58 protein-coding genes, 7 tRNA genes and 1 pseudogene (2 of these 66 only partly in view) are annotated in these 57671 nt (G+C 26.9%); 51 read left to right on the top strand and 15 right to left on the bottom strand.

Annotated features, from left to right (window positions below):
- Both APAC_RS09290 and murA read right to left on the bottom strand, forming a co-directional pair.
- A protein-coding gene (locus tag APAC_RS09290) for a DUF5644 domain-containing protein (RefSeq protein ID WP_130233834.1) crosses the window boundary here: on the bottom strand, window positions 1-722 show its 5' portion. Its footprint begins 373 nt before the window's first position; only the first 722 of its 1095 coding nucleotides appear in the window; its start codon is at window positions 720-722; its stop codon lies beyond the left edge, outside the window.
- 101 nt (window positions 723-823) lie between these two features.
- Window positions 824-2089, bottom strand: coding sequence for a UDP-N-acetylglucosamine 1-carboxyvinyltransferase (murA, locus tag APAC_RS09285; protein WP_130233833.1), 1266 nt, complete (start codon window positions 2087-2089; stop codon window positions 824-826).
- 123 nt (window positions 2090-2212) lie between these two features.
- Here murA and APAC_RS09280 point away from each other — a divergent pair, with 123 nt between their 5' ends.
- The 11 genes from APAC_RS09280 (at window position 2213) to APAC_RS09230 (ending at window position 11013) form a co-directional block, all read left to right on the top strand.
- The gene (locus tag APAC_RS09280) at window positions 2213-3097 is read left to right on the top strand and encodes a DMT family transporter (protein WP_130233832.1); all 885 of its coding nucleotides are present in this window, start codon (window positions 2213-2215) and stop codon (window positions 3095-3097) included.
- 2 nt (window positions 3098-3099) lie between these two features.
- The gene (locus tag APAC_RS09275) at window positions 3100-4848 is read left to right on the top strand and encodes an FMN-binding glutamate synthase family protein (RefSeq protein ID WP_228255909.1); all 1749 of its coding nucleotides are present in this window, start codon (window positions 3100-3102) and stop codon (window positions 4846-4848) included.
- Window positions 4835-5212 carry a DUF6394 family protein gene (locus APAC_RS09270; RefSeq protein WP_130233831.1) on the top strand — a complete coding sequence of 126 codons (378 nt, stop codon included), beginning with the start codon at window positions 4835-4837 and terminating at the stop codon, window positions 5210-5212. Before APAC_RS09275 ends, APAC_RS09270 begins: the two co-directional genes overlap by 14 nt.
- A 26-nt stretch (window positions 5213-5238) precedes the next feature.
- Window positions 5239-6924 (top strand): potassium channel family protein, encoded by a 1686-nt coding sequence (locus APAC_RS09265; RefSeq protein WP_228255908.1) that lies wholly within the window; start codon window positions 5239-5241, stop codon window positions 6922-6924.
- A complete protein-coding gene (gene kdsA, locus APAC_RS09260; protein WP_130233829.1) occupies window positions 6921-7721 on the top strand; it encodes a 3-deoxy-8-phosphooctulonate synthase in 801 nt (266 codons plus the stop codon). The genes APAC_RS09265 and kdsA overlap by 4 nt, the downstream gene beginning before the upstream one ends.
- A 46-nt stretch (window positions 7722-7767) precedes the next feature.
- The gene (ribH, locus tag APAC_RS09255; protein ID WP_130233828.1) at window positions 7768-8238 is read left to right on the top strand and encodes a 6,7-dimethyl-8-ribityllumazine synthase; all 471 of its coding nucleotides are present in this window, start codon (window positions 7768-7770) and stop codon (window positions 8236-8238) included.
- On the top strand, window positions 8238-8633 hold the full coding sequence (gene nusB, locus APAC_RS09250; protein WP_130233827.1) for a transcription antitermination factor NusB: 396 nt from the start codon (window positions 8238-8240) through the stop codon (window positions 8631-8633). Before ribH ends, nusB begins: the two co-directional genes overlap by 1 nt.
- 3 nt (window positions 8634-8636) lie before the next feature.
- Window positions 8637-9335 (top strand): orotidine-5'-phosphate decarboxylase, encoded by a 699-nt coding sequence (gene pyrF / locus APAC_RS09245; protein WP_130233826.1) that lies wholly within the window; start codon window positions 8637-8639, stop codon window positions 9333-9335.
- Window positions 9336-9464: 129 nt separating this feature from the next.
- Window positions 9465-9554: transfer RNA gene (locus APAC_RS09240), tRNA-Ser, on the top strand.
- 5 nt (window positions 9555-9559) lie between these two features.
- Window positions 9560-9636, top strand: a tRNA-Ile gene (locus APAC_RS09235).
- A 165-nt stretch (window positions 9637-9801) separates the two neighbouring features.
- A complete protein-coding gene (locus tag APAC_RS09230) occupies window positions 9802-11013 on the top strand; it encodes a tyrosine-type recombinase/integrase (protein ID WP_130233825.1) in 1212 nt (403 codons plus the stop codon).
- A gap of 4 nt (window positions 11014-11017) precedes the next feature.
- Here the strand turns inward: APAC_RS09230 and APAC_RS09225 are convergent, their stop codons facing one another.
- From APAC_RS09225 to APAC_RS09210, 4 genes are read right to left on the bottom strand one after another with little or no spacing between them, the layout of a single operon-like run.
- Window positions 11018-11224: a hypothetical protein gene (locus APAC_RS09225; RefSeq protein ID WP_130233824.1), complete on the bottom strand. Its 207-nt coding sequence runs from the start codon at window positions 11222-11224 to the stop codon at window positions 11018-11020.
- A gap of 3 nt (window positions 11225-11227) precedes the next feature.
- On the bottom strand, window positions 11228-11422 hold the full coding sequence (locus APAC_RS09220) for a helix-turn-helix transcriptional regulator (protein ID WP_130233823.1): 195 nt from the start codon (window positions 11420-11422) through the stop codon (window positions 11228-11230).
- Between the two features lie 2 nt (window positions 11423-11424).
- Window positions 11425-12087: a helix-turn-helix domain-containing protein gene (locus APAC_RS09215; protein ID WP_130233822.1), complete on the bottom strand. Its 663-nt coding sequence runs from the start codon at window positions 12085-12087 to the stop codon at window positions 11425-11427.
- Complete coding sequence (locus tag APAC_RS09210) at window positions 12088-12339, bottom strand: hypothetical protein (RefSeq protein WP_130233821.1); 252 nt, start codon at window positions 12337-12339, stop codon at window positions 12088-12090.
- Between the two features lie 249 nt (window positions 12340-12588).
- Here APAC_RS09210 and APAC_RS09205 point away from each other — a divergent pair, with 249 nt between their 5' ends.
- Together APAC_RS09205 and APAC_RS09200 are read left to right on the top strand one after the other, a co-directional pair.
- On the top strand, window positions 12589-13299 hold the full coding sequence (locus APAC_RS09205) for a hypothetical protein (RefSeq protein WP_130233820.1): 711 nt from the start codon (window positions 12589-12591) through the stop codon (window positions 13297-13299).
- A gap of 14 nt (window positions 13300-13313) precedes the next feature.
- The gene (locus tag APAC_RS09200; RefSeq protein WP_130233819.1) at window positions 13314-13715 is read left to right on the top strand and encodes an SHOCT domain-containing protein; all 402 of its coding nucleotides are present in this window, start codon (window positions 13314-13316) and stop codon (window positions 13713-13715) included.
- Here the strand turns inward: APAC_RS09200 and APAC_RS09195 are convergent.
- A complete protein-coding gene (locus tag APAC_RS09195) occupies window positions 13707-14141 on the bottom strand; it encodes a hypothetical protein (RefSeq protein ID WP_130233818.1) in 435 nt (144 codons plus the stop codon). The genes APAC_RS09200 and APAC_RS09195 overlap by 9 nt on opposite strands.
- 186 nt (window positions 14142-14327) lie before the next feature.
- On the opposite strand from APAC_RS09195, the gene APAC_RS09190 reads away from it, so the two are divergent.
- The 8 genes from APAC_RS09190 (at window position 14328) to APAC_RS09170 (ending at window position 19367) form a co-directional block, all read left to right on the top strand.
- Window positions 14328-14693: a hypothetical protein gene (locus APAC_RS09190; protein WP_130233817.1), complete on the top strand. Its 366-nt coding sequence runs from the start codon at window positions 14328-14330 to the stop codon at window positions 14691-14693.
- Between the two features lie 54 nt (window positions 14694-14747).
- Window positions 14748-14864 (top strand): major capsid protein, encoded by a 117-nt coding sequence (locus APAC_RS13380; protein ID WP_228255907.1) that lies wholly within the window; start codon window positions 14748-14750, stop codon window positions 14862-14864.
- 195 nt (window positions 14865-15059) lie between these two features.
- Window positions 15060-15203 (top strand): hypothetical protein, encoded by a 144-nt coding sequence (locus tag APAC_RS13280; RefSeq protein WP_170170148.1) that lies wholly within the window; start codon window positions 15060-15062, stop codon window positions 15201-15203.
- Window positions 15204-15207: 4 nt separating this feature from the next.
- On the top strand, window positions 15208-15372 hold the full coding sequence (locus APAC_RS13275; RefSeq protein WP_170170147.1) for a hypothetical protein: 165 nt from the start codon (window positions 15208-15210) through the stop codon (window positions 15370-15372).
- A 9-nt stretch (window positions 15373-15381) separates the two neighbouring features.
- A complete protein-coding gene (locus tag APAC_RS09185) occupies window positions 15382-16692 on the top strand; it encodes a hypothetical protein (protein WP_130233816.1) in 1311 nt (436 codons plus the stop codon).
- Window positions 16692-17054 (top strand): hypothetical protein, encoded by a 363-nt coding sequence (locus APAC_RS09180; protein ID WP_130233815.1) that lies wholly within the window; start codon window positions 16692-16694, stop codon window positions 17052-17054. The genes APAC_RS09185 and APAC_RS09180 overlap by 1 nt, the downstream gene beginning before the upstream one ends.
- Window positions 17055-17059: 5 nt before the next feature.
- Window positions 17060-18157, top strand: coding sequence for a zonular occludens toxin domain-containing protein (locus tag APAC_RS09175; RefSeq protein WP_130233814.1), 1098 nt, complete (start codon window positions 17060-17062; stop codon window positions 18155-18157).
- Window positions 18111-19367 (top strand): type II secretion system protein GspD, encoded by a 1257-nt coding sequence (locus tag APAC_RS09170; RefSeq protein ID WP_130233813.1) that lies wholly within the window; start codon window positions 18111-18113, stop codon window positions 19365-19367. Before APAC_RS09175 ends, APAC_RS09170 begins: the two co-directional genes overlap by 47 nt.
- Before the next feature lie 127 nt (window positions 19368-19494).
- Here the strand turns inward: APAC_RS09170 and APAC_RS09165 are convergent, their stop codons facing one another.
- Complete coding sequence (locus tag APAC_RS09165) at window positions 19495-20859, bottom strand: IS4 family transposase (RefSeq protein WP_130232179.1); 1365 nt, start codon at window positions 20857-20859, stop codon at window positions 19495-19497.
- A 285-nt stretch (window positions 20860-21144) separates the two neighbouring features.
- Here APAC_RS09165 and APAC_RS09160 point away from each other — a divergent pair, with 285 nt between their 5' ends.
- From APAC_RS09160 to APAC_RS09105, 12 genes are all read left to right on the top strand, one after another.
- Window positions 21145-22557 (top strand): replication endonuclease, encoded by a 1413-nt coding sequence (locus tag APAC_RS09160; RefSeq protein WP_130233812.1) that lies wholly within the window; start codon window positions 21145-21147, stop codon window positions 22555-22557.
- 232 nt (window positions 22558-22789) lie between these two features.
- Window positions 22790-23185 (top strand): hypothetical protein, encoded by a 396-nt coding sequence (locus tag APAC_RS09155; protein WP_130233811.1) that lies wholly within the window; start codon window positions 22790-22792, stop codon window positions 23183-23185.
- 1529 nt (window positions 23186-24714) lie between these two features.
- Window positions 24715-26931, top strand: a complete 2217-nt coding sequence (locus APAC_RS09150; protein ID WP_130233810.1) for a type I restriction-modification system subunit M — start codon at window positions 24715-24717, stop codon at window positions 26929-26931.
- Window positions 26928-28169, top strand: coding sequence for a restriction endonuclease subunit S (locus APAC_RS09145; protein ID WP_130233809.1), 1242 nt, complete (start codon window positions 26928-26930; stop codon window positions 28167-28169). The genes APAC_RS09150 and APAC_RS09145 overlap by 4 nt, the downstream gene beginning before the upstream one ends.
- 39 nt (window positions 28170-28208) lie before the next feature.
- The gene (locus APAC_RS09140) at window positions 28209-28835 is read left to right on the top strand and encodes a hypothetical protein (protein WP_130233808.1); all 627 of its coding nucleotides are present in this window, start codon (window positions 28209-28211) and stop codon (window positions 28833-28835) included.
- On the top strand, window positions 28835-29839 hold the full coding sequence (locus tag APAC_RS09135; RefSeq protein ID WP_130233807.1) for a hypothetical protein: 1005 nt from the start codon (window positions 28835-28837) through the stop codon (window positions 29837-29839). The genes APAC_RS09140 and APAC_RS09135 overlap by 1 nt, the downstream gene beginning before the upstream one ends.
- Window positions 29840-29908: 69 nt before the next feature.
- Window positions 29909-30526 carry a DUF6088 family protein gene (locus APAC_RS09130; protein ID WP_130233806.1) on the top strand — a complete coding sequence of 206 codons (618 nt, stop codon included), beginning with the start codon at window positions 29909-29911 and terminating at the stop codon, window positions 30524-30526.
- Window positions 30519-31508: a nucleotidyl transferase AbiEii/AbiGii toxin family protein gene (locus APAC_RS09125; RefSeq protein ID WP_130233805.1), complete on the top strand. Its 990-nt coding sequence runs from the start codon at window positions 30519-30521 to the stop codon at window positions 31506-31508. Before APAC_RS09130 ends, APAC_RS09125 begins: the two co-directional genes overlap by 8 nt.
- Before the next feature lie 9 nt (window positions 31509-31517).
- The gene (locus APAC_RS09120) at window positions 31518-34643 is read left to right on the top strand and encodes a type I restriction endonuclease subunit R (protein ID WP_130233804.1); all 3126 of its coding nucleotides are present in this window, start codon (window positions 31518-31520) and stop codon (window positions 34641-34643) included.
- Entirely contained in the window at window positions 34633-35301 is a 669-nt protein-coding gene (locus APAC_RS09115; RefSeq protein ID WP_170170146.1) for a M48 family metallopeptidase, read from the top strand. The genes APAC_RS09120 and APAC_RS09115 overlap by 11 nt, the downstream gene beginning before the upstream one ends.
- A 6-nt stretch (window positions 35302-35307) precedes the next feature.
- The gene (locus APAC_RS09110) at window positions 35308-36348 is read left to right on the top strand and encodes a hypothetical protein (RefSeq protein WP_130233802.1); all 1041 of its coding nucleotides are present in this window, start codon (window positions 35308-35310) and stop codon (window positions 36346-36348) included.
- A gap of 290 nt (window positions 36349-36638) precedes the next feature.
- Window positions 36639-37193, top strand: a complete 555-nt coding sequence (locus APAC_RS09105) for a recombinase family protein (protein ID WP_130233801.1) — start codon at window positions 36639-36641, stop codon at window positions 37191-37193.
- Between the two features lie 31 nt (window positions 37194-37224).
- Here APAC_RS09105 and APAC_RS09100 read toward each other — a convergent pair whose 3' ends face one another.
- Both APAC_RS09100 and APAC_RS09095 read right to left on the bottom strand, forming a co-directional pair.
- Window positions 37225-37428 carry a hypothetical protein gene (locus APAC_RS09100; RefSeq protein WP_130233800.1) on the bottom strand — a complete coding sequence of 68 codons (204 nt, stop codon included), beginning with the start codon at window positions 37426-37428 and terminating at the stop codon, window positions 37225-37227.
- A gap of 1 nt (window position 37429) precedes the next feature.
- Window positions 37430-37669: a helix-turn-helix domain-containing protein gene (locus APAC_RS09095; protein WP_130233799.1), complete on the bottom strand. Its 240-nt coding sequence runs from the start codon at window positions 37667-37669 to the stop codon at window positions 37430-37432.
- Between the two features lie 211 nt (window positions 37670-37880).
- Between APAC_RS09095 and APAC_RS09090 the strand changes: the two genes are divergently transcribed.
- From APAC_RS09090 to APAC_RS09050, 9 genes and pseudogenes are all read left to right on the top strand, one after another.
- Complete coding sequence (locus tag APAC_RS09090; RefSeq protein WP_130233798.1) at window positions 37881-38174, top strand: hypothetical protein; 294 nt, start codon at window positions 37881-37883, stop codon at window positions 38172-38174.
- 263 nt (window positions 38175-38437) lie between these two features.
- On the top strand, window positions 38438-38731 hold the full coding sequence (locus tag APAC_RS09085) for a hypothetical protein (protein WP_130233797.1): 294 nt from the start codon (window positions 38438-38440) through the stop codon (window positions 38729-38731).
- A 125-nt stretch (window positions 38732-38856) separates the two neighbouring features.
- Window positions 38857-39762, top strand: a pseudogene (locus tag APAC_RS09080) (IS256 family transposase); the annotation flags it as partial.
- Between the two features lie 72 nt (window positions 39763-39834).
- Window positions 39835-40131 (top strand): transposase, encoded by a 297-nt coding sequence (locus tag APAC_RS09075; RefSeq protein WP_044416656.1) that lies wholly within the window; start codon window positions 39835-39837, stop codon window positions 40129-40131.
- Window positions 40089-41009, top strand: a complete 921-nt coding sequence (locus APAC_RS09070; protein WP_119173274.1) for an IS3 family transposase — start codon at window positions 40089-40091, stop codon at window positions 41007-41009. The genes APAC_RS09075 and APAC_RS09070 overlap by 43 nt, the downstream gene beginning before the upstream one ends.
- 104 nt (window positions 41010-41113) lie before the next feature.
- The gene (locus APAC_RS09065) at window positions 41114-42253 is read left to right on the top strand and encodes an efflux RND transporter periplasmic adaptor subunit (RefSeq protein ID WP_130233796.1); all 1140 of its coding nucleotides are present in this window, start codon (window positions 41114-41116) and stop codon (window positions 42251-42253) included.
- A gap of 8 nt (window positions 42254-42261) precedes the next feature.
- Complete coding sequence (locus APAC_RS09060) at window positions 42262-45402, top strand: efflux RND transporter permease subunit (RefSeq protein ID WP_130233795.1); 3141 nt, start codon at window positions 42262-42264, stop codon at window positions 45400-45402.
- On the top strand, window positions 45395-46684 hold the full coding sequence (locus tag APAC_RS09055) for a TolC family protein (protein WP_130233794.1): 1290 nt from the start codon (window positions 45395-45397) through the stop codon (window positions 46682-46684). Before APAC_RS09060 ends, APAC_RS09055 begins: the two co-directional genes overlap by 8 nt.
- Before the next feature lie 67 nt (window positions 46685-46751).
- A complete protein-coding gene (locus APAC_RS09050) occupies window positions 46752-47471 on the top strand; it encodes a DUF3313 family protein (RefSeq protein ID WP_130233793.1) in 720 nt (239 codons plus the stop codon).
- 290 nt (window positions 47472-47761) lie between these two features.
- Here APAC_RS09050 and APAC_RS09045 read toward each other — a convergent pair whose 3' ends face one another.
- Window positions 47762-50407: a sensor domain-containing diguanylate cyclase gene (locus APAC_RS09045; RefSeq protein ID WP_130233792.1), complete on the bottom strand. Its 2646-nt coding sequence runs from the start codon at window positions 50405-50407 to the stop codon at window positions 47762-47764.
- A 266-nt stretch (window positions 50408-50673) separates the two neighbouring features.
- Here APAC_RS09045 and APAC_RS09040 point away from each other — a divergent pair.
- The 6 genes from APAC_RS09040 (at window position 50674) to APAC_RS09015 (ending at window position 51747) form a co-directional block, all read left to right on the top strand.
- Window positions 50674-50750, top strand: a tRNA-Gly gene (locus tag APAC_RS09040).
- Window positions 50751-50765: 15 nt separating this feature from the next.
- A tRNA-Met gene (locus tag APAC_RS09035) sits at window positions 50766-50842 on the top strand.
- A gap of 13 nt (window positions 50843-50855) precedes the next feature.
- Window positions 50856-50932: transfer RNA gene (locus APAC_RS09030), tRNA-Met, on the top strand.
- A gap of 36 nt (window positions 50933-50968) precedes the next feature.
- Window positions 50969-51045, top strand: a tRNA-Thr gene (locus tag APAC_RS09025).
- A gap of 19 nt (window positions 51046-51064) precedes the next feature.
- Window positions 51065-51139, top strand: a tRNA-Gln gene (locus APAC_RS09020).
- A gap of 71 nt (window positions 51140-51210) precedes the next feature.
- Complete coding sequence (locus tag APAC_RS09015; RefSeq protein ID WP_130233791.1) at window positions 51211-51747, top strand: hypothetical protein; 537 nt, start codon at window positions 51211-51213, stop codon at window positions 51745-51747.
- Between the two features lie 4 nt (window positions 51748-51751).
- On the opposite strand, the gene APAC_RS09010 is transcribed toward APAC_RS09015, so the two are convergent.
- Window positions 51752-52075, bottom strand: coding sequence for a hypothetical protein (locus APAC_RS09010; RefSeq protein ID WP_130233790.1), 324 nt, complete (start codon window positions 52073-52075; stop codon window positions 51752-51754).
- Window positions 52076-52182: 107 nt separating this feature from the next.
- Between APAC_RS09010 and APAC_RS09005 the strand changes: the two genes are divergently transcribed.
- Together APAC_RS09005 and APAC_RS09000 are read left to right on the top strand one after the other, a co-directional pair.
- Window positions 52183-53037 carry a radical SAM/SPASM domain-containing protein gene (locus APAC_RS09005; RefSeq protein ID WP_228255906.1) on the top strand — a complete coding sequence of 285 codons (855 nt, stop codon included), beginning with the start codon at window positions 52183-52185 and terminating at the stop codon, window positions 53035-53037.
- Between the two features lie 13 nt (window positions 53038-53050).
- Window positions 53051-53896: an EI24 domain-containing protein gene (locus tag APAC_RS09000; RefSeq protein ID WP_130233789.1), complete on the top strand. Its 846-nt coding sequence runs from the start codon at window positions 53051-53053 to the stop codon at window positions 53894-53896.
- On the opposite strand, the gene APAC_RS08995 is transcribed toward APAC_RS09000, so the two are convergent.
- From APAC_RS08995 to APAC_RS08985, 3 genes are read right to left on the bottom strand one after another with little or no spacing between them, the layout of a single operon-like run.
- Window positions 53893-54942, bottom strand: coding sequence for a S8 family peptidase (locus APAC_RS08995; protein WP_130233788.1), 1050 nt, complete (start codon window positions 54940-54942; stop codon window positions 53893-53895). The two genes, APAC_RS09000 and APAC_RS08995, sit on opposite strands and share 4 nt — an antisense overlap.
- Window positions 54939-55340: a hypothetical protein gene (locus tag APAC_RS08990; protein WP_130233787.1), complete on the bottom strand. Its 402-nt coding sequence runs from the start codon at window positions 55338-55340 to the stop codon at window positions 54939-54941. The genes APAC_RS08995 and APAC_RS08990 overlap by 4 nt, the downstream gene beginning before the upstream one ends.
- 1 nt (window position 55341) lies before the next feature.
- Window positions 55342-56028 (bottom strand): response regulator transcription factor, encoded by a 687-nt coding sequence (locus APAC_RS08985; RefSeq protein WP_130233786.1) that lies wholly within the window; start codon window positions 56026-56028, stop codon window positions 55342-55344.
- A 65-nt stretch (window positions 56029-56093) separates the two neighbouring features.
- On the opposite strand from APAC_RS08985, the gene APAC_RS08980 reads away from it, so the two are divergent.
- A protein-coding gene (locus APAC_RS08980; RefSeq protein ID WP_130233785.1) for a cache domain-containing protein crosses the window boundary here: on the top strand, window positions 56094-57671 show its 5' portion. Its footprint extends 15 nt past the window's final position; 1578 of the gene's 1593 nt are visible here — the first part of the coding sequence; it begins with the start codon at window positions 56094-56096; the stop codon falls past the right edge of the window.

Here is a 57671-nt window from a genome sequence, read left to right as displayed (position 1 = left end):
ACAATATTAAAATCTTTGAAATCATGTTTTACTTCGTAATCTTTATTAAATGTCCCAAAATCAATTTTAAGTGTATTATCAACCCTAAAGTTTTGATTTTCACTAGAATCAATGTATCCTAAATCTTCTTGCATCTTTTCAATTTTTTCTTCAATAGAATAATCAAAATTAAATATTCTATTTTTTAAACTAGTATGATATTGTGCACCAACTTCTGCACTATGAAGTTGTTTTAAAACTAGTTCTTTAATATCTGGTCTTTTCTCTATTATGTCACTAGCTAGAATTAAAATTGCATCCCCAATATATTCATCTTCATAATTAAGTGTATTTGATGCATAGTAGTACTGTTTTAATCTATTGTAGTACAACTTATCATCTTCATCAATAAAATCTTTTAGAAGCTCTATTTTCTCTTTAAAATCTTTTTCATCAATTAATAAATCATGACATGCTCTTCTAATAGATATAGGCTCAATTGTAATATCTCTTCCAAAGTTTTTAGTTAATTGCTCAATTGTAATAGAAGCTTTTGCATAAACGCCATTTATTACTAAATCAAAATCTCCATCATTAATATAATCAAATCTATTTTCATTATTGATGTTGTTTAATATATCTAATAAGTTGTTTTCATTTGTAATTTTTATAAAGTGCTTTGTGTAATATGGTAAATAGTCTGAATTCTTATCGAATTTAAATAAAGAAATTTCTAGTTTCATAAATAGTCTCACCCTTTGTTGTTATTGGTAAGATTTTATTTAATTTAGCCTTAAAAAAATGATAAGCTTCTATGTTTTTAGCTTATCATTTCAAATGTGTCCTATTCTGTAAACCTTTTTACATCTGCACCTATTAAAGATAGTTTACCCTCTAGGTTTTCATATCCTCTATCTAAGTGATATATCCTATGAATATTTGTTTCACCTTTAGCAACAAGTGCAGCTAAAACAAGTGCTGAAGAGGCTCTTAAATCAGTAGCCATCACATCAGTTCCATTTAGTGTTCCACTTTTTCCATTAATTGTTGCAATATTTCCATTTAAGTGAATATCAGCCCCTAGTCTTAATAATTCACTAACGTGCATAAATCTATTTTCAAATAGTCTTTCATCAATTGTACTAGTACCATTTGCTTGAGTTGCAAGTGCCATAAATTGAGCTTGCATATCTGTTGGGAAACCTGGGTATTCAGTAGTTATAATGTTTACAGGTTTTATTTCATCTGTTGGCATAATAGTTACACTTGTTTCATCTTGAAGTACTTCAAAGTTCATCTCTTCAAGCTTTGAAATAACTGCTTCAAGATGTAATGGAATAACTTTATCAATTTTTAGTTTTTTATTCATAATAGCTGCTGCACACATATATGTCCCAGCTTCAATTCTATCTGGAATTACACTAAACTCTTTAATGTCAAGTAATTGTTTATTTGTTCCTTCTATAATAATTTTTGAAGTACCAATTCCTTCTATTTTAACTCCAGCATCTCTAATAACTTCACATAATTGAACAATTTCAGGCTCTTTTGCTGCGTTAATAATAGTTGTCGTACCTTCAGCTAAAGCTGCTGCCATAACTGTATTTTCAGTTCCACCAACAGTAACTTTATCAAATACTACTTTTGCACCTTTTAATCCATTTGGAGCAGTTGCTTTTATATATCCATGTTCAATCTCAATTATCGCACCCATTTGTTCTAAAGCTTTTAGGTGTAAATCAACAGGTCTTTGACCTATTGCACAACCACCTGGAAGTGAAACTTCACAGTGTCCAAATCTAGCTAAAATGGGCCCTAATACCAAAATAGAAGCTCTCATTGTTTTTACTATATCATATGTTGCAGTTGTACTATTCATAGAAGAAGTATCAATTTTTACACAACGTTCTTCTTTCGAATATGTTCCACCAAGTTTATCAATAAGTTTTAAAAAAGTATTAATATCAACTACATTTGGTAAGTTTTTTATAGTAATTTCACCTTTAGCTAAAATTGTACATGCAATCAACGGTAAAGCTGCATTTTTAGCCCCTGAAATTTCAACACTTCCAGAGATTTCATTTTGACCAACAATCTTTAAATATTCCATTTTTCCCCTAACTACCTATATAAATGGCAAATATTCTATCTAAAATTAGCTTTAAATTTTTAAATTAATAATCTTTCTTTAACCCTATAGACAATACAATTCGCCTTTATAGATAGGAAAGTTATGGAAAATCAAGTAAATTTAGGTATTAAATATATGATATTTGCTTCATTGTTGTTTGCTTTTATGGGAGCTGCAGCAAAAGAGCTTAGTGATTCAATGAGTTCTGTTGAAGTTGTTTTTTTTAGAAATTGTTTTGGTGTTATAATAATATTATTTTCTATTTACAAATCACCTCTAAAACAACAAGGTGGAAAGTTTTGGTTACTTATTTTTAGGGGAACTGCTGGGTTTGTAGCACTACTTTTTTTCTTTTACAATATTTCTGTTATTCCTTTAGGTGAAGCTATGACTTTTTCTAAAACTTCAACGATTTTCACAGCAATTTTTGCATATATATTTTTAAAAGAAAAACTTGGAGTCAAAGGTTGGCTTGGAGTTTTTATTGGATTTATAGGAATTTTATTTATTACAAAATTTGATGGAAGTAATTTAGATAAAACAGATTGGCTTGGTGTTTTATGTGGAGTCGGTGCAGCACTTGCTTATACAGCAGTTAGGGAGCTTAGAAAATATTATGATACTAGAGCTATAGTACTATCTTTTATGACAATTGGAACTATAGGTCCACTAATTTTATTAATTATTGGTGAGTTTTATACAAATCCTAATTTAGATTTTATGATTGCTAAGTTTGTAATGCCCCAAGGTAGTGATTGGTTATTTATTATTTTATTGGGGAGTTTTGCAACACTTGCACAAATTTATATGACTAAGGCTTTTGCAAGTGCAAAAGCAGGAATTATAGGTACCATTTCATACTCTAATATTGCATTTTCAATTATTCTTGGAATAATATTAGGTGATGCCTTCCCTGATATGTTTATTATTTTTGGTATACTACTTATAGTTCTTAGTGGAGTGTTAGTTTCTAGTAAAAAGGAGTAGAGGTGGAGTTTTTAGAAAATATTACTTTTTGGGAAGAGTTTTGGCTTATTTTTTTCATAATAATTTTTGCTTGGTATGTTCATGATAAATATGTACAAAGAAAACATCAGTTATTAGTAAACTACCCAATAATAGGTAGATTAAGATATCTTTTAGAGGAATTAAGAGAACCTTTTAGACAGTATTTTGGAGATGAAAAGTTTTATGAATCAAAAGATAAACTTGATTGGGTTCAAAAAGCTTGTAGAGATAAACCTAATTATGCATCTTTTTCTCCATCTCAACCCTTACCAAAACCTAAATTTATGATAAGACATGCAAATATTGTTTTAAATGAAGATGAAGTTGATGATGATTTTACTGTTACATTTGGAGAAAACAGAGAAAAACCTTATAGAGCTAATTCAATATTGGCAAGAAGTGCTATGAGTGATGGTTCTATCTCTCCTGAGGGAACAAGAGCTTTTGTTAAAGGCTCATACATGGGTAATTTCCCTATAAACTCAGGAGAAGGTGGAGTAACTTCAAACTTTTTTGTTACCCATGAAAAATATGATCCTAAATACATGACATTAGTTGAAGGTACGGCTTTTCAAAAAAAGATTAAAGATATAGTTAAATATTTTTTTAATGGTGCAGTTGCAGCTGATGTGTATAGAAAACTTGTATTTGGTAAAGATGAAGAAGCTGAAACATATATATTAGATATGTCAAAAAAAATCTTTTATAGACCAAATTGGAATTTACCCTTATCAGCTTTTCCTGTCCAAGTACCAGCAGATATGCCTGATATAATTTTTCAAATAAGTTCAGGACTTTATGGAGCAAGAGACTTAGATGGAAAATTTGATCCTCAAAGATATCAAAAGGTTATGAGATTTTGTAGAATGACTGAGATTAAAATCGCACAAGGTGCAAAACAAACAGGTGGTAAACTAGCAGCCCATAAAGTAACTCCCGCAATTGCATATTATAGAAATGTTAAGGCTTATGAAAATGTTTTCTCTCCCAATAGATTTCCATATGCTAATAGTATTGAGGAGTTATTTGATTTTGTTGGAAATTTACAAAAACTTTCAAGTAAACCAGTTGGAATTAAAATTGTTATTTCAGATATTGGAAACATTGAACCTTATGCTAAAGAGATTAAAAAAAGAGTAGATGAAGGAAATGACTCATATCCTGATTTTATATCAATAGATGCAGGAAGTGGAGGAAGTGCAACTGCTCCTATTGAAATGATGGAAAGAGTAGGGTTAAATATTAGAGACTCTATTTATTTAGTAGATAAGATTTTAACTCAATATGGCGTTAGAGATAAAATAAAATTAGTAGCAAGTGGGAAAATTTTAACTCCAGATGATATAATTATAATTATGTCTTTAGGAGCAGATTTTATTCAAATCGCCAGAGGCTTTATGATGAGTGCTGGATGTATTAGAGCAAGATACTGCTCTGGAACAGAAGGTAAAGAGTGTCCTGTTGGACTTGCAACTCAAGATAAATCAAAAAGAAGAAAATATTTTGTATTTAAACAAGCTCAAAAAGTAGCCAATTATCATAAAAACCTTCTAAAAAGTGTAAAAGGTATGCTTGCTATTATGGGACTTAAAAATATCAATCAATTAAATAAACACAGATTGATGTTTTTAGACAAGGATTCAAGAGTACATGATAATATAGATGATGTATTTAAAAGAAGACTTGATATTGGAAAAGATATGGAGGATGAATATCATGAATCTAGATAAGGTGATTTCAGGTTTTTTTATCATACTTGCTATGACATTAAATTTTGGTTTTTTTTATGGAGATATGCACTCTCCAGAAGCACATAGTAAATATGAACTTTTTGCAGCTATTATTATAAATATAATTGCTACTACATTAAAATTAGGTGATAAAACACAACTAGGTTCAGTTTTATTAGCAACTTCACTAGTTGCAGATATACAACTTATTGCAGCTGCTATTGTATGGGCGATTGCTGCTTATGCATATAGTGTAAATGCAGAAGTAATGGGTGTTGTAGTTTCACTTTCAGGTGGAGCATTACTAGCAAATTTAACATCAGTTGCTCTTTATGTTGGAGATACTTTAAAGTCTAAAAGGTAGACTTTAAGGTAAATATAGGTTGAATCTTGAATAGTTCATTATTTATAATATTACAAAAAATGCGTACGCCTTTTTTAGTAATTATTATAACTTACACTATTGCTATAACTGGACTTATTATTATTGATGGGGTTGATAGTAATGGAAACCCTTATTCTATGAGTATATTTGATGCTTTTTATTTTATAACATATACAGCTACTACTATAGGTTTTGGTGAAACTCCTTATGAATTTACTTATGCCCAAAGAATTTGGGTAACATTTTCTATATATTTAACCGTTTTAGGATGGTTTTATGGTATTGGATCACTTGTTAGTTTACTACAAGACAAACTATTTATTCAAGAGTTAGAAAAAGCAAAGTTTTTAAGACAAATAAAAAGATTAAATGAAAGATTTATTGTAATCTTAGGTTATAACGATATTACAAAAAAGATTATCAAAAAAGCATTAGAACAAGGTGTTAGAACAGTTGTTGTTGAAAGAGACAAAACAAAAATTAATGATTTAATCTTAGAAAACTTCACCCCAACAGTTCCTGTTTTATATAGTGAAGTTTCATCTTTAAAAGTATTAGAAGCAGCGGGGGTAAAAAAAAGAAACTGTAAAGCAATTGTCTCTTTATTTGAAGATGATGCATTAAATTTAAAAATTACACTAATTGCAAAGTCTTTAAACAAATACATAAAAGTAGCTGTAAAATCTACTACTTCAAATCATACAGAAAATTTAAAAGATTTAGATGCAGAAATAGTTGTAAATCCATTTTCTATTATTTCTTCAGAAATCAATATGGCTTTAGTTGCACCAAATTTATTTAAACTTGAAAAATGGTTATACAAAATTGATAATTTAACTGCAAATTTGCCATCTTTCCCAAAAGGTACATATATTATTTGTGGTTATGGAAGAATGGGAAGAAAAATTTTTGAGAAGTTAACAGCAAATAATATTGAAGCTAAATTAATAGAAATAAATGCAGATAAAGAGATAAGATTAAGTAAAAATGAAATGTCTCAAATCATTTTTGGAAATGCCGATGATAAAGAGTTATTAGTTGAAGTTGGCGTTGAAAATGCAAGTGCAATAATTGCAGCAACTAATGATGATACAACAAATTTATCTATTTTAGCAACTGCAAAAAAATTAAATCCTAATATTGTGACAATAGTTAGAGAAAATGAACTTGAAGATGACTTTATATTTAAGCAAGCAAATATAAGTCATATATTTACTCCTTCAAAAATATTAGTTAATAAAATTACTAATGCTCTAATAAATCCTTTATCAGATAAGTTTTTAAGATTGATGATAAAAGAAGATGATGCTTGGGCGGCAAAATTAGTGGCGCGATTAATACAAGAAATTGATGAAAATCCAATTTTAATTGAGTTTAGAATAGCTCAAAAGTTTGCTCCAGAAATATATAAATATTTAAGTGAAGGAAATGCTTTAGGTTTAGATATTTTAGGAACATCATTGCATAATCATGAAAAAAGAAATAATGTAGTACCACTGTTACTTCAAAGAGAAGATGATATAATACTACTACCGCAATGGGAGAATAATTTAAAAATAGGTGATAAAATACTTTTAGCATGTGATAATCATGCAAAAAATGATATAGAATATATTTGTCAAAATTCATATGAATTTCACTATGCACTGCATGGTGAAGAAAAATTAACAATTTTTAAAGGAAAAAAATGAAGATATTAACAGGACCTTGTGTTTTAGAAGATAGAGATACGGTAATGAGAATTGCTGAAAAACTAAAACCATTAAGCGAAGATAAAAGAGTAGAATTTTATTTTAAAGCAAGTTTTGATAAAGCAAATAGAACTAGCTTAGACTCTTTTAGAGGACCTGGATTAGATGAAGGATTAAAACTTTTTCAAGAGATAAAAGAGCAGTTTGGTTATAAATTAGTAACTGATATTCATGAATCTCATCAAGCTGCACCTGCTGGTGAGGTTTTAGATGTATTACAAATCCCAGCTTTTTTATGTAGACAAACAGACCTTTTAGTGGCTGCTGCTAAAACAAACTGTAAAGTAAATATTAAAAAAGGTCAATTTTTAGCAAGTGGGTCTATGAAACATCCGGTTGATAAAGTATTAAAAACAAGAGGATGTGATGAGGTATCTTATGAAAACTCAGATAAACATGGTGTATGGCTTTGTGAAAGAGGAAATACATTTGGATATGGGGCACTTGTAGTAGATATGAAAAACTTAATTGCTATGAGAGAGTATGCACCAGTAATTTTTGACGCAACTCACTCAGCACAAGTTCCAAGTACTGGTGGAACAACGGGTGGTAATAGTGCAGTAGTTCCTAGCCTTGCAAAAGCAGCAGCTGCAGTTGGTGTTGATGGATTCTTCTTTGAAACGCATACAGACCCAAGTGTTGCTTTAAGTGATGGACCTAATATGGTTCAAGTTGATGAACTATATAAAGTTATTGATGATATCTTTGCTATTCAAGAAGTTTTAGGCTTTAATTAAGTTTTAGATATAATGCCCAAATATTAAGAAAATTCGGAGAAATTTTATGAAAATTATTGAAGGAAAAATGAGATTAAATGGTAACGAGAAAGTTGCTATTATAAATGGAAGATTTAATCACATTATTACAGATAGATTAGTTGAAGGTGCAAAAGATGCATTTATTAGACATGGTGGAAATGAAGATAACTTAGATTTGTTATTAGTTCCAGGTGCATTTGAAATTCCTTTTGCTTTGGAAAAAGCATTAGAATCTGGTAAATATGATGCAGTATGTTGTGTGGGTGCAGTTATTAGAGGAGCTACTCCTCACTTTGATTACATTAGTGCTGAAGCTACAAAAGGTATTGCAACAGTTGCTTTAAAATATGGAAAGCCTGTATCAAATGGAGTTCTAACTACTGATACAATTGAGCAAGCAATTGAAAGAGCTGGTTCAAAAGTTGGAAACAAAGGTGCTGAAGCAATGCTTACAATTGTTGAAATGTTAGACTTATATTCTGAGATGGCTAAATAATGGCAACTAGAACACAAGCTAGAGAGTCTGTAATTGGTCTTTTATATGCATATGGTTTAGGTAATGAAGGCATTACTAAGTTTGTTGATGAGATTTTAGAAGATAAAAAAATCAGAAATAAGCAAAAAGATTTTGCACTTAGTTTATTTAATGGAACAGTAGAAAATTTAGAAAAAATTGATGAAGAGATTTCATCTCATTTAAATCAAGGTGATTTAAATGATATCGGAAGTGTAGAAAAATCAATTTTAAGATTAGCTGTATATGAAATTGTTTTTGCAGATTTACCAAAAGCAGTTGTAATAAATGAAGCTATTGAATTGTCTAAAAGACTTGCAAGTGATGGAGCTCCTAAATTTGTAAATGGTCTTCTTGATAAAGTAACTAAGGCTTAATTCATGGCAAATGATATGAAACTTTGTGTATCACTTGATTTACCAACAGCAAAAGAAAATCTTGCTTTAGTAGAGCAAATTAAAGATTTTGATGTTTGGTTAAAAGTTGGATTTAGAAGTTATATTAGAGATGGGAAAGCTTTTTTAGAAGATTTAAAAGCGATTAATCCTAATTTTAAAATTTTTTTAGATTTAAAACTTTATGATATTCCAAATACAATGGCTGATGCAGCTGAAGAAATAGCTAATTTTGGTTTAGTAGATATGTTTAATGTTCATGCAAGTGCTGGTGTTAAAGCTATGAGTACAGTTATGGATAGAATAAAAGATATTCCTAATAAACCTTTAGTATTAGCCGTTACTGCACTTACATCATTTGATAATGACTCATTTAAAGCAGTTTACAACGAAGATATAGCTTCAAAAGCAACACAGTTTGCAATAGATACACACACATCAGGAATTGATGGAGTTGTTTGTTCTGCATTTGAAAGTAAAGATATTAAAACTAATACTTCAAAAGAGTTCATAACACTTTGTCCTGGTATTAGACCTTTTGGTGAAGATGCTGGTGATCAACAAAGAGTTGCTGATATTCCTTTTGCAAAAGAGAATTTAGTAGATTTTATTGTTGTTGGTAGACCTATTTATAAAGCTTCTAATCCAAAAGAAGTAGTTGAAAAAATACTTCAAAAAATCTAAATATATCATAACCTTTTAGAAATCTATTATTTTATTTAAAATTAATAGATTTTAAGGGTGTTTTAAGTGACTAATTATTATAATTTCCGTCCTGATTTCATGAAGTGAAATCAAAAACAAAATACACATGGACAAGTGGGTGAGTGGCTGAAACCACACCCCTGCTAAGGGTGCGTCTCTTTACGGGGACCGAGAGTTCGAATCTCTCCTTGTCCGCCACGTGTGGGTCATTAGCTCAGCTGGTTAGAGCACTCGGCTCATAACCGAGTGGTCGAAGGTTCGAGTCCTTCATGACCCACCACTTATACTTCTTTAGAAGTATATCTACATAAACAAAGTCCTATAAAATGGACTGTTTATATTCCTCTTAAGTCCACACAAGTATATCAAAATTTATGGTAAGCAAAAGATTTTAACAGTATAATTGACAGTACGATTTACAATATTTAAAAAAGGTACTGTTATTATGGCTAGAATTACCAAACCTCTTACAGATACAGAAATTTCAAAAGCAAAATCAAAAGAAAAAGATTACTATTTATACGATGGCGAAGGTCTTGTTTTATTAGTTAAAACAAATAATAGTAAGTTATGGCGATATAATTATAAATTTAATGAAAAAAGAAAAACTATAAGTTTTGGAAGATATCCAGAAATCAAATTAAAAGAAGCTCGTGAATTAAAAGAGAAATCAAAAGAAAGTATAAAGAATCAAATAGATCCTAGTGAATCGAAATCTTCAAATTTTGAATTAGATACAACTTTTAAATATATAAGTGACAAATGGCTTAATTTAATGAAAGATGATTGGAGTAAATCTAATTATGAAAAAATAAAATCAAATTTACAAAATAATGCTTACCCATTTTTAGGAAATAAGAATATAAAAGATATTACTCGAAAAGATATCTTATTACTAGTAGAGAGAATGGAAAAAAGAAATGCTACTGAATATGCTAGTAGACTTTTAAATAATATACAAAGAATTTATAAGTATGCGGTAACTAATGAATATGTAGCTCATAATATAATAGCTGATATAGATAAACAAAATTCTTTAAAAAAACGGAAAAGAGTTAATCATCCTGCAATTACAAATATTAAGGAATTTAAAAAGCTTTTAAATGATATTCAAAACTATGGAATTAACTTTAAAAGTGATATAAGCACTATATATGCTTTAAAAATTGCTCCCTTAGTTGCTTTAAGACCTTATAATTTAAGATCATTAGAATGGTCTGAAATTGATTTTGAAGAAGAATATATTGATATACCAAAAGAAAAAATGAAAATGGAAATAGATTTTGTATTACCTTTATCTACACAAGCTTTAAAATTATTAAAAGAAATTGAACAATTTAAAACAGATAGTAAATATGTTTTTTACAGCGCAACATCTAATATAAAGTGCATTAGTGAAAATACATTAAATCATGCATTGCAAAGAATGGGTTATAAAGGTGTACATACTTCGCACGGTTTCAGGAGCACTTTTAGTACTAATGCACATGAAAATATTACACAACATGGATTAAGTAGTGATATTATAGAGTCTTGTCTTGCACATGCTGAACAAAATACAGTTAAAAAAGCATATAACAGAGAAAGTAAATTAAAATATATAGATGAAAAAAGAAAGCTAATGCAATGGTGGTCAGATTTTTTAGATAAGCATTAATTGCTTATCTAATATTTATTTTGAAATTATTATCAATTTTTTCTAATAATTTATAAATTCTTAAATATGTGTAAAATGATATTTTATGGAAGTGATAAGCCATAACAATTTTATTGCGAACTATTATAATTTCATTTACATTTTCTTTTTTTATAAGTTTTAAAATTATATCTCTATCAATTATTCCATTTAAATTTTTTAATTTTCTCATTTTTTAACCTTTATTTTTTAATTTGCCTGGTAATTCTTGTAATGCAATCATTAAACTTTGATGTTCCCAGACGCTTGTACGTCCAATTTTTAAGGGTTTTGGTATTAAGTCTAGATTTATATAATTATAAAATTGACTTTTTGAGATCGGAAGATATTCAGTCAATATTTTTTCTATTTTTAAATACTTAATTTCCATTTTTAACCCTTTATCATTTTTATGATTTTTTCTTGTTTTTCAAACATATACGTCCAGATTTTCAAGCTTTTATCTTTTTCGAATAATTTATCTATTGTTTTATTTTTCAAATATCCAATTTCTGATATCTCAACAATTGTTCCTTTTTGCAAATTCTGAAACGGATAAGGCAATTGAAAAGATATTTTGTTTTTATTTTTAATACAAAAATCTCTGAAATCATTAAAATTTGTAAAAATTTCTCTCTCACCCTCAAGAGAGGTTAATTGATGGTTAAGAGATGATGGTTCGTAGCTCATAGCTGTGACACCACCCCTAGTATCACTAGTGACACCACCTCGTGTCATAGCTGTGACACTACCCCTAGTATCATTTTGACCTAAGGTCATATTGATACTACCTATAGTAAGAGTATATATATTACTTGTTTGCTCTTTTTTATTTTTTTTAAATCTATTTTGTTTTTTTAATGCTTTTATTTTTTCAAGTTTTTCAATTGCTCTTTTTGCAGTTGACACACTTATACTTGCTTTTCTTGCGATGTGCGCATAGCTAGGGAAACATTGCATATTATCATCTGCACTATCTGCAAGTGCAAGTAATACTAGTTTTAAATTTCCATTTAATTTAGTTTCAAATGCTAGATTTAAGGCTTTGACACTCATTTAAGCAACCTTATCAGATTCTAACTGTTTTATTATTTGATCAAGGATTATTGCTTTTTCTAACCAGTGATTAACTTTTTGTGTTGTAAGACTTTTTTTAACGTAGTAGTTTTCTAGTTTATCTAGTTCTTGTGGACCAAGGATTCTAACATAAATTGCACAGCTTAAAAGTTGTTTTATAACAATACAACTATCGTTATATTTTAATTTTTTAGATAATTTTCTAACCGATATTTTATTATCGTATTTCATTTGACTCTCATTTCGCATTTAAGCAAATTTAGTCAACTTTGGTTATAATTCAAGTTGACCTCTCAAGGGTTCTCACTCAATTTACAAACTTGGCGGGGAGTAGATTGAGTGACACTATGTCGTTTAAATGTAATAACAATCTAATAATAACGACAAAAAACTTATTTAAAACTTAAATTGTCGCCAAATATTGACTTAAATTATTAAAACTGTCATAATGTCTTTAAATTAATATTTTAGAGGCATGTTATGATTAAAACTTCACTTTTGTCAATCATTTTAAATAATAGTGAACGTACTATTCAGCGTTGGAAGAAAGAAGAAAGACCTATAATTAAATTATTAGATAAATATTTTTCTGATAGTGATTTAAAAGAATTTTTAGACTCTGGTAGTATTTCTCGTTTTGATCAGATTTCAATATATAAGAATTTATCTAATTACTGTACTAAACATTTAAGTAATGATTTAATATTTCTTTTTGATAATAATCATAAGTATAGTGATATACATCCTTTGTTTGTATTTTTTAATTTTATTATTAATAATTCAAAACCTAATTTTAATGATATAGAATTTGTTTCTGATAATAGTATATTTTACGATACATTTCAAAATGAATATTTTACATTTGTTATTAATTCAAAAATAGATCCTATTGACATCAAGAAACTATTAGATATAGATTTAGATTTAATATATATATTGTGTCGTCATAAAAATTCATTAAATCAATTTTTTGATAATGTTCCTCAAATAAAAGTTTTTTTAATTTTCTATAGTATGTTTCAAGAAATTGAAATTGAAAATAAAGATTTTTTTATTAAATATTTTAATTTAGCAGCAATTGATTATATAAAATTTAATCATATGATGGTTAATATTGATGATATAGAAAAAGATTATAAAAAAATAACAATTTTAAAGAATATAAATGATATATTTTTAAAACACTTATGAATAAAAGGATAGATATGCCAACGTTTTATAATCATAACTTCTTATTTACAGCAGGTTTTTTTGTTAGAGCAATAGTATATATTGTAATATTTGCTATATATACAGCATTAATAGCAATTGGATTAACATTAAGTGGAAAATATGGATTACCTTTTACAACTGGAAGCTTATTTTTAGATAGAGTTATTTTTTTTAGTGCGTTGGCTTCTCCTCTAATTTTTGTAGAATGGAGAATAAGAGTAAATAGAAAAAAATTAGGCTTATCTCTTTATAAAAATATATCTGATGATTTATTACACTTAGAATTAAATAAAACATCAAGTGATAAAAAAGATTTAAATTATTGGTTTGAATTAAAAGAAAAAGGTGCAATTTCAGACGATGAATACCAGGTAAAGAAAAAAGAATTATTGTAACTCTTTTTTCTTCTTTTTATTTAATTCTTGTAACTTTCTAAATTCATCTTCTGTAATAGAATCACCTTTATGATCTTCACATGCAGTAAACCAAAGACCAGTAGTTCTTAATTCACCTCTTTTACCACAATATTCACACATAGTTGAAGATTTATCTTGTGCAGATTTAACTAATAAATTTATGCATTTTTCAACAACTTTTGGATATTCAGAATTTAAAGTATTGCAATAAAATCTTAGAGTTCCAAACTTGGTTTTTATTTGCTGCATATGAGGTAACTCACAATTAGTTAATTTGCAAAGTTCTGTAATATTAGTTCCTAACTCATAAATTAAATCAGTCCAACCATCATGAAATTGAAAATCTACTTTATCTTTAAATATTTCTAATTGATTTAATTTATCTTTATTTTCTTGATTTAACATTTTTATTCCTTAGTGAAAATTAGTGAAAAACTATACATATTTAAGTTTCATTTAATATTAATCATATTTTTAAATATTTTATCAAAACTTTTCTTTTTATCTTTCAATTAAGTTTTTTATAAGTTTAAATCAATGGCGACAATTTTTTTTATTCTATAAAATAATCAAAATTAAAAAAGGATTTACATGTCAAATTTAGATCAACTAAATAAAGTAGCAAATGGTTTAAAAGGTAAAAGTGGTTGTTTCCTTATAGGTAAAATCGAAGGTGTTGATTTTACTGCAGCTGGAAAAATGGAAAATGGTCAAACTTATGGATCATCTGTAAAATTAAAATTTGCTAACCAAATATCTTCAGTAAAAAGTGTAAATGGTATTGATGTACCAACTACAAAATATGTTTCACAAACTATCAAAATTCCAGTTACAGACGCTGAATTAGTTTCAAAAGTTCAAGAGTTTAATTCAAAAATTGGAAAAGAAGTAATTATAGAATTAGAACTATCTGATAATTCAAGTTTTAAAACAAATAACATTCAAGAAATAGCTTAATTTTCGGCATTCTTTTGATGTAAGCCCGAATATTTTATATAAAGGAGTCCTGGTATGGATTTAACTAACGTTGCATTTAATACAGCTGATGTAATTGCTGTTGGTACTATGGTTTTAACTGCAGTTGCAGTTATTTGGGGTGTTAAAAAAGCTATTTCTATGGCTAAATAATCTTTGTATAAGTAGTGAAGGACTCTCTCACTACTTATAATTTTTTATTTTTTAGATTTTAAAAAAAGGTTTAAAAAATGGAAAATTTCTCAATCGCTGAAAGTGATATCTACATCGTTTTTACTTCATTTCTTGGTTTTATTGTTGTTTTAGCTGGTATAAGATCAGCTATTGATATTGCAAAAAGGTCTTAATATGTATGATGCAACTGCTACAGCTCAACAGTTAGGGTTACAATATTCTGACTATAATTTTTTGATGGGTCTATCTGGAATATTATCAGGTTTTATCTTTTTATTTTTTGTACTTTACATAACTATCATTGTTGCTAAAGGATAAAAAAATGAAATTACTTATTTTACTTTTTTTATTTATTTCACCAATATTCGCAATTGAAGTTATACAAATTACATCTGATTATGTATTTGATGCTTTCTTTTCAATATTTTTTTATTTAGCTGTTATTATGGCTCCAATTTTTGGTGCAATTGCATTGTTAAAATTTTAGGTATATAAAATGAAATATTTTTTTTATATTATTTTAATTTATAATAGTGCATTTGCTGCATTTGATTTGCAAAAATTTGGTGATAATTTATATTATACGAGTTATGTAGAATGTCATGGATATACAGAAGAATATCCTACAATATGTTATGTTTGTAAATGGAACACGAAAGAATGTACTACGGTATATTATAAAGCTGGTATTGAAGAAACTGTAGTTTATATAGATGAAAACAATAACGAATACACTTTAGATGATGAAGTTAATTATTTAGATTCTACTTGTGTAGATGGATTTGATAAAGTTGATAATCGTTGTTATGAACAGCCTACTAGTGATACTAAATTTGATGGTTCTTTATGTTCATCTGCTCAAAACTCATATAATTTTGTAAATTTTTCATGTAAAGATAAAGGTGGCGTTTCATCTTATAGTTTAAGTTTAGATGATAATGGTTGTTATAATTCTCCAACTGTCGGATGTGTAGATGATACTTCAATTGGTATTATGTCAATTACTTCAATTTGGGAAGATTATGCATCTACAAATAATATAGATCCTAATACTTATGAACCAATTTCAAATAATACTGATACAACAGATACAACTACTGATAATTCTAATGATACAACTACTGATAATACAGATACAGATACTACTAATACAAATGAAAATACAAATAATATAGATAATACAGAAAACATAACATTTACACCTAATATAGATTGGTTTAATGATAATCCAAATGATTTTACTTATGACGATGATAGTGGTTGGTACAGTTACAATGGTTCAAATTCTGATTATCAAGATACTAATTATAAAGTTGTTAGTGATGCAAATGGAAATGAATATTTATTATCACAAGATCCTAATAAAAACAGTACAGATTTTAGTGATGTTCAAAATAATACAGCAGCTACTCAAAGTGGAGCGGGTGCAAGTGATATAGCACAACAATCTGATTTATTGAATATGATTAATCAAAATACTCTTTCATTAATGACTGGTACTGCAAGTGAATCAAGTTTTGACACAAGCGATTATGAAAACTTTTTAACTAATATCGGTAGTTCAATTGATACTTTAAAAAATTCATTTAATGACACAAAATCTACTTTTGAAAATGGTTTTACCTTTAATTCAAGTAAGTATGAGGGGTATAACGAATGTGTATTAAGTAAAAACGTATTTGGTAAAGATATTGAAATAAATATATGTGAGCCATTTATACCATTTAGAAACTTTATCATTTTTATTATTACTATGACAATGATTTATAAATCAATTATAATTTTTATGTGGGGGATTAAAAGATAATGGCACAAATTTTAGCATTTTTATTAGGATTAGTAGGTCTTAAGTCATTAAAAAAAGCTTTATTGCTACCTTTGGGGATTTTTTTAGCAGGAACTATTTTTACATTTTATTTTTATTTGATTACAACTCTTGTAAAAATTTATAATGTTATTCAATCATTCTTAGATTATACACCTCAAACAGATAGCTTTATATCTTTATTTTATAGTTTTTTAAATGTTGTAGGCGTTATCGATGGATTTAACGCAGGATTGCCATTTATTTTTAGTAGCTTAACTTTTTGTTTGATGTATATTCTATATCAACACACAGTTGAAATTATAAAAACAATTTTCTTTGTGGCTAAGACATTTGTTGAGTAATTATTATGATTCAGTTTGTTACAGGTGTTCCTGGTAGTGGCAAGAGCTATTATGGTATATTCAATTTAGCTATCAATTTTGCAAAAGATTTAAAAGATAATAAAAAGTTTAGATCTTTTGCTCTTTCAAAAACAAAATATAAATGCTCACTTACAAATCTTAATGAATTAAAATTAGATAAATTCGAAAATGTAAAACCACTAGATTTTAATCATTTTAAAATTCAACTTCAAAAACTTTACAATCTTTATAAACTTGGTAAAACAGATTCTGAACTTGAAGATGAAATGAAAGATGAAGATTTCTTCTATACTCTTATAATACTTGATGAATGTCACAATTTTTTAAATAAAGATGATGAAGTATTAGTTTGGTGGCTTTCTTATCACCGCCATTTTCATCAAGATATTATTTTAATAACACAAGATATCCCACTTGTTAATACAAAATATAAAGCATTTACAGAGTTTTATTATAAGGCAATTCCTGCTTCAAGAAAACTTTTCAATACTCAAATGGTATATCATCAATTTACAGCTCATCAAATGTTTAAAACTCAAAAAGCAACTACTAAAAAATTACCAATTGTAAAAGAGATATTTAATCTTTATGGAAGTGGTGAAAATAATACACAAAAATCATTAGTTAAGCATTATTTGTTAATTGCACTTATTATTCTTATCTTTTTATTATTTGGTGGTTATTACTTTATAAGTCATTTTTTTGGAGCAAAAGATGATATTAAAATTGATAATTCATTTGCTGCAGCTAAACCATTTGATAAAAATACTAATAATTCTAAATTATCACTTTTACCAAAAAGTAAAAATATAGATAATGATGAAAAAAAATTAATAGAAATTAGATGTATTAAGCTACTTTGCTATTTTGATAAAAAAGTGTTTGATAGAAAATTTGTAGATAATCTATTTAATAGCAAAGACTATAAAACAGAACTTTTACAAAAAATAGACAATACATATTATTTACTAATTTTTGACAAATACAATTTATTTAATAAAACAGAAATTGATTTTAATGAAAAGGATATAGAAAATGAAAAAAATACTAATATTATTGATTTTTTTAAAAACAATCAGTAGTGCAGAAATGATTTATACAACACTTTCAAATTTTGTTAGTGAAGTATTTACAGAGAGAAACGAACAGTTTATTTTAGATGAGAATATAAATACTGATTTATTAATAAGTGTAAATTCAAATAAATCTAAATTTGAAATGTTAAAAACGATCCTGGAAAAATATCAATATTATGTAGTTCGTAAAAATGGTTTTTACTATATTTCAAAAACAGATAATAGTGATACTGTAAGATATATAACTTTAAATTATTCAAATTTTGAAGATATACAAATGATTTTAACTTTATATGAGAATTTAAAATTTTCTTATTTAAAAGAATCAAATAAAATAGCTATTAAATCTTCTAAAGATTTATTTGATCAAATTTATTTAACTATAAAACAAATTGATACAGTTCAAAAACAACAAAAAATAAAAGTATCTATTTTGGAAACTAATTTAGGTAAATTAAAAGATTTACAAGGTGTTATAAATGCAAGTTTACCAAATTCTCAAAAGATTGCATTTGATTTACTTTTAGGTAGTAATTTTACAATCTCTAATACTCAATCAGAAATTACAAATGATTTTAAATCTGTACTGTCATTTTTAGATAAGAATAATGTTTCAAATGTATTAACAGATACTATTTTGACTTTAAGACACAATAAGATTACAACAATAAACAGTTCTCAAAATATTCCTTATTTAACAACTTCAAATTTAATAGATGATATCAAAACAAATGAGGTAAATAATTATGATTATAAAGATGTTGGATTATTTATAAAAATAAAACCAATAATTTTAGATAATGTTCTTGATTTAAACTTAGTTTTCGAATATTCTCAATTATTATCAAATACTGATAATAAACCTGTAACTACAAAAAAATCATTAAATCAAGACATTATTTTAAATAGAAAAAATAAAATCTTCGTTCTCAATGGAATTAATAACTATTCTAAAACATTTATTAATGAAAGAGTACCACTATTGAGCGATATACCTCTTTTAGGTCATTTATTTCAGAATGAAAAGATAAATCACAGCAGTACCACAACAACAATCATTATAGAACTATTAGCAGCAGATAATAACTATGATTTTAAAGTCATTGATGATCTTAAATCTTCATTTACAAATATTGAAAAAGAGAAAAAAGAAATTAGTGAAAATGAATTGAGACATAAACAAATGATGTGTGAAAATTTGCAAATGTGTTATTGATTAGTACCCAATATTGGGAATGGCGAGGGACGAGAACGGCGGCTACGTCCGCCGGCTCGTTCGAGCCCTTGATTACTTTTAAAAAAGTTGCGTTAGTACTTTTTCAAATGTAATAAATAAAAATAACTTAACTTTCGCACCTAAAACCAAGCAATTTTCCAGTCACATCTCTTAATAGATCAATGATAGCTGTAAAATCCTCATTTCTATTGACAACTTCTTCAATTTTTGCAATCTCATCTAAAATAGCTAAAAATGCTTGCATAGCTATTGCTAGAGTATGAAGTTCACATTCTAAATCTTTAAACAATCCACCAATTGTTTTAGGTTCATTGCTGATACGATTTATATAGCTAACAACATTGTATGTAAAAAAAGATAGTGTAATTCTGGCTATCAAAGCTTCATAGATTCGATTCTCTTCTTTTCCGAATCCAAAGTGTTCACGAAGTTCTTTATACCCTTGTTCTATATCCCATCGTCTTTTATAAATATCTATAATCTCTTCATCACTAAGTATAAGATTGGTTGATACGATTGGTATTAAATTCTCTTTTGTTTTTATAAAAACAATTTTTAATTTACCAGCTTTTTTATGTTCAACTATGGTTGAAAAATACTCAAACTTTATCTTTTTGCCATATTGACCCATCTTGATAGATTTAAGCTTTTTAAATTTGTTATAGATGCCATCAAGGGTCTTTTTCTCTCCTGTAAAATTCCATATCCTGTCATTGTTTACCATTCTTGAAATGACTTGCAATCCAAGTTCATTCATAGTTTCTATAAATACAGGTTTAGAATACCAGCTATCTACAAGCAGATAATCTGCATATATACCACTAGCTACTGCTCTTTTAATCATCTCTATAGCAATTTGTGATTTCCCTTTTAAGCTTTCCAATCTTCGCTTATGTGCATTGGTTCGATGATCAATAATATTTGTAAACTCTTCTATCTTTACCCTTGCATAACTGTTCATAGCAATTGCAAAGTCCAACATAAAATTTGAATAACCATCACTATAGTTTAGTGATACAACATTTACACCTCTGATTTTTCTCTTTGCTTTATTGCTCCAAAGGTTGTCACAACTTCCCTCTATATTTTTACCAACTTTATCTTCAACAGTATCATCAAGTATAAGAACTCTTACTAGCTTTGAATCTTGCACTTTATGAAGTAGTGATAAGATCTTTAAAGAACTAAGAGATAATAGTTTTCTCCAATTATAAGAAGTATTGGAAAGTAATCGATAATATACATCTTTTTTGAAACTATCATTACTTTGATCCATAAAGGTTGATATTTTTTTATTCATAACCAGCATATATACAAAATGTAATACAACCATATGAACAGCAACTCCCTCTTTTTTAGAAAAATTGCTCTTGGTTAAAATAGTTTTCATATTTAACAAACGTAATGTTTCATAGATTGGATTTTTTAACTTATCGTTTATAATACCGATGATCTTGGATTCTATCTGCATTCTTACCCTTTAATATAATAGATATTATAGCTAAAAGTGCCTATTTAAGGGCTTTATTGAGAGTTCAAAATAGAAAAATATCATAGAAAAACAACTAAATTATTTTTATGTCAACAAGGATAAGATTATTAACTAAAGGAGTAATGTTTTAGGGAGATTTAGCTACAATTTTAATCAATTTAACGTGCGAAAGTTAAGTAAAAATAATAAAGTTAATAAATAAAATAAATTATAAAAAATTAATTTACTAATAGTAGTAAAAAAATATTTGAGTCAGGAATAAAGATGTATGGAATAGATATAGATGATAGAGAATATATTGATAAAAAATTAGCAAAACAAAAAAAGTTTTTAAAAGAGTTTGTTATTGATTTTGGAGGTAAACAAATTGATATGTTAGATAATACATATAGTGCTAATATTAATCCAAAAAAATATTTTAGTGAGATTAACAATAGAGTTAATTCTATTCATAAATTTGGTAGAGACAATGGACTCATGGCTGTTTTCATTACTATAACAGCTCCTTCGAAATATCATCCAAGAAAAACAATTAATAAAAAGAAAAATATTACAGTAGAGAATCCTAACTATGAATATAAAAACAATTTTGAAAAAGGTGTGAAAGATGCAGCTTATAAATTAAGTGATCTTTGGCACAAATTTACTTCTTTGCAAGTTATTAGAAGATTAAAAAAAACAACTGGAAATGGATTAATTTATTTTAAAGTATATGAGCCCCATAAATCAGGTGTACCACATATTCATGCAATGGTATATATACCAAAAGATTGGATATTAAAAGTAAAAAAAGAATTTTTTGCATATTTTAAAAAGCACAACATTATTCAGTTAAAATTTAAATATACCTGGTATCAAGATAAGGGTGGGGCGGTTGCTTATATGATGAAGTACATTACTAAAACTTTTAAAAATGCAGAGACTGATATTATGGATGATTCAGCTTATTGGTATATTAAACATAGAATTATAAGATTTAGTAGTTCCAGGTCATTAGCTCCTCTTTGTGTTTACAGAAAAATCAGATATTTTTTTAAAGATATTAGAGAAGATGATTATCTTTATATTAGTGATCTATTATCTGAAAATATCATTCAAAGACTTTTTAAAGATCAAGTCATAGAATATAAAACCTATGATTATGACAATGATGATTTTATAGAATTGAATCTTTACAATAAGCAACATATACCTGAGTTATCAGCGAAAAAATATATAACTGCATATTTTGATAAAAATGGTAAAAAAAAGTATAGAGAAATATCAACTTGTTTTAAATCTAGAATAAAATTAAGTTATAAAAAAAGAGAACAAAAAAGAGTAATACCAATTATTATAGATGGTATTGAGTATGGAACTAGAGATAATAAGTTAGTTAAAAAGATTATACCAGTTACACATTTCAAAGATTTAGCACTAATTAGTTATTTTAACAAAATAGATAAAAATATCGATAGTGTAGATTTAAAGCATTATGGATTAGTTAAAAACGAAATGATAAAAAGAGATTTACTAGATGATGAATTAATTAAAATTAATAGTTATGATACTAATTTTGGGAACAACTGTAACGTAGTGAAAGGCGTTAGCCCGAAACACATCAATTTTATAGTTTCAGACGATATTATCGGCTCTACACCTTTTATGGTACCCAATATTGGGAATAGTTTTTTTTAATAAAGCCAAAATATTAGTTATTTCGGCTTTTCACTTGAAGTTACTATTAATTGGTAGTTAATAGATGATTGTCCTATCTAACTTCATTCATTTTTATTTTATCTTTATGCGTTTTATATGTCAACTAATTTTATGTTGGTATGCTATTTTGGGAATTTAATATTCAATAATCTTTAAAATAATATTAGATTACATGTTATGTTATAATTAATAAAATTAATAAGAATTGTTTATGAATAAAAGTATGACTAAGTTAACTCCATCATTCAAATACAAAATAAAGAGAAGAGCTAATAAAGTTGGTATAGACTTACAAAATTTATACAAAGTAGCCCACATAAATAAAAAAGATGTTATAAGACTTTTAAATTCAGATTTTATTTCTAAAGATTCAATTGAAAAGATAGCTGAAATATTAGGTCTTAACTTCTATGGAAAAGAAATTAAATCTATCAAACAATTAAGAAAAGATAGAGCTAGATCTAAAGCAATTAGAGTTGTATCAATGGTACAAGATACTTCATCTTTAGAAGAACAAGGTTTAGAATCTATGGCAATTAAAAGAATGATTGTTAGAACTGAAAAAGAATTTTTAAAAGGTCCATATAATTCAAGGCTATGGAAATAAGTGTGATTATATTTTTTTATAATTAAGCTTTATTTTATAATATTTCTATTATAATTCTAGTCCTTTAAAAGTTTATATAATTTTTAAGGATTTGTTTTTAACAGTACGTATAACCGTATAGTTAAATATTAGGTGTTTATTTTAGGGCTTTCAAACCTTATTTTCGAGTCCTTCATGACCACCAGCTATAAAGCCCATATTTCAATGCTTACAGCATTTTTTATAAATCTTATAAAACAATCAAAAATTTTTTTTTACCACTTTTTTACCACAAGAGATGTTTTTTAATAAATTATGAATTTTTTAATATAGTTTTTTTCTTTAAGTAAAAAAAACTACTTTATTAAAATTTGATATATTAAGCTTTATTTACATTAATCAAAATTATTAATTATTAATCAATTTAGTTTCAAATTCTTTTATTTACTAATTTTATATTTCTTACTAGAATAGTTCTATAAATATTTAGAGCTTGGTAGGCACACAATCTGCTTGATTGGTTTATCGCTTGATAAACTATCAAGCTCTAAGTATTTATTATTAGATTGTGCATCTACCAAATTTACAATCTAATCTTATTTACTAATCAAACTTATTTTTATTACTTTTTTGAGGATTCCACTTAAATGCTGGAGAATAAAGTAGTATTTAAAAAAGGAGGTAAATAATAGCCCGTGTGAGTTTGGCGACCGACCGAGCTATTAAATAATAGACCACAAGTATAACAAAAAATCATCATTTTATCAATATTTTTTTTTAAATTAAAAAAGCAACTTAATTGTTGAGAATAAAGTATTGTCTGTAAAATTGATAGGCATAATCTCTTGTGTCTGATGAAGTAAGCATCTGTGAGGCTAATTCTAGTTGTATGTATCTCACAAAAACGCCATTTGCTGAACAAATAAAAAAGAGACCGTATTGCGGTTGTAGCGAAATAGGAAACTATTGAAGCTAAAAGGAACTACATGCAGGTATGGCGTAGTGTTTGATACTAGATTCTCAACCAAACTTGAGGTAACTTTTTCTAAGTCTAGTTATATAACCTTACATTGACCTACAAATCACTGATATAACCTATAGCAATTATGATATGAAAAATATATGGTATCGCATTACCCGCCATGAAGCCTTGCTGATATGAGCATGAAAAAGTATTAGCTAAAGTGATAGGGACTCATTCCAAGGGTATTAATTAAAAAGTTTGTGCAGATTATATGCCAAACTTTTTCCCTCCAGAGATCTAAATCCAGGGTATTAACAAACTAATTAATTATTTGACTCTTTATTATCTTTTTTAGATAAAACATAAGCTGCAATAGCAAGAGTAATTCCAAGTGTTAATTTAAATATTTCTTCTATAGTCATATTAGAAGGCTTTGATTATTAAATTATAACAAAAAAAGTAAATTGAGTCATTTCTGAGACATTTAAAAGATATAATATTTCAATTTATACATTGAATTAGTTACTAACTACAAATTAGATAAAATAAATACCTTTATAATACAAACAAATATGGAACATAATTAATGCAAAAACTAACACTTGGTCAATTAGAACAACATTTATTTTCAGCAGCTGATATCTTAAGAGGTAAGATGGAAGCTAGCGAATTCAAAGAATATATTTTTGGTATGTTGTTTTTAAAAAGACTTTCAGATCAATTTGATGTAGAGTATTCAAAAGTAAAAGAAGCTTATAAAAAAGATGGACATGATGAAGATACAATCGAAATATTATTACAAAGCCATACATTTACTTTTAATATTCCTCAAGAAGCTAGATGGCAAAATCTAAGACATCTAAAGAAAAATATTGGTGAAAACCTAAATGTGGCTTTAAGTTCAATAGAAGATGCAAATTTATCTTCACTTGAAGATGTTTTAAAACATATTGACTTTAATAAAAAAGTTGGTAACTCTAAAATTTCAGATTCTAAACTACAACAACTAATTCAACACTTTGATAAAGTAAGACTAAGAGATGAAGATTTTGAGTTTCCTGATCTTTTAGGTGCTGCTTATGAGTATTTAATCAAATATTTTGCAGATAGTGCAGGTAAAAAAGCAGGAGAGTTCTATACTCCAGGTGGAGTTGTAACTTTACTAACAAAACTTCTTGACCCAAAACCTGGAATGAGTATATATGATCCAACAGTTGGTAGTGGTGGTATGCTTATTCAAGCAAAAGAGCATATAAAAGAGATATATAACTCAGATAACTTCTCTTTATATGGTCAAGATGCAATTGCAACTACTTGGGCAATGTGTAAAATGAATATGATTTTACATGGTATTGTAAATGCGGATATTAAAAATGAAGATACTTTAGAAAAACCACTTCATACAAAAGATGGACAACTAATACAATTTGATAGAGTACTAGCTAATCCTCCATTTTCTCAAAACTATAAGAAAGCTGATTTGACATACAAAGAAAGATTTTCTCACTTTATGCCTGAAGGTGGTAAAAAAGGTGATTATATGTTTGTTCAACATATGATTGCTTCACTTAAATCTGATGGTAAGATGGGTGTAGTTATGCCCCATGGAGTTTTATTTAGAGGAAGTGAAGAGGGTAAATTTAGAGAACATCTAATCAAAGAAAGAGAAATCCTAGAAGCTGTAATAGGACTTCCAAGTGGACTTTTCTATGGTACTGGAATACCTGCATCACTTCTAATAATTAATAAAGCTAAAAAAGATGACAAAATACTATTTATAAATGCAGATGCAGAATATAAAGAGAGTAAAAATCAAAATCTTTTAAGAGCTGAAGATATTGAAAAAATTAATTATGTTTACCAAAACAAAGTAGAACTAGATAAATACTCAAAGCTAGTTTCACTAGAAGAACTTGAAAAAGAAGATTTTAATCTAAATATTAGAAGATATGTCGATAACACTCCACCAAGTGAACCCCACGATGTAAAAGCTCATATAAATGGTGGTATTCCAAAAATAGAATGGAATAAAACACTTATGGATAGTTTTAAAATAGATTCAAGTTTAGTATTTGAAAATAAAGATGAAAACTATTTCAAGTTTTTAAATGAAGTAGAAGAAAAACAAAATATAAGAGAATTACTTGAAAATTCACAAGTATTTATTACAACTGATGAAGAAGTAAAATCAATAGTTTCTTCTTGGTATGATGAGTATCAAAAATTAATAGATGAAAAGTCTAGTGATATAGCAACACTTTATACAAGTGGCTATGAACTTGTAGAAGAATTTTTTAAAGAAAATATTGTCTTAAATAAGTTCAAAATAAGAGGTATATTTGCTTCATGGTGGGTAAATAATAAGTTTGTTATCAAGTCAATAAAAAATAGTGGATATGACTATAATCTTTTAAGTGACAATTTTATATCAAATAATCAAGAATTTATATCATCTCTTAGTGAAACTCAAAAAGAACTACATTCTAAACTATTAGATTTATTTAAAAAATTAAAATCTCAAAAAGAAGAGAATGAGAAAATTGTAACTAGAGAAAAAATAGAAGAGCAAAAAGAGAAGCTTTTTGAAGATATTGTAAATATAAAAGATTGGATAGTTCTAGAACTTAAAACAGATGCTTTAAATATAGTAAATAGATATCTAAGTGAGAAAAAACAAGCTATTATAAAATCAATTGAAAACCTATGGGATAAATATCAAGTAAGTTTAAAAGAAATAGAAAATCAAAGAGATGAAGCTACGAATGAAATCAAATCATTTTTAAGCGAGTTGGGTTATTTATGAGTGAAGTAATAAATGTTCCTGATGAATGGGAGATAGATAGTTTTAAATCATTGAAAATAAAGTTAATTGATGGAGATAGAGGTAGTAATTATCCTAAAGATGAAGATTTTTTTGATCAAGGGCATTGTATCTTTTTAAGTGCAAAAAATGTAACAAAAAATGGTTTTAAATTTGATCAATTACAATTTATTAATAAAGAAAAAGATGACAAACTTAGAAAAGGAAAACTTGAAAGAAATGATATTGTATTAACAACTAGAGGTACAGTTGGTAACATATCTTATTTTAATAAGTCAGTTAAATATAACCATATTAGAATTAATTCTGGAATGATTATATTAAGAAATGAAAATAAAACATTAGTTACCGATTATTTATATAAATTTTTAAACTCTAATATTTTTGATAATCAAATAGGAAATACTGTATTTGGTAGTGCTCAACCTCAATTAACAGTTAAAGAAATTGAAAAGTTTTTTATGTTTTTTCCAAAAGAAAAAAAAGAACAAGAAAAAATTGCCAAAATTCTTTCAACTTTAGATACAGCTATTGAATCAACTCAAAAACTTATTGATAAAGAAAAAAATATCAAAAAAGGTTTGATGAGTGATTTACTTCAAAATGGTATAGATAAAAATGGAAAAATAAGAACTCCTAAAACTCACAAATACAAAGATAGTGAATTAGGTCCTATTCCTGAAGAATGGGAAGTTGATGTTGTTGAAAATCATTCAAAAATTATAACAGGGAATAAAGATACTCAGGATAGATTAGACGATGGAGTTTACCCATTTTATGTACGTTCTCAAACTGTAGAGAGGATTAATTCTTACTCTTTTGATGGTGAAGCAGTTTTAACTGCTGGGGATGGTGTTGGTGTAGGAAAAGTCTTTCATCATGTAAATGAAAAATTTGATTTTCATCAAAGAGTTTATTGTATACATGAATTTAGTATGAAGTTAGATTCAAAATTCTTTTTTGAATATTTCAAAACCTATTTTATTGAACAAGTAAATAAATATTCTGCAAAAGGTTCAGTTGATTCTGTCAGATACGATATGATTGCTTTAATGAACATTCCTATGCCTAATATAGATGAACAAATAAAAATTGCAAAAATATTAAATATTCAAGATAAAAAAATAGAAAAAGAAGAAGAAAATTTAGCAAAGCTAAAAGAGCTTAAAAAAGCTCTTATGAGTGATTTATTAAGTGGAAAAGTGAGGGTTAAAGTGTGATAGTGATAGAATATAATTCTCTTAATTTAAGGTTATTAAATGTATTGTAATAGTTTAATTAGTGATACTGATGTCGAAAATATTTATAAAGATGGTAAAATAATTTCAAAAAATATTTCACATAGTTTTAGTTCTGTTGATTGTTCAACAAAAAAAATTTTAATAATAGTTTTTGATAAGCACAATATAAATATGCTACATAGACCTATAGAGAGACTATATTTTCAGAATAAACAATTATTTTCAGATTCTAGTAAATCAGGAAAAGTTGTAAAACATGAATATTTTATGTTAAAAGATGAATTTCAAGGGAAAAACATAGCTTCAAATGTCCATGTAAAAGAGTTAGAAACATATAAAATAAATGGATTTTTAGAAATTCAATTAGATGCAGCGTGGGACGGTTTAGTTGTATGGAAAAAGTTATTTTACAATTTTGCGACGGTAAGAGATGAAAATCTGATAAAAGTTGCTATTCAAAGATATTTAAGAGAAGTGAAGAATATGTCTCTAGAAGAGATAGATAAAGCTATAAAAAATAATCCTTTTTCTATCAATCCTAGTTATTTAAAAGATAGAACAAATCCAGATAATGATTTTAAGCATTGGGTATATAAAAATTGTAAAGGTATTGGTCTTGCAAAAATGTATAAGGAGGTTGCATAATGAGTATTGAAGTAAAAGTTTATTTAACAAATATTAAAACTGAAGATAACTTATGTTTTCATACGATTGTAAACTCAAAAGATGATTATGATTTATTTTTTGATCTTAATGAGACTTATGAATCAATAATGATTGATGCATTAAATGGTAAATTAGAACTAGAATATTTAGATATAGGAAATTATGAAAAACAAACTTTTGAAATGCTTGATAATGGATATGAAGATAATTTAAGAACTTTTGTTGATTTTCTACAGGATTTTTATGGATTAACAGTTTCTATTGAAAATACAAGTTTTTGTGAGCATTTTGGTGTAAGGTTAGTTGGAGCTGGGTTTAGAGGTAATCAAAATAGTCCTATGCTTGAAACTGCACAATTTAATGCTATGAATAGTATTCACGGAATAAAAACTCAATTATTTACTCCTATTAATAATCCTGAATATAGAAGTGATGATATTTATATTAAAAAAGCTCATGGAAGTTTAAAATTAATTTTAGAATCAACTAAAAGATATGAAGAACCTATTAATTTCATTCGTTCAATATATGATGATATAGAAAATGAAGAGATTAATCCTTTTAAATTTGATGATAAGGATCAACAATACAGATATCAATCTATAATAAAGAATTTAAATGATTTAAATAGTCAAAAAAGGTTAAAAGAATTTTTTATTATTATAGATGGTGTTGAGTTTGAAATTACAAAAAGAGCTTATTTAAAGCAACAAACAAAAAATATATATAATGAAAATATTGAAATAATTGGTATTTTTGAAGCATACAAACAAAGAACAAATTCATTTGAAATGTATTCTGATGGTATAGGTAAATTTTATTGTCATTTAGAAAATCTGTCAAGAACAAATTTTACTCAATTTGAAAATGTATTAAATTTATTAAAAGATCTAAATAGTTTTGATTCTAATAGAATTAAAGTATATGGAGAAAAAATAAAACCACAAACTATAAATGTTACGAATATAGAAGTATTGAGTTAGCTTTATAAAGTAATATAAATCTAGAAAAAGATATACTTTTTTCTAGAAAAATATTTTAAGGATATACTCTTGAATCTCTATGAAAAGGTATTTTATTTTATTGCAGGTCATGGAAGGGGTTGGTCTTTTTCATCAAGTGATTTGATACATAAGTTTACTAGACAAGAAATAGACAATACTTTATCAGATTTAGTTGAAAAAGGAAAGATAAGAAGAGTGTCTAGAGGTATTTATGACTATCCAAAATATAGTGAACTTCTAAAAACTAATCTTTCTCCTGATATAGAACAAGTAGCACATGCTTATGCTAGAAAATTTAACTGGCAAATTGAAGTTAGTGGTGATACAGCTTTAAATATTTTAGGACTATCAACTCAAATAGTTGGTAATTATATTTATCTATCAAATGGTCCATCAAAAAAATATGAAATACTAAATAAGATAAATATTCAGTTTAAAAAATCAGCATTAAAAAATATTGGATTTAAATATAAAGAGAGTTCTTTAATAGTTCAAGCTTTAAAAACTCTTGGAAAAGAAAATATTACAAATGAAACTATCTTAAAAATTCAAAAACAAATAGATGAAAAGATGTATGACAAAATATTAAAAGACACAAAAACATCAACAGATTGGATATATGAGATTATAAAAGAGATTTGCAGCAAAAAGAGTGATAATGAATAGAATAATTGAATTAAGTAATGAAGAAAGAGAACAACTTTTTAGTGAGTCTGCTGTTAGAACTGGTGCAACACCTGCAATTGTCGAAAAAGATTTTTGGGTTGTATGGGTACTTGATAAAATCTTTAAAGATGATAGATTAAATAAAATTTTGATGTTTAAAGGTGGTACTTCTTTATCTAAAGTATTTAATCTAATAGGAAGGTTTTCAGAAGACATTGATTTAATCCTTGATTGGAGAGAAGTTACAAAAGATGATCCTAAAGAAGATAAAGATAGTAAAAATAAACAAGTAAAATTTAATCAGCAAGTAAATGAAAATGCAATTATTTATATAAATGAAGTGCTATTACCTATAGTTCAAGATTTATTAAGTCCAACATGTACTTGTAAGATAGATGAAGAAAATCCTTTTAATATAAATATCTCATATCCTGCAACATTCAAAGATGGATATTTAAGAAATGAAATACTTCTTGAAATAGGACCTTTAGCTTCTTGGACGCCTTCAGATACTTTTGAAATATCTGCTTATGTAGTTGATTCTTTTCCAATACTATTTGAACAACATGTATGTAAGGTAAATGCAATACTAGCTAAAAGAACATTTTGGGAGAAAGCTACAATCTTACATCAAGAAGCAAATAGAAGTGAAGATAAAAAGCTTCCAATTAGATATTCAAGACACTATTATGATTTAGCAATGATGGCAAAATCATCTGTAAAAGATGAAGCATTATTAGATATTGATTTACTAAAACAAGTAGTCGATTTTAAACTAAAGTTTTATCCTGCAACTTGGGCAAAGTTTGAAGATGCAAAACCAGGAACTATAAAACTTACTCCATCAGATATTCATATCAAAGATTTAGAGAAAGATTATAAAGCTATGGAAAATATGATATTTGATAAGAAATTAACTTTTGAAGAGATATTAGAAACATTAAAAAATTTAGAGGATGAAATAAATTCATTAGGTAAATAAAGGACATCTATGAGTAGTTGGATTAGAGAAGCAGCTTTTGTTGAAAATAAGTTTTTAGAACAACTTGAAAGTTTAGGTTGGAATACATTAGTAATTGAAGATAATGATAATAAACATAGAACTTCTAAAGCACTTCTTGGAAGAGCAACTTTTAAAGATGTAATTTTAGAAGATGTTTTATCTCAAAAAATAAAAGATATTAATGGAACTTGGCTTAGAGATGAACAAATAAAAGAAGTTATTTCAACTCTTAAAAATATAAACCACTCAACACTCTTTGAAAATAACCTTGCTTCTACTGAACTACTACTTGAAAATACATCTGTAGATATAAATCATGAAACAGGAGTAAAATCTCCAACAGTAAAATATATAGATTTTGATGATATATCTAATAATCACTTTTTAGCAATATCACAATTTATGATTGATGGAGCACAAACTATTATCCCTGATATAACTCTATTTGTAAATGGTATTCCTTTAGTTGTAATAGAGTGTAAAGCACCAGATATAACAGATCCAATACATGAAGGTGTTAATCAATTAAAAAGGTATATGAATACAAGAGGTACTCAACAAAGTGAAGGTGCTTCAAAACTATTTAACACAAATGCATTTGTTGTAGTTAGTTGTAGAACACAAGCTAAAAGTGGAACAATTAGCTCAAATTTGGAACACTATCTGAGTTGGAAAGATCCATATCCAAAAAGTTTAGATGAATTTGGAAAAGATGAACAAGATATTTTAGTAGCAGGTATGCTTGATAAACAAAATCTACTTGAGATTATGAGAAATTTTATTATTGTTATGGGTAGTGGTAGAAAAAGAGTAAAAGTAGTTTGTAGATATCAACAATATAGAGCAGTTAAGAAAACTATAAAAAGGATACTTGAATCAGAAACTTTAGAAGATAGAAATGGTGTGATTTGGCATACACAAGGAAGTGGTAAATCTCTTACTATGGTATTTTTAGTTAGATATTCTAGAACTATAAAAGAACTACAAGATTATAAGATTTTATTTATAGTTGATAGAAGTGATTTGCAAGAGCAACTTGAAGAAACAGCAACTTTAATTGGTGAAGAAATACTTGTAGCATCAAATGGAAGTGATTTAAAGAAAAAACTATCCAATGACATTAGTAATATCAATATGACCATGATGCAAAAGTTTTCTGAAGGTGAATTTGAAAAAGCCAGTGATGGTATTGATACATCAAAAGTAATTGTACTTATTGATGAAGCACATAGGACACAGTACTCAAAATTTGGTTCAGCACTTAGACTAGCACTTCCTGATGCAGTGAAAATTGCTTTTACTGGTACTCCTGTATCTAAAACTGTAGGTTCTTTTGGAAGTTATATTGATACTTATAAAATAAAAGAAGCAGTAGAAGATGGTGCAACAGTTCCAATTATATATGAAGGAATGACTTCAAAAGATACTATAAAAAATAGAGGTGAATTTGATGGTAAGTTTGAAGATTTATTTGCAGATTTAACAAAAGAACAAATAGAGTTAATAAAAAAGAAATACGGAACAAAAGGGGATATTCTAGAAGCTCCTAAAAGAATAGAAGTTATTGCTAAAAATATGGTAGAACATTATATTCAAAATATTTTACCAAATGGCTATAAAGCACAAGTAGTAAGCTCTTCGAGAAAAGCTGCAATAGTTTATAATGAAGCTTTAAAAAAGGCATTAAAAGAGTATTATGAAGATTTAGAAGATAGTAATCCATATAAAAAATTGATAGGTAAATTAGATTCTACAGTCGTAATTTCTTCAAAACACAATGATAATGCTGATCAATTTCCAAAAGAATTTAGTACAAAATCTCATAAAGATAACTCAGTAGCAAGCTTTAAAAAGCCTTTATTTACTACTTCTCCTTTAGAATCTTCAACTGAAGATATATTTGATCCTTTAAAAACATCACAATTAGCATTTTTAGTTGTAAGTGATATGTTATTGACAGGTTTTGATGCACCTATTGAGCAAGTAATGTATTTAGATAAAAAGTTAACTGCTCATAATTTACTTCAAGCAATAGCTAGGGTAAATAGAACATATGAAGGTAAAACTAGAGGATTGATTGTAGATTATTATGGAGTAGGGGCTCATTTAAAAGAAGCACTTGCTAATTATGAAGATGCAGATGTAGAAGATGTTATGCAAGACTTTTCAAGTGAACTATCTCAGCTAGAACTTGCTCATAGAAAAGCAATACAGTTTTTTAGTGAAAATAAAATAGAAGAGATAAGTGAACAAACTATTGAAGATGCAGTTATATTATTAGCCGATGAAAAACTAAGAGCAGAGTTTAAAGTCTTATATAAAACATTTACAAAACTAATAGATTTTATTCTTCCTCATCCTATAAAAAGATATTTTTTAGATGATGCTAAAGTATTAGGACTTATTAAAAATGAGGCACATAGAAGATATAGAGATGAAGAATTGTACATTGAAGGAATTGGAGAAAAGGTTAAAAAACTTATAAATGAACACTTAGAAAGTGAAGGGATTGAAACAAAAGTTAGACCTATATCAATATTTGATGAAGAGTTTGAAAAAGCGTTGAATGGAAGACCAAATAAAGCAGTTGCTTCTGAAATGGAACATGCTTTGAGATATACAATTAGAATTAATTTAGAGAAAGACCCAATACATTACAAATCATTAGCTGAGAAGTTAGAAAAGATTATTGCAGAGCATAAAGGTGAATGGGATAAGCTAGTTGAAAAATTGTCTAAATTTAAAGAAGATATGAAAGATGGTAGAGAAGTTCTTGCTGTATTTAAAGAAATGAAATGTAATGTTTGTATGGCTTATAATGATATGTTTGAAAGTTTCTATAATGAGGATGAATTGACTGCTGAGATTAAAATTATAATCATAGAATTAGTAATTGAAAGTGTACAAGCAACTTCAAGAGAAATTCAAAGAGTTGACTTTTGGGGATCAACAGGAGAAAATGCTAGACACAATTTAGAAAATCAATTAGTAAGAATGATAGCTACAACTAAGCAAAGTAATTTGATAAAAAATATGTCATCAATTAAAGAGCAATTTATGAGTATATCAAAAGAAAATCAAAAGGCTTTAGAGGAGTTAAATATTGCTAATTGATTATGAATTAATAAGATCAGATAGAAAAAGTATAACAATTACAATAGATAGAGATAGTAAAGTAATAGTTAATGCTCCAGAGAATTTAAATGAAGAAGAAATAGAAAAATATATTTATAAAAAAAGATTATGGATTTGGGAAAAATTGGCTATTAAAAAATCAGCTAATGAAGATATCTTTGAAAAGAAGTTTGTATCAGGTGAAAGTTTTAGTTATTTAGGACGAAATTATAGGTTGCAAATTATTGAAGAGAATGATGATTTGAAGCTTAAAAGTGGTTGGTTTATTTTAGGAAAAAGAAAACAATCTAAAGCAAAAGAGATATTTAAAGATTGGTATTCAATTCATTTAAAGAATAAAATAGAAGAACGGTTAGAGCTAATTTGTAATGAAAAAAGAATTGAAAAACCAACTTTTAGGATTATGGAATTAGGTTTTAGGTGGGGGTCTTGTACAAAAGAGGGTAGTTTAAATTTTAATTGGAAAATTGCTATGGCTCCATTAAGTATAATAGATTATGTAATAGTTCATGAAATAGTTCACTTAAAAGAACATACTCATAATGAAAAGTTTTGGAAAGAATTATCAAAACTTATGCCAAATTATCTGGAAAAAAAAGAGTGGCTTAGATTAAATGGTCATAAATTGGATATTTAAAATAAAATGCAATTAGATTTTAACTCAATATTTTGGAAAACATGGGGCGTAAATCATAGAGTTTATACCTTTGAAGATGTTTATCGTATCAAAAACAAAGACACAAATAAAGAAAAAAAGAAATTCTTTAAATTTAAAAATTCTCAAAATATGAGGGATGATGATTTTATAGAGTTATTATATAAAGAGGCAAATATATTTTATCTTTTATTTGATAACTTGTTTTATAAAGTTGAAAATGATATTAGTTTAGAGTTTATTAAAGAGTTAAACAATATTACATTTACCTATAGATTTTTAGATATATTTGAAATACAAAATATTGAAAAGACAGTGAATATATTTTCTTTTCAGATTGCATATATTTTAGAAAATATTAGTAAATTAGGTATTAATATTTCACTTTTCGAAGAGTCTTTAAAAACAAATAGTTTTAAACCATATATTCTTAATTATGGAAAAATATCTAATAAAAATCAAAATGGTATTGCACATGATTTACATACTACATTTTATAATCTAAGTGAAGTGATGTCAGCAAACTATCATTCTGATATGAAAGATATTGATCAGACTAAAGTTTTTGTAAATAATTTAATAAAATGGAATAAAGGTAGTCTTCCTGAGTTTTTTAAAATTATAGTCATGAATGTAGTTTTTTTCTCAAAAAAGCAAAAATATGAGCAAAGATCACAATTAATCTTAATGTTAATTTTAAGAGCATTATTGCATATAAAAAGAGAATTTAATATTGATGAAGAAATTGAAGATCAATTTTTAGAAAAATTAGAGAATTTTAGAAAAATCATTAAAGAAAAAATAGATAATAAAGACTTTGAAAAATTAAATAAGTTTAAACTAAAGTATTGTATAGATTTTAAAAAAGTACTTTCTGAACAAAATAATAGTGATAGTTTTGATTTAAATATTTTGTTTAAATACACTGTACCATTTTTCTCAGATATTGACAAAGTTAATATTGAAGATGATTTATTAAATAAGATGATTAAGTATTTTAAAAAATACAAAGTGGCACTGCTAGAATGACTTTGACCTTGAAATATGATTTATAATTCTTTTACATTAATTAAAAAGGAAAGAAAATGTCAAAATCAAATACAAGACCATTTAATGGACCAAGTACTAAACCAAATATACCTTCAGGAAAGGGCAGGGGGAATAATCCTCCTAAAAGATAAATACTCTAACGGAAAACATCTGTTTTCCGATACCCTCTACCAAAATCTAAAAATCTTTAAAAAACCACCAAATAAATATACGAAAAACTATATCGGATTATGATATAATACGAAAACATTAATTAAAAGGTTTTCCGTATGCTTATTGGATATACAAGAGTTTCAACTGATGATCAAAATCTAAATCTTCAAAAAGATGCATTAAAAAAATATGGTGTTGATGAAAGAAATATTTTTAGTGATAAAACATCTGGTTCTAAAGATAAAAGAGTTGGCCTTGATGAAACCTTAGAATTTTTAAAAGAGGGTGATACTTTAGTTGTTTGGAAATTAGATAGATTAGGAAGAAGTCTGGCTCATTTAATAAATGTAATTTCATCTTTAAAACAAAGAAATATCTCTTTTGTATCTATAACAGAAGGTATGGATACAACAACAGCTTCAGGTGAACTGTTTTTTCATATATTTGGAGCATTAGCACAATTTGAAAGATCTTTAATTCAAGAAAGAGTAAAAGCTGGATTAGAATCAGCTAAAAAAAGAGGAAAAATTGGCGGAAGGCCAAGAGCAATTAGTGATGAAAAATTAGAAATAATAAAAAAAGCTTTAGATGATGGAATGAGTAAAGCTGCTGCTTGCAGAACCTTTAATGTTAAAAGAAGTACTTTGATTGATAGTTTGAATAGAGAATAATTTGTATAAAATTAGATTAAACTTAATAATCCTAAAACCACCCAAGTAAAAACTTCCTAACTTTGGGATTATCTCCATTTTCAAATATAAAATGTAAACCAAATCCAAGAGTTAATATAAATAAAGCTACTGCATAATCAACTATACTATTTGAATAAAACATTAAATATAATGGTGTAACTATGTAAAGTAAAAATAAGAATGTATATGTAACTTTTTTGTATCTATCAAACATCTTATTTTTCCTTTAACTTTTCCATTGCATTAAATACCTCATTTATTAAATAATCATATTTTCTTGATTTGTCATAATGCTCTAAAAATGGTCCTACCCACTTTGGAACTGGTATTATCTTCCCATTCATGTTAAATCCCCAATTGTTAATTGTAGAATAGGGTGTATCTGATATACTTGAAAAATCCCTCTGTGATAAACCTAATTTTTTTAAACTTGCATTAAACTCTTCTTTTGTCATAAAAACTCTCTTTTTTTCTGTATTAAATGAATTATATCATATTAATTTTTATATGAAATATTTAAAAATCAGTAAAAATATCTATAATAGACTAATATAGATATTAATTAATCTATTATAGATAAAAATATCTTGACAAATGATTCTTATTTAGATTATAATATATCTATAAATATCTATTATGGATATTAAATAAAAAGAAAGGAATCAAATGGAAAATGAAAAAAGAAGAATCAAATATTTTATTGTAAATACTAAAGTTCAAATGGAGTTTTTTATTATATGTATAATAGCTCTTCTTCCAATTGTTCTTTTATATTTTCATCTTAACTTTAGAAATGAATTAATAAATGATTTTAATAACAATAAAATTTTAACTTGTAAAACTAGAGAATTAATACTTGATGTTTCAAAGGAAGATAATTATGTTCTTGATGATTATTATATTGTAAAAGGTGAAACAAAAATTTCCATCTCAAAATGTGAAGTAAAGGAGGGTGATTAAAATGATACCAAAAGATTTTATATATAAATGTATGTTTGTGTTTTTATATGATTTTACAAAGGGATTTAAAAGTTTGCTATTTATACTATTGCTATATATATTTTTACTAATTTATTTTTCAATAAATGATACATATGTCATTATCTCTTTTGTAATAATTTATATGATTTTATTTATTAGAGGATTTGATGTAAATAAAACACTAAATAAAGAGTTTAAAAGATATAAAAAATACCTAAGATTAAAAAGAATAAGGAAACACCATGGAAAAGATAAATGAAGAGTGTAAAAAAGAGAAAGAAAAGTTCTTTTCAATATTAAAAAGAGTCATTTTTACATTAACTATTATCTTAATATTTTTACTACTTATTAAATATCAAAGAGATAATGAACAAAAAATTATTGATGCATTTAATGATAATAAAGAATTAATTTGTAAATCTTCTATTGTTTCATTATCAAAGGGATATAAATTTGAAAAAAATAGTGAAGATTTAATTAGTAATGGTGTAGATATATTTAATATTAAAAGATGTACGTTAAGATATGAGGATTAAAATATGTGTAATTTTTATAAAACTATGAATAAACTATTTTTAGAATTAGCTAGATTTACTTTTTTAAGTGGGAGTGTTAGAAATTTTGTGTCAGTCTGATAGAATTTATTCTAAAGGATTGAACAATGAATCAAACACTTGATTTAACAGATGCACTTAATCAGATTAAAGCTGGTGCAAAAATAGATGGTAAGGATGGAGTTTTAGCTCCACTTATCAAACAACTAACCGAAGCTGCATTACAAGCAGAACTTGAATCTCATCTTACAACAGAGATAAATAAAAATCGTAAAAATGGTAAATCTACTAAAACTATGAAAAGTAGTGTTGGAGAATTTGAACTTGAAATTCCAAGAGATAGGAACGGTTCTTATGAACCACAAATAGTTAAAAAACATCAAACCCATATATCAGACCATATTGAGGAAAAGATTTTATCTTTATATGCTCTTGGTAATAGCTACTCTCAAATATCTGAACATATTCAAGAGTTATATGGTATTGAGTTTTCTAAAGCAACAATAAGTGCTGTTACAGACAAAATTATACCATTACTCAAAGAGTGGCAACAAAGACCGTTAGAATCAATCTATCCATTTGTATGGCTTGATGCAATACATTATAAAATAAAAGAGAATGGCAAATATATTTCAAAAGCTGTCTACACTATTTTAGGAGTAGGACTAAACGGTAAAAAAGAGATACTTGGACTTTATTTATCTGAAAATGAAGGAGCAAATTTTTGGCTACAAGTTTTAACTGATTTAAATAATCGAGGTGTACAAGATATACTTATTGCTTCAGTTGATGGTTTAAAAGGCTTTCCTGAAGCTATAAATGCAATATTTCCAAATACTGAAGTTCAATTGTGTATCGTACATCAAATTAGAAATTCAATACGCTATGTAGCTTCTAAAAACCAAAAAGAGTTTATGAAAGATTTGAAGCTTATCTATCAAGCTATCTCCAAAGAAGCTGCTGAAATGGAACTTGACAATCTTGAGTCTAAGTGGGGTAAAAAATATCCTATGGAGTGGTAACATAAATTCAGACAAAGAATTTTAGAGATTCTGCGTTAAAATAAAAAATGAATAAGGGTTACCATGAGAAAATATAGTCAAGAGTTTAAAGACTCAACAGTACAATTAATTATTAACAATAATGAAAATGTAAAAGATATAGCAAAAGATTTAGATTTAAATCCAAAAACATTATATGCATGGGTTACTGCATATAAAAAAGAACATAATATTCCAATGAGGAATATTGAAATAAAAAGTACACTCAAAGAGAGTGAAGCTGAAGAGCTTAAACGCTTACGTAAAGAGAATAAGATTTTAAAGCAAGAAAGGGATATATTAAAAAAAGCAACAGCATACTTCGCAAAAGAAACTCTATAAAGTATGCCTGGATACAAAAACATACAAAGAGTTTCAATATCAATAAAATGTGTAAAATTCTAAAAGTAAATAGAGCTTCATATTATCATTGGGTAAAAGCTGGTTGTATTGTAAAAAAAGTAGATATTCAACTTAATGAACTTGTAAAATCTATATTTGTTTTTGGTAGAAATAATTATGGCAGTAGAAGAATTCAAGATAAACTAAAAGAACTCTATGGGCTTATTGTATCAAGAAGACGTATTTCTACTATTATGAAAGATTTGAATCTAAAAGTGAATATTAAAAGAAGATATAAAAATACTACAGATTCAAATCATAATCTACCAATAGCACCAAATATTTTAAATAGAGATTTTTATGCTTCAAATCCTAATGAGAAATATGTTGGTGATATTACTTATATTCCTACTGGAGAGGGATGGTTGTATCTTGCAACTGTAATTGATTTATATTCAAGAAAAGTTGTTGGATGGTCTATTGATGATAGTATGAAAGTATCACTTGTAAATGATGCTTTAGATATGGCAATTAAACATAGAAATCCACCTAAAGGACTTATTTGGCATACAGATCGAGGAAGTCAATATGCTTCTTATAGTCATAAAGATTTATTGCAAAAATATGGAATAATTCAAAGTATGAGTAGGAAAGGAAATTGTTGGGATAATGCAGTAGCAGAGAGTTTTTTTAAATCATTAAAAAATGAGTTAATTTATCAGAAATATTTCTATACTAAAAAACAAGCAAAACAAGAGATTTTTGAGTATATTGAGTTTTATTATAATAGAACAAGATCACATAGTTATCTTGGAAATTTATCACCTGTTAGATTTGAAGAAATCAATTTGATGTTACAAAATGAAATAGCTGCATAGAATTATAAAAAAAGTGTCTTATTTTAAGTTACCACTCCACATAGGATATAATAATATTAAAATAAATTTGTTATAAATTAATAATCAAAACTAAAGGTCTTATTTTGAATGTACATAAAAAAATATTAACATCAATGCTTCTTATATCTTCACTATTTATTCTTTCAGGATGTAATGATAAAAAAGAAGAACAAAAAGTCGAAGTAAAAAAAGAGATCCCAAAAGCGCAAGTTCAAGTTCATACTATAAAAAAAGAGACTTACCCTATTTGGGTAGATTTTTCTGGAAAAACAGAAGCTAAAAATAGTGTTTTTGTAACAGCTAAAGTTGCAGGGGAATTAAAAGAGATATATTTCAAAGCAGGAGAAACAGTAAAAAAAGGTCAAAAACTATTTAAAATAGATGATAGAGCATATCAAACTGTTTTATCTCAAAAAAGAGCCTCTTTACAAAAAGATAGAGCAAGTTTAAATCTTGCCATTGCAAATGTAAAAAGATACAAACCTTTAGTAGAAAAAGGTTTAGCTCCAAGAGAAAAACTTGATGAACTAATTGCTAATCAAAGACAATTACAAGCTGTAGTAAATGCTGACCAAGCTTCTATACAAGAGACTCAGATAGATGTAGATGATACAGTTATTAAAGCCTCTATTTCAGGAAAGGTTGGGAAGTCTTTAATCGATATTGGAAATAATGTGAGTACATCTGATAAACTAGTACATATTACACAATCAAATGATTTATATGTAAACTTCAATCTAAGTAGCAAAGAGGTATTTTTATTAAATCAGTATAAGTCAGAAAAATATCCAAAAGTAATTGTTCTTCCAGAAGATATAGATAATATTGAATTAGGTCTAAAAGGAAAAGTTGATTTTATTGATAGTGTTACTGATGAAAAGACTGGAACAGTGGCAATAAGAGCAACAGTAAACAATGAAAAAGAGCTACTATTCCCAGGAACTTTTGTAAATATCAAACTATTTGTAACTGATAAGATTCCAGTAATTGCAGTTCATCCAAATAATCTATCACAAAATCAGTTAGGATTTTTTGTATATGCTGTAGATGAAAACAACAAAGTTCAAAAAAGACAAGTTGAAGTTGAATATAGTAATAAAGATTTAGCAATTATAAAATCAGGACTAAATGCTGGTGATAAAGTTATCACAAGTGCAACAAATAGACTTCAAGAAAACCAAGAAGTTGTAGCTTCTGAAGTTGCAAACCCAATTAAAAAATAGGTAATAAAATGTTTTCAATATTTTTTATAAACCGTCCAATATTTGCAAAAGTGATTTCACTTTTTATAATCATCGTTGGACTTATTTCACTAAACCTACTTCCAGTAGCTCAATTTCCAGAAATCACACCTCCTAGTATCTCTGTTAGTGCAAACTATACAGGTGGTAGTGCAAGTGCTGTTGAGACAAGTGTAACTAAACCAATAGAAGAGCAGCTAAATGGTATTGAGGGTATGATTTATATGGACTCAAACTCCTCTTCTGATGGTAGTTCAAATATAAATCTATATTTTAAATCAGGATATGATTTAAACACAGCTGCAATTGATGTACAAAATAGAGTTGCTTTAGCTACACCATTTTTACCAGAGTCAGTAAAAACAAATGGTGTTACAACAAAGAAAAAATCAACATCAATGGTGCAGATTTTATCACTAAAATCAGACAATCCAGAACACGATGCCCTATTTTTATCTAACTTTGCAAGTATAAATATAGTTGAAGAGTTAAAAAGAATAGATGGAATTGGTGATGTTCAAAACCTAGGTGAGAAAAAATACTCTATGAGAATTTGGATAAATCCAAATAAACTATCAAACTTGAGTCTTACAGTAAATGATGTAACAACAGCAATTAGAAACCAAAACCTACAAGCAGCCTTAGGAAGTATTGGAGCTTCTCCAAATGCTAGTACAAATAAATTTCAATATACTCTTACATCTAAAACTAGACTTTCATCAACCAAAGAGTTTGAAGATATTATTGTAAAAGAGATTGAAAATAGAAGAGTAAGACTAAAAGATGTAGCACGTGTAGAACTTGGAGCAGAAGTTTATGGATGGGGAGCAAATGTAAATAATAAAGAAACAGCTCTTCTTGGAATCTATCAACAACCAGGAGCAAATGCTTTAGCAGTAGCCGAACGTATTCAACAAAAGCTAGAACAACTAAAACCTAGACTTCCACAAGGTGTAAGTGTAGAGGCAACATACGATACAACAAAATTCGTTGAAGTATCTATCAAAGAAGTTGTTGTAACACTATTTCAAGCTTTAGCCTTAGTTCTTTTCGTAGTGTACTTTTTCTTACAATCATTTAGAACAACTATTATTCCAGCAGTTGCAATTCCTGTTTCACTTATAGGTACTTTTGCACTTCTAATGGCTATGAACTTTTCAATAAATACATTAACACTATTCGGTCTAATTTTAGCTATTGGTATTGTTGTTGATGATGCTATTATTGTTGTTGAAAATGTTGAAACAAACTTAGCTAAAAATCCAGAGCTTACTTTGAAAGAGGCAACAACCTTAGCTATGAAAGAGGTTTTTGCACCAGTTATTTCTACAACACTTGTGCTTTTAGCAGTATTTATTCCAGTGACTTTTATTCCTGGAATTTCAGGGGCTTTATATCAACAGTTTGCAACAACTATTGCCTTTGCAGTTATAATCTCATCAATAAATGCTTTAACACTTTCACCTGCGCTTTGTGCAACTATTTTAAAAAAGAAAAAAGTTGAAGAAAAAAAGAACTTCATTTTTGAAGGCTTTGATAAAGGTTTAGAAAAGTTTAAAAATGTCTATAAAGTAATCTTAGAGAAAATCATCAAATTTTGGTATGTCGCAATTTTAATATATGGACTACTTTTAGGAGGAACTTTTTTTGCTTTTAAAGTTTTACCAACTGGATTTATTCCAGATGAAGACCAAGGAACACTTGTATCATCTATTTCATTAGAAGCTGGAACAACACTAAATATTACAAGTGAAGCTACAAGAAAAGCAACAGAAATTATTCTAAATACAAAAGGTGTAAAAGATGTTTTAAGTGTACCTGGATTTAGTATTATGACAGGAGCTATTGACTCATCATCTGCAACTGTTTTTATCGTACTTGAAGATTGGGAACAAAGAACAACAGTTGAAACCTCAATAAAAACTATTATGAATAATATCATGGCTACTGCAAAACAAAAAATAGATAATGCCAATGTTAGAGTATTTAATATGCCATCAATTCCAGGGCTTTCAGCAGTTGGTGGTTTTGATATGAAACTTCAAAACCTACAAGGTATGCCAATCAATGAGTTTGAAAAAATAGCCCAAGAGTTTATAGGAAAAGTAAATCAAGAAAAATCAATTATGTATGCATACTCTACTTTTAATGCAAACTATCCACAGTTTCACATTGATGTAAATAGAGATAAAATCTCATCACTTGGTTTAAAACTTGATGATGTGTTTGGAGTACTTCAAGCAAATCTTGGTTCACTTTATGTAAATGATTTTAATAAATTTGGAAAAACATACAAAGTATTTGTTCAAGCAGATCAAAAATTTAGAGAACAAAAAGCAAATATCAGTAACTTTTTTGTTAAAAATACTGATGGAGAAATGATCCCATTAAGTACAGTTGTAAAGATTTCACAAGTTACAGGACCAAATACAATTACTCACTACAATGGATATCAAAGTATTGCAATAAATGGACTTCATAACCTAAAAGATGGCTATAGTTCTGGTGATGCTTTAGAAACTTTAGAAGAAGTTGCAAAAACACTTCCAAGTTCAGTTGGATATGAATTTGCAGGAATGTCTCTACAAGAAAAAGAAGCAGGAAATGCAGCAATTTATATCTTTGCACTTTCACTTCTTATGGTATTTTTATTCCTTGCAGCTCAATATGAGTCTTGGATGATGCCACTAATGATTATGCTACCTATTCCAGCAGTTATGTTTGGAGCATTGGGTGCAAATATGATGGCTGGGCTTTTAAACGATACCTATACACAAATAGGACTTGTTCTTCTAATAGGAATGTCCTCTAAAAATGCCATTCTAATTATAGAGTTTGCAAAAGAGCTTAGAGAAAAAGGTGAGAGTATAGTTGACTCAGCAATAAAAGCTGCAACAATGAGACTAAGAGCTATTTTAATGACTATTTTCTCATTTTTACTTGGAATTTTACCACTAGTTGTAGCAACTGGTGCAGGAGCTGCATCAAGACAATCACTAGGTACTGCTGTATTTGGTGGTATGATTATGTCAACAATTTTAACACTTCTTTTAACACCTGTACTTTTTGTAATACTTCAAAAGTTAAGAGAAGGGAAAGATAAAGAACAAAAGGAAATTTCAAATGCTTAATAAAATAAAACTATTATCAACTATTTGTATACTTTTATTATCAACAAATATAAATGCAAAGATAATTTCACTTGAAGAGTTAATAGAGATTGCTGTTGAAAACAACAGTAATATCAAGATAAGTAAATATGCAAAAGAGAAGCAAAAAGCTTCATATAAACTTGCTAAAACTGATTATCTTCCAAAAGTGACTCTAAATGGAGAACTTGCAAGCTATGATATAAGAAGTGCTGGAACAAAACTTAATGACAATAGTGTTACGGGATATACACTTAGTGCAAGTCAACTACTCTATGATTTTGGACGAACTTCAAATCAAATTGAATCAGCTAAAAAAAGTCTAGAAGCATCAAGTTTTGAGACTATAGAAAATATCTCATCTACTGTATTAAATACAAAAAAAGCATACTACAATATTTTGAATAACTACCAACAAATAAGTCTTGCAAAAGAATCAATCAAAATTGATGAACTGCACTTAGAACAAGCAGATAACTATTTTAATGCAGGGGTTAGAACTTTAATAGATGTAACAGATGCAAAACTTCAACTATCAAACTCTAAACTATCACTAGTACAATCAGAATATAGTCTAAAAAATGCAAAAACAAATCTGATTTCAATACTTGGAGTTCAAAATAGTGATGAAATAGAGATAAAAGAAGATGCAGAGATAAAAACAGCACTAAAAGGTTTTGAAAGAAATAATCTAAACCTAGAGGAGCTACTTAAAACTGGACTTGAAAATAGAGCTGAAATAAAAGTGTTTGAAAAACAAATTGAAGCTTCTAAACTTCAGCTAGATAATACAAAAAAGGAGTACTACCCTACTTTAGACCTTCAAGCAACACATAGTGATAAAAACTCTGATGAAATTGCAAATATTGACACACAACAAACGACAGCTGGAGTATATTTAAAATGGAATCTATATACAGGAAACTCAACTGAACATAATAAAAAAATAGCTCTTGTAGATTTAAGTAGCCTAAAACAACAACTCGTGCAACAAAAACTTCAAATAAAAGAGGATATTACAAATGCATATCTTCAAGTAAAAGAGAATGAAGAAAATATTAGAATTGGAGTTTTAAACTTAAAACTATCAGCAGATAAGTTAGATTTAGCTAACCAAAGATATAAAGCAGGATTAAATGACCTTATTGAAGTAAGTGATTCAAAACTAGCTTACACACAGGCAAAAAGTCAATTAATCAACTCTTACTATAATTACTTAAACTCAAAAGCAACACTTGATTATGCAATTGGTGTGATTTACTAAAAACCTCACACCAATCCAACACTATATTTTTTTAATATCCTTTTATAGAAAACAAAAGGATATTAAAATGAAAACTACAACTCTTCTAACTCTACTTATATCACTCTTTATTTTCACAGGTTGTGCAAATAAAATTGAACTAAAACCTAATAATGTAGTAAATGACATCTCAAAACTAAAACAATCAGAAAGTGATGAGAATAGCTACTATTACATAAAAAAAGATGTAAACTTTTCAAAATACAATAAAATAAAAGTTCCTAAAATAAATGTATACATGGCAAAAGATAAAGAAGGTGTTCAAAAGATTGTAGATGATGCATCAAACTACTTTACTGACAATAAAAACAATATAGCAAATAAAAAACTTCTAAATGATATATCTACTTACTTTACAACAAATCTAGAAAAGAATTTACAAGAAGTTGTAAAAAATAGAAGAATTAGAAAAAATACACTAGTATTTCAAGCTTCAATTATATCCCTTGATGTTTCATATGATAACTTAGAATTCTATCAATACCTTCCATATGGACTAGCATTTACAGCAATCAAAAGAAGTACTGGAATAGAGGATAAAAAGTTAAGAGTGGGCTTTGCATTAAAAGTTTTTGATGAGAAAACAAAAGAGACTCTTATTACAGTTGTCAAACATGATATTTCAGACAGTAATGTTTCAAACTCAAAAGATTTGAAAATTGATGATTTAAAACCAGTTTTAGATAAATGGATAAAAAGATATAGTTCAAAAATGGAACAACTAAAAAAAACTAACTATAAAATATAAATTTATGTTTTCATTGGAATTATTTTATAATTTCAAAATTTTCAATCTATTAATATAAAATAGTAGAAAAAATACATTATTAAAGTCAGTCCCACAAACTGTAGTTTTTGGCGCAAATTAGGATTAGTAAGATTAAATATGCTAAAATTCTAAGAACTATCAGTTACTGACACAAAACTCTGAACAGTCTCTAAAACAATTACATGGAGATATTAGTGCAAGGAATATAGAGTATGAATTTAGAGGTAATAATTATAAAGGAGCTTTATTTACTATAAAGCTATAGATTTTTAATTAATAATTACCTTATTTCTACCATTTCTTTTTGCCTCATAAAGAGCTAAATCAGCTCTTTTTATACTATCTTTAATGTCTTCATTTTTTCTATAAAAACTTCCACCTATACTAACAGTTAATTTATCAACTACTTCAAAATGATGGTTTTCAATTAATTTTCTAAGATGATTAAGTATTTTATAAAAATCATTTTGAGATGAGACTTCAACTAGATATAAAAACTCTTCTCCACCCCATCTGATAAATAAATCTTCTTCTCTTGAGAATTTTTTAATTTCAGATACAAATTCAATTAAAACATTATCCCCTATATCATGACCAAAGTTATCATTAATATTTTTGAAAAAATCAATATCAAAAATAGCAATTGCAAGAAGTTTGTCTTTTTTTCTTGCATTATTAATGACATTTTCATAGTTTAAATCAAAGAACTCTCTATTATGAGCATTTGTTAGTTTATCTCGGATATTTTTCTCTTCAAGTATTAATTGTTCATGTATTGTTTCACTAATGTCATTAAAACTAACTATATATATGTTATTTTCAAACTTATTTGCTGTTACATTAAAAATAATCTCTTTAGAGTCTTTATTTAAAACTTTAACAATTCTTTTTTGATTTTTTAGTGATCTTATCTCTTCAATCCACATATCTTTTTTATGAATTTTTCCTAGATGAAAGTACCTATCATCTTCTATAAAAAAATCACAAATACAATTATATTTTTCTTTAAAATCTTCTAGATTTTTAAATCTAAAAAATCTAAAAAAACTTTTATTTGCAAAAATCAACTCTTTTCCATCTGATAAAATTACTATATTTTCTTGTAAATCAATAAATTTATGTAGTTTATTATATGCCTCTTTTTGTGAAGTTATATCACTAATTATTCCTTCTAGATAAAGGTTATTATTTTCATTTATTATTTCATAAGTATCATTTACCCATATAATTTGATTGTTTTTTGTAATTATTCTATACTCTACTGTTCCAGTTTTTTTATTTTCTTTTATATCTTTTTTAATCTTTTCTATTAATTTAGGAATATCATTTTTATGAATAATAGACTTGAAAGACAAAACTCTATTAAACATCAACTCATCTGCTTTATATCCTGTTATACTTTTAATAGAATCATTAATGTAAAGCATAGTATAGTTTTCATCATTTTCACAACGATAAATTACATCTGGAATATGATTAACTAAAGACTCAAATTGTTCTTTAGCTTTCTCAATCTCTGCTTGATATGTTTTTAACTCAGTTATATCATGTATTGTTCCTAATGATTGTATTACATTTCCCTCTTTATCTAAAGTATGGTGTATATCAATTTCTACATATTTTAATTTATTACTTCCTGTTAAGATTCTATATTCTAAGTGACATGAATCTTTATTTTCAATAGATTGATTAAATTTAGAGTTTACTTTTTTTACATCATCTTTATGAACATAATTTAAAAAATCTTCATACTTAAATTCAACTTTTTCTTTATTTAATTCATAAATTTGATAAACTTCATCACTACAAACTAACTTATTTTTAATCAAATCTAATTCCCAATATCCTAAATGTCCTATTTTTTGAACCTCTTCTAAAATTTCATCATGGTGTTTTAGTGTCTGTTTTTCTGTATCTAATCTATATAAAACAATAGTTATTACCATAGTTAAAAGGATTAAAATAAATAAAAATATGTAATATTGGTTTTGGTAATCTAAGAAATCATTTTGTTCATTTGAAACTATAATAAATCCAACAGTATCATTTGTAACAGCATTTTTTATTGGAAAAAAAGTTGTTATATAAAAATTTTGACCTATTTGACTAAAAAAATTAAATGTACTATTTTTTGCCAAATCATCACTAATATTATTATCTTTATTGTAGTTTAAAACCAACTGTTCTATAAGTGCACTTCCACCTTTTGATATTGATATTTCATGATAAAAATTAGGTGTTGATAGACATCTTTTATAATTCTTCTTTTCATTATCAAATACTTTTTTATCTACTACATCTTTTTTTATTATAAAATCAACATCATTTCTCATCTCTCTTCTAAATTCATTTATAATACTTTCCATAGAAACTGATGTCTCGACACTTCCTATATGATTACCATCAAAACTTAAGGGGTAAACAAATCTATAACCATTAAATATTCTTCCTTCTTCAAATCCATGGATTTTTTTATGATATTTATTTACATATTCAACTGTAGATCTAATATTAGTTAAATTATCACCAAATTTTTTTGGTCTGTGAAATCTTAAAAAACTTTCATTATTTTTTAAATGAAAATGAAGTTGTTTTAATTTAAAACTACTCATATTAGTATACATATCTATAAATTCATTATAAAGTTCATTTCTGATGAGATTTTTTTCATCAGTACTTACTTCATTGATGTTTTTTAACAAATTTTTTACTTTTTGTGTATTAATCTTATTAAAATAAATTATATCGGAGTGAACTTTGAAAGCTTCAATAACAGTATTATAAGTAACTTCAATAAGTTCTTTTTCTGCTAATAGATGATCTTTTTTTCTATTTTCAATTAAAGAGATTATTAAATAGCTAAAAATTGAAATAACCAAAATGGCTGTAAATATATAGGCAAATTTCTTTTTCATACTTTTTTCATTTCATTATATAATAATGTATATAATTCAGTGCTTACAAAAGTTTTTTAGGTTGTTTTCTGTACTCTGCTGAAGAAAGTATTTTAACAAATTTTTCTAGTATTATAGACATTCAAATCAGTATAAAAAATAATAGTTTAGGAATATAACGCTTTAATTGCATAAAATGAAACTCTTTTTATATTAATTAAGTGTTTTTTAATAATTCTTTGTCTATAATTCCAATCCTTTAAAAATCAATATGACTTTTAAAGTAAGCGGGAGTAGCTCAGTTGGCTAGAGCTTCTGCCTTCCAAGCAGATTGTCGCGAGTTCGAGTCTCGTCTCCCGCTCCATTGTTATTTTTAAACCGCGGAATAGAGCAGCCAGGTAGCTCGTCGGGCTCATAACCCGAAGGTCGATGGTTCAAATCCATCTTCCGCAACCAAATTAGTCAGAATGTCAAGGTAGCTCAGCTGGCTAGAGCGCTGGTCTCATAAGCCGGAGGTCGAGAGTTCAAGTCTCTCTCTTGACACCACTTATTCACGATGTGAATAACTTTTTTATAATGGATGCTGATGTAGCTCAGTTGGCTAGAGCAGCTGATTTGTAATCAGCAGGTCGGGGGTTCGACTCCCTTCATCAGCTCCACTTTTTTTGAATTTATACCTGGGGTATCGCCAAGTGGTAAGGCAACGGTTTTTGGTACCGTCATTCACAGGTTCGAATCCTGTTACCCCATCCACCTTTCAAATTAAAAACAATCATAGAAAATTTAGATATAATCCTTTGAATTATAAAATTTTAGGATAAATTATGAGCGATAGACTACATGAAATATTAGGACAAATAGGTTCTATTCATACAGAATTAATTAATACAAATAAAATTGATGATGCAGACACAGTTTTTGAATTTATTGAAGATTGTGATAGTGATGTTAAAGAGCATTATTTAAATCTTTTATTACAATACTATTTTCAAAAAAATGATTTAGAAAATCTAAAAAAAGTACTGTTAGTTGGTGCAAAATTTGATATGAGATTTGAAGATATAAAAGAAGCATATTTAAATATTAAATCAAATAGTGAAAATGTAATAGAGTTTATGGAAGATAATATTATATTTTTAAAAGATAAAATAGAGTCTAATCATTTAGAAGCTATATATGATTATTATAATCAAAATGAAGAATTACAAGTTTGTTTAGAAGAAGCAACGGAGCTTATCAAAAAAAATAGATATATTTGTGCATATTGCTATAAAAATAAGGATAAAGAGTTTTCTAAATTTTTCTTAAATGAAGATCTATTAGAGAGTTTAAAAAGGGATTTGCCTTATTTATTAGATTAGGGAGCTATATAATAGTTCCCATTTCATCATCTAAGTAGTTGTTTATAGTTTTTATAAACTCTTCATTTGTTTTTGAACCTGTTTTATTGAAAAGTACAATCTCTTCACCAAATTCATCTTGAATAAAATGCTCTTCTTTAGTAACTTTTTTATATAACTCTTGCACATCAGCTTCACTCTCATCTTTATTATATAAAAACCAATTTGCTGTACTATTCTCAATTCTTATTAATCCATATGTTCTTAAATCATCAACATAGTCTTGGATTGTCCCATTTTCAAATCTAGCACCAACTACTAAATCGTTTTCATTTAATATCATTTCCATATAAAACCTTTTATTTTTCTGCTCCAATTATAATTAAACAATAGTTAGCAAAACATTAGATACAATTACAAAAAATAAAAGGAACTATTATTAAGAAGTTTAGAAAAGTGCATATTGAGATTACAAATATTTGTAATTTAAAATGTACATTTTGCCCTCCAAAACTAAAACCCACTTCAACAATGAGTTTAGAGCATTTTGATGATATAAATTTTCAACTAAAAGATTTTACAAAAGAGCTTGCATATCATGTAGTTGGGGATCCTTTAGTATTATCAAATTTAGAAAAATATTTAGATATTAGTTTAAAACATGATTTAAAAGTAAATATTACAACAACAGCTAATAATATAAATCAATCTCATCATAATATATTGATGCATGATGCAATTAGACAAATAAACTTTTCTATAAACTCATATAATGCAAATTCTCATAAAAAAACATTTGATGAGTATATAAATCCAATTATTGAGTTTGTAAAATATGCCCAAGAACAAAACCATGAGTACTTTATAAACTTTAGAATTTGGAATTTAGATGAGACTTTAAGTGCAAAAGAGTTTAATAAAAAGGTATTTGAAAAAATAAATGTTGAGTTTAATACAAATATTGATGTAAATGAAGTTTATGAAAATCGACCGAAAAATATAAGAATTGCAAAAAAGTTTTTCTTCCATTTTGATGAATATTTTAATTGGCCTAGTTTAGATAATGATATAGTTTCTAAGACGGGAACTTGTTATGGACTAGATTCCCATTTTGGAATATTAAGTAATGGAGAAGTGGTTCCTTGTTGTTTAGATCAAAATGCAGAGGTAGATTTAGGAAACACAAATACTTCACAAATAAAAGATATATTGAACTCTACAAGAGTTAAGAATATTCAAAATGGATTTAAAAATAATATTTTGCATGAAGAGTTATGCCAAAAGTGTGAATATAGAAAAAGATTTGATTAAAAGGAATAAGAAATTGAATGAAATTGAGATTTTAATAAAAAGTTTAAAAGATTTTTTAACTTCTAAGATGTTAAGAATTGCACTTGTTCCTTTAATTGTAACTATGATTGTATTATATATGCTTTTTTTTGCAGCAGCTGATTTTGGTATCTCAGCACTACAAGAAGTGGCAGCAGCTTCCCAAAATGGTCAAGAAGTAATAATAGATGAAGATGCACCTTTTTATTTTGTATGGGCAACATATTTGATTGTATTTTTATTTAAATACTCATTTACATCTTGGATCGCTGGATTTTTACTTTATACAGTTGGAACAGTTATTGTTTTACAAGCTTCAGTTATACTATCAATTGTAGTAATTGGTTTTTTAACACCACTTATTTTAGGTGTTTTACATAAAAGACATTACTCCCATTTAACACTTCATGGACATGGTAACTTACTTTCTCCTCTATGGGTTTTAATTAAAAGTGCATCTATGATGATACTTTTATTTATACTTTTAATTCCTGTTTATTTTGTGCCTGTATTAAATGTAATTGCATTTGCTTTTCCACTATACTATTTTTTCCATAAACTATTAAATTATGATGTAGCGTCTACTATTTTAAGTGATGAAGAGTTTAAAACTATTTATAAAAAAGAGGCAACTGCTTTTAGATTAAGAACACTATTTTTATATTTTATTTCTATGATTCCTTTTGCAACACTATTTAGTGCAGTGTATTTTATAATTTATTTAGGTCATGCATATTTTATTAAGCTTGATGAATTATATAAGTTTGATATACCAAAGAGTAAATTAAATGAAAATGATGTTAAAAGAGAAGATGAAAAACCAAAGCAAATAGAAAACTAAGGTAAGTTATCTATTGCTTGTTGTACATTTACTTTTGAATAAATTCCATCAATTATATCAGAGTTATTAATTAGTACATTTCTTATTTCATCAGGAGTTAATGTATTATCAATGCTAAGTAGAATCGCAATAACTCCAGATATTGTAGGTGTAGAAAAACTAGTTCCCGTCCAAAAGTTATAGTTTGAATCAAAGCTATTATTCCCTTGTGAACCAGTTAAGTCTAAACTTATTAGTCCTAAATTACTATCTCCTCCTGGGGCATATATATCAATTTGGCTTCCATAATTTGAGTAATCAGTTAAGATATTATCTTTTGAAGTTGCTCCAACCCCTAAGACAAACTCAATTTCTGCATCTGTGTTCCAATTATTGTCTAAATCTGAACTATCATTCCCTGCTGCAAAAACTACATGAATATTATTGTTTTTTAGGTCATTTAATACATCTAAATAAGTTTGTGAAAAACCATATGATGAGTCATCAAAAGATGAACCCCAACTACAATTTATAATTTGCGCACCTTGTTGTTTTGCATATTGGAAAGCTTGTATATATTGGTCTTCTCCAGGTATATCAAAATCCACATTTATAAGTATTAGTTCAACATTATTAGGAACTACTCCTAAATAAGTAGATGCTATAATCCCTGCAACACCAGTTCCATGAAATGAACTTGTAATGTCTGTTTGATTTATATAGTGTACATCTATTATTTTATCAGCAATATCAGGGTGATTATATTGAAAACCTTGGTCAATAATTGCAACTTTAATTTTATTTGTTGGTGTTGGAATAGTACTTGGCATATTAATATTAGCATTAGAATCTACATTTAAATTATCAAAATATGAATTTAACTCACTAGTTTGTTTTAAGCTCCAAGTATAGTCACTATAATCAATTGCAGTTCCAATTGGTGTAATTGGAAAAACCACAGTTGTTGATAGTTTTTCTAGTTCATAGTTTAATATTGATGAGCTACCGCCACCGCCACCACATCCTATGAAGAAAATTGATATTAGTATTGCTATATATTTTTTCATTTTGCTTTTACTTCTCTTACATAGTTTGGATGTGCTGAAACTATATCAGTTTTTTCGTATAGTTTTTGACATAAAGTAAAAATATCATCACTAGAATCAAGCTTTAGTAAATAGATATTATCATAAATTTTTTTGTAGTTTGTTAGGGATAAATCACTAAAATCATCTTCACAGTAAGCACTTTTATCACATTTTACAATGATTTCATTTTTAAATTTAACTATTTTACCTGTAGTTGTTGTATACTCTAAAATATCTTTTGAATTTTCAGTTTGTACCGAATTAGAACTTTTTATTGTTGGGTTTGGTATTAATTCTACTTTTTCTCCAAACTCATAATAAAAGTTTGAAGCAAAAAGTTCTGCTACAAGTATAGTAACAATTAAAAATATTCTCATTTTAATCCCTTATGATTTTATAACCTGTTCCTTGAACATTTTTTAAAAAGTTCTCAGGTAATTTTTTTCTAAAATTTTTTACAAATAATCTCATTGCATTTGCTGTCATTACTGAATCTTCATCCCAAATATGATTTTCTAATTCTTCATATGTGATGATTCTATTTTTAGTGATTAGAAGTTTTAAAAATTTACTCTCTTTTTTTGTTAGACTAAATTCTTCTTCATCATTTGAAATTATTGATTTACTATGGTCAAAAATCCAATTTTTTGAAAGAATATAGATTTTCTCTCCATCATGTGTTTTTACAAAAGCTTCCAATGCTTCCATTAGCTTTTCTTGAGTTATGGGTTTAATTATATATTTAACTAAGTGTAACTCAGCAGCTTGTAACATATACTCCAAATCAGTATGAGCTGAAGTAATTATAATTCTTGTTTTTGAATCAGATTGTCTAACTTTTTTTATTAAATCAATACCAGTTTCACTTCCCATTTTAATATCAGTTATAATTAAATCAGGTTTACTATCTCTGTATTTTATAAAAGCTTCACTAGCATTTTTAGCAGTAATTGTTTCTTTAAAAAGGTGTTGTAGAATCTCTTGAATATTATTTCTAATACCATCTTCATCTTCTACATATAATACTGTATAGGCACTAAGTTTATTTATGAAATCATTTTGCATATACCTTAATCCTTATTAGATAAATTGTGTTATCATATCATAGTTTATGTTTATAAAGGTTAAGATTGAACTTAATAACTGAAAAGAATCTATCAAAAATAATTATTTATATATTCATTATTATTATGTCTTCTATGATTTTTGCTATTTCATATTTTTATGTAAAAAATACTTACTCTGAGTTTGAAATCCAAATGGAGAAGTTTGTTTCTGAGTACTATTTTGATAAGAAAAAGACACTAAAAAAAGAGATTGATACTGTTATTGATATTTTGAATTATAATGTTGCTAAAGAAAATATAAATGAACAAGAATCAAAGGCAGATGCAATAAGATTGTTAAATAATATTAGGTTTGAAGAGAATAAAAGTAATTACTTTTTTGTTTACGATATCAAAAAAATAGATGGAGGAGATGATTTTGCTAGATTAGTCGTAAATCCTAATAGACCTGATTTAGTAGGTACTTTAATCTCTACTAATTATACCGATGCAAACGGAAAAAAATTTAGAGAAGATTTTTTAAGAGATATTAGACAAAAAGGAGAATCTTTTACTCAGTATGCTTATACAAAGCCAGGAGATAAGGATGTAAAGCAGAAATTATCATATTTCAAGTTCTATGAAGAGTGGAATTGGGTAATCGCTGTTGGAGTTTATACAGATGATATAGAAAAAGAGTTAGCTATAAAAAGAGCAGATTTAGAAAAGAGAGTTAAAAGTCAAGTCGCTCAAAATATAGTTCTGTTTTTGATGTTTTTATCTATTGCTATATTAATTTCTATTGCTATTTCTCAAAAAATTGATGATATTTTAAATAAATATAAACAAAAAGTAATTCAAAATGAAAATGAGTTAAGGGAGTTAAATCAAACTTTAGAAAATAGAGTAAAAGAAGAGATTGAAAAAAATAGAGAAAAAGAGCAGTTATTAGTTCAAAAGTCTAAGTTAATTGCCCTTGGTGAAATGATATCAAATATAGCTCACCAATGGAGACAACCTCTTTCTGAATTATCTTCAATTTTAATGTTTATAAAGTTTAAGCACTCTATTGGGGCACTTGATAATGAAACAATGAATAAAAAATCAAGTGAAGCAGATATTGTAATAGAGTATATGTCTCAAACTATTGATGACTTTAGAAATTTCTTTATGCCTAAAAAAGCAAAAGAGAATTTTAATGTTTATAAAATAGTTAAGTTAGTGATGTCAATAGTGTCAAGCAACCTAAAAAGTTACAATATTGATGTACAAATTGATATAGATAAAAAAATAAAGTTAAATACATATGTAAATGAATATGAACAAGTGTTATTAAATATCATAAATAATGCAAGGGATGTATTAATAGAAAAGCAAATAGTAAATCCTTGTATAAAAATAACTGCTTATGAAAAAGATGAGTATGTTGTTTTGTATATTGAAGATAATGGTGGTGGAATTACAGTTGAACCAAAGGGCAAAATATTTGAACCATATTTTACAACTAAATCTGATAGTGATGGTACAGGAATTGGTCTGTATATGTCAAAGATAATTGTGGATAAAAATATGAAGGGTAAACTTACTGTTAGAAATACTCAAGATGGTGCAAAATTTGCTATTTTTGTACCAAAAGAGAATGTTGATGTGAAAAATATTAAT

This window comes from Malaciobacter pacificus, assembly GCF_004214795.1.
GTDB lineage: Bacteria > Campylobacterota > Campylobacteria > Campylobacterales > Arcobacteraceae > Malaciobacter_A > Malaciobacter_A pacificus.
Note: the sequence above shows the minus strand (reverse complement) of the source record. Positions and strands in the feature narration are given on the sequence as shown.

Excerpts from the sequence above, each read along its gene's own strand:
- murA (WP_130233833.1), bottom strand. The coding sequence starts at position 2,089 with ATGGAATATTTAAAGATTGTTGGTCAAAATGAAATCTCTGGAAGTGTT.
- APAC_RS09280 (WP_130233832.1), top strand. The coding sequence starts at position 2,213 with ATGGAAAATCAAGTAAATTTAGGTATTAAATATATGATATTTGCTTCA.
- APAC_RS09270 (WP_130233831.1), top strand. The coding sequence starts at position 4,835 with ATGAATCTAGATAAGGTGATTTCAGGTTTTTTTATCATACTTGCTATG.
- kdsA (WP_130233829.1), top strand. The coding sequence starts at position 6,921 with ATGAAGATATTAACAGGACCTTGTGTTTTAGAAGATAGAGATACGGTA.
- ribH (WP_130233828.1), top strand. The coding sequence starts at position 7,768 with ATGAAAATTATTGAAGGAAAAATGAGATTAAATGGTAACGAGAAAGTT.
- nusB (WP_130233827.1), top strand. The coding sequence starts at position 8,238 with ATGGCAACTAGAACACAAGCTAGAGAGTCTGTAATTGGTCTTTTATAT.
- pyrF (WP_130233826.1), top strand. The coding sequence starts at position 8,637 with ATGGCAAATGATATGAAACTTTGTGTATCACTTGATTTACCAACAGCA.
- APAC_RS09230 (WP_130233825.1), top strand. The coding sequence starts at position 9,802 with ATGGCTAGAATTACCAAACCTCTTACAGATACAGAAATTTCAAAAGCA.
- APAC_RS09225 (WP_130233824.1), bottom strand. The coding sequence starts at position 11,224 with ATGAGAAAATTAAAAAATTTAAATGGAATAATTGATAGAGATATAATT.
- APAC_RS09220 (WP_130233823.1), bottom strand. The coding sequence starts at position 11,422 with ATGGAAATTAAGTATTTAAAAATAGAAAAAATATTGACTGAATATCTT.
- APAC_RS09215 (WP_130233822.1), bottom strand. The coding sequence starts at position 12,087 with ATGAGTGTCAAAGCCTTAAATCTAGCATTTGAAACTAAATTAAATGGA.
- APAC_RS09210 (WP_130233821.1), bottom strand. The coding sequence starts at position 12,339 with ATGAAATACGATAATAAAATATCGGTTAGAAAATTATCTAAAAAATTA.
- APAC_RS09205 (WP_130233820.1), top strand. The coding sequence starts at position 12,589 with ATGATTAAAACTTCACTTTTGTCAATCATTTTAAATAATAGTGAACGT.
- APAC_RS09200 (WP_130233819.1), top strand. The coding sequence starts at position 13,314 with ATGCCAACGTTTTATAATCATAACTTCTTATTTACAGCAGGTTTTTTT.
- APAC_RS09195 (WP_130233818.1), bottom strand. The coding sequence starts at position 14,141 with ATGTTAAATCAAGAAAATAAAGATAAATTAAATCAATTAGAAATATTT.
- APAC_RS09190 (WP_130233817.1), top strand. The coding sequence starts at position 14,328 with ATGTCAAATTTAGATCAACTAAATAAAGTAGCAAATGGTTTAAAAGGT.
- APAC_RS13380 (WP_228255907.1), top strand. The coding sequence starts at position 14,748 with ATGGATTTAACTAACGTTGCATTTAATACAGCTGATGTAATTGCTGTT.
- APAC_RS13280 (WP_170170148.1), top strand. The coding sequence starts at position 15,060 with ATGTATGATGCAACTGCTACAGCTCAACAGTTAGGGTTACAATATTCT.
- APAC_RS13275 (WP_170170147.1), top strand. The coding sequence starts at position 15,208 with ATGAAATTACTTATTTTACTTTTTTTATTTATTTCACCAATATTCGCA.
- APAC_RS09185 (WP_130233816.1), top strand. The coding sequence starts at position 15,382 with ATGAAATATTTTTTTTATATTATTTTAATTTATAATAGTGCATTTGCT.
- APAC_RS09180 (WP_130233815.1), top strand. The coding sequence starts at position 16,692 with ATGGCACAAATTTTAGCATTTTTATTAGGATTAGTAGGTCTTAAGTCA.
- APAC_RS09175 (WP_130233814.1), top strand. The coding sequence starts at position 17,060 with ATGATTCAGTTTGTTACAGGTGTTCCTGGTAGTGGCAAGAGCTATTAT.
- APAC_RS09170 (WP_130233813.1), top strand. The coding sequence starts at position 18,111 with ATGAAAAAAATACTAATATTATTGATTTTTTTAAAAACAATCAGTAGT.
- APAC_RS09165 (WP_130232179.1), bottom strand. The coding sequence starts at position 20,859 with ATGCAGATAGAATCCAAGATCATCGGTATTATAAACGATAAGTTAAAA.
- APAC_RS09160 (WP_130233812.1), top strand. The coding sequence starts at position 21,145 with ATGTATGGAATAGATATAGATGATAGAGAATATATTGATAAAAAATTA.
- APAC_RS09155 (WP_130233811.1), top strand. The coding sequence starts at position 22,790 with ATGAATAAAAGTATGACTAAGTTAACTCCATCATTCAAATACAAAATA.
- APAC_RS09150 (WP_130233810.1), top strand. The coding sequence starts at position 24,715 with ATGCAAAAACTAACACTTGGTCAATTAGAACAACATTTATTTTCAGCA.
- APAC_RS09145 (WP_130233809.1), top strand. The coding sequence starts at position 26,928 with ATGAGTGAAGTAATAAATGTTCCTGATGAATGGGAGATAGATAGTTTT.
- APAC_RS09140 (WP_130233808.1), top strand. The coding sequence starts at position 28,209 with ATGTATTGTAATAGTTTAATTAGTGATACTGATGTCGAAAATATTTAT.
- APAC_RS09135 (WP_130233807.1), top strand. The coding sequence starts at position 28,835 with ATGAGTATTGAAGTAAAAGTTTATTTAACAAATATTAAAACTGAAGAT.
- APAC_RS09125 (WP_130233805.1), top strand. The coding sequence starts at position 30,519 with ATGAATAGAATAATTGAATTAAGTAATGAAGAAAGAGAACAACTTTTT.
- APAC_RS09120 (WP_130233804.1), top strand. The coding sequence starts at position 31,518 with ATGAGTAGTTGGATTAGAGAAGCAGCTTTTGTTGAAAATAAGTTTTTA.
- APAC_RS09110 (WP_130233802.1), top strand. The coding sequence starts at position 35,308 with ATGCAATTAGATTTTAACTCAATATTTTGGAAAACATGGGGCGTAAAT.
- APAC_RS09105 (WP_130233801.1), top strand. The coding sequence starts at position 36,639 with ATGCTTATTGGATATACAAGAGTTTCAACTGATGATCAAAATCTAAAT.
- APAC_RS09100 (WP_130233800.1), bottom strand. The coding sequence starts at position 37,428 with ATGTTTGATAGATACAAAAAAGTTACATATACATTCTTATTTTTACTT.
- APAC_RS09095 (WP_130233799.1), bottom strand. The coding sequence starts at position 37,669 with ATGACAAAAGAAGAGTTTAATGCAAGTTTAAAAAAATTAGGTTTATCA.
- APAC_RS09090 (WP_130233798.1), top strand. The coding sequence starts at position 37,881 with ATGGAAAATGAAAAAAGAAGAATCAAATATTTTATTGTAAATACTAAA.
- APAC_RS09085 (WP_130233797.1), top strand. The coding sequence starts at position 38,438 with ATGGAAAAGATAAATGAAGAGTGTAAAAAAGAGAAAGAAAAGTTCTTT.
- APAC_RS09075 (WP_044416656.1), top strand. The coding sequence starts at position 39,835 with ATGAGAAAATATAGTCAAGAGTTTAAAGACTCAACAGTACAATTAATT.
- APAC_RS09060 (WP_130233795.1), top strand. The coding sequence starts at position 42,262 with ATGTTTTCAATATTTTTTATAAACCGTCCAATATTTGCAAAAGTGATT.
- APAC_RS09055 (WP_130233794.1), top strand. The coding sequence starts at position 45,395 with ATGCTTAATAAAATAAAACTATTATCAACTATTTGTATACTTTTATTA.
- APAC_RS09050 (WP_130233793.1), top strand. The coding sequence starts at position 46,752 with ATGAAAACTACAACTCTTCTAACTCTACTTATATCACTCTTTATTTTC.
- APAC_RS09045 (WP_130233792.1), bottom strand. The coding sequence starts at position 50,407 with ATGAAAAAGAAATTTGCCTATATATTTACAGCCATTTTGGTTATTTCA.
- APAC_RS09015 (WP_130233791.1), top strand. The coding sequence starts at position 51,211 with ATGAGCGATAGACTACATGAAATATTAGGACAAATAGGTTCTATTCAT.
- APAC_RS09010 (WP_130233790.1), bottom strand. The coding sequence starts at position 52,075 with ATGGAAATGATATTAAATGAAAACGATTTAGTAGTTGGTGCTAGATTT.
- APAC_RS08995 (WP_130233788.1), bottom strand. The coding sequence starts at position 54,942 with ATGAAAAAATATATAGCAATACTAATATCAATTTTCTTCATAGGATGT.
- APAC_RS08990 (WP_130233787.1), bottom strand. The coding sequence starts at position 55,340 with ATGAGAATATTTTTAATTGTTACTATACTTGTAGCAGAACTTTTTGCT.
- APAC_RS08985 (WP_130233786.1), bottom strand. The coding sequence starts at position 56,028 with ATGCAAAATGATTTCATAAATAAACTTAGTGCCTATACAGTATTATAT.